Source organism: Sporacetigenium mesophilum DSM 16796, assembly GCF_059569055.1.
In genome coordinates this window covers 1-57671 of sequence record NZ_JCANUR010000017.1, presented here as the reverse complement: position 1 = coordinate 57671, position 57671 = coordinate 1, and the positions used below count along the sequence as shown (strand labels likewise).

Sequence of the window (57671 nt, the reverse complement as noted above, 5' to 3'; positions counted from 1 at the left end):
AATTTTCTGCAAATATAAAAATAAGCTATGAATTTAAATCATAGCTTTTATTTTGAATTTTTAATGTAAAGCTTACTATCAACATATTTATCTAAAATAACTTTTATAACAGCAGCTATAGGAACTGCTATAAAAAAACCTAAAAAACCAAATAAGGCGCCTCCTATTAAGACTGCAGAAATAACCCATAATGGATCAAGACCTACAATATCTCCCATTATTTTAGGCCCGATTACATTCCCATCTAATTGTTGTAATACAAATATAAATATTACAACCCAAAATGCTTTAATTGGATCATATATTAAAGTCATAACAACTGCTGGAACAGCGCCTATAAAAGGTCCAAAATAAGGTATTACATTAGTTACCATTATTATAATAGATAATAACAAAGTATATTTTATATGTAGTAAGGATAGACCAATAAAAGCAAGTATACCTACTATCAAAGCTTCTATTGATATACCAACTAAATAACTTTGAAATATATCATGAGAAAGCTTAAATATACTAACTATATTGTTTGCCTTATTTCTAGTTGTTGTTGCGTATAATAACCTTTTAAACCCTAATCCTATTTTTTCCTTATCATTTAAAGCATATACTGATATAGTTATTCCTATTATTAAATTAAATAAATTTGAAGTTAATGCTACAGCATACAAAAGAATATCAGAAGAAACTTTGCTTAAAACTTGACCTGTCTTGCCTAATATGGAATCTATATTACTTTGTATTAAAGGTGCCGCATTATTTAAAAATTTAGATTTTGTTAATGAAGTATTTATCCATACCTGAGCTTCTCTCATATAACTAGGTAACTCTACTATTATGTTGTTTATACTAGTTAATATTGAAGGTATTATTATTCTAAATCCTATAAATAATAATATTATTACAAAGACATACACTATAGCTATATTTATTATTCTAGGCATGTTAAACTTTTTTTCTATAATCATCATAATAGGATTTATTAAAAGGGATATAAATATACCTATTAAAAACGGGCTAAAAAAAGTTAAAAATCCATCGATGCCAGATATAAAAGTTTTGGGATTATCTATAAATTTAAAAAATAAAACAGAGATAAATGCAATGAATATAGAATACTTAATATTTTCTCTAGAAAACATAACTTCCTCCTACAATTATAATAGATATAGCCTTTTATTATATTTTGGATATATATTTAATTATGGTCAACTTACAAACTATTTAACAAAATAAATATTAATTTGTTTTATAATATTTTCTTCACTTAATATAATATGTATTATATTATATTATTACTTACAGAAATAAATTATTATATAGAAATGAAAGGAAGTTTATTATGAGACTTAATAAATATATAGCTCTATGTGGTATTGCATCAAGAAGAAAAGCTGATGAATTTATAGAAAGTGGTAAAGTTGAGGCCAATGGTCAAATTGTTAAAGAGATGGGTTTTGATGTAGATGAGCATAAACATATAATAAAAGTAAATGGAAAAGTTATAAAACCACAAAAAGAGAAAATATACATAATGCTAAATAAGCCAGAAGGATATGTGACGACAGTCAAAGATCAATTTAATAGACAAAATGTAATTGATTTGATAAATGGAATAAAAGAAAGAATTTATCCTATAGGTAGATTAGATTATGAGACTAGTGGACTTTTACTTTTGACTAATGATGGAGACTTAACTTATAAACTCACTCATCCAAAACATGAAGTTAATAAAACTTACATAGCAAAAGTTGGAGGTATTCCAAATAGCTATAAAATAAAGGATTTTGAAAGTGGCTTAAAAATAGAAGACTATGTAACAGCACCAGCTAAATTCAAAATATTAGAAGTCAACCAAGACAAAAACTATAGTATATGTGAGATAAAAATCCATGAAGGTAAAAATAGACAGGTAAGAAAAATGTGTAAAGCAATAGGACATCCTGTTCTACATTTACAAAGAATAGCTATGGGCAAAGTAAGTTTATCTAACTTAGAAAAAGGAAAGTGGAGATATTTAACTAAAGAAGAATTAGATTACTTAAAATCACTATCATAAGTTTTCGGAGGAGATTAAATTGATAAAAGCTAAATATATAACTAAGGTAACGGATATAAATAAAGTTATACTTGAGAATGTTTTAAAAGAAGGAGATATAGTAGTAGATGCCACTGTTGGAAATGGATATGATACTAAGTATTTAGCTGAGAAGGTTGGAGAAAGTGGTTTTGTATATGGATTTGACGTACAACAAGTAGCTATTGACTCAAGTACAAAACTCCTTGAGAAAAATGACTTATTAAACAGAACGAAACTTATACTTGATGGACATGAAAATATAGATAATTACATAGATAAAGAAATATCTTGTGTATTATTTAATTTGGGGTATTTGCCACGTGCAGACCACTCTGTAATAACAAAACCTAATACCACTATACAAGCCATTGAAAAATCTTTAAAGTTGCTAAAGCCTCATGGAATTATAAGTATAGCTTTATATACAGGACATGAAGGTGGGTTAGAAGAAAAAAATTCAGTATATGAATACATTATGAATTTAGAACAAACTTATTTTAATGTGTTAAGATGTGATTTTATGAATCAAAAAAATAATCCACCACAACTTTTATTAATTGAAAAGAAAAAAGAGTATTAAAAAGGAGATTAATATGAATATACTTATAACTAATGACGATGGAATATTCGCAGAAGGAATAATAGAACTTGCAAAGTCAGTATCAAAAATAGCAAATGTATGTGTTGTAGCTCCTGATTCTCAAAAAAGTGCTGTAGGTCATGCTATAACAATGCATCACCCCCTAAGGGTAGTTAAAACAGATATTGGTGATAATATAGAAGCTTATGCTGTTAGCGGTACCCCTGCGGATTGTATAAAGCTTGGAATAGAAGTTATTGCAAAAGATAGAAACATAGATTTGGTTCTAAGTGGAATAAATAATGGACCTAATCTTGGAACAGATGTAATATATTCTGGAACTGTATCAGGAGCTATTGAAGGACTTGTACAAGAAAAGCCTTCTATAGCTATATCATATAATAAATTTAATGTATCAAAAGAAGTCTATAAAAAAGCTTGTGACTATATATTTACCGTTATAAAAGATATAAAAGACAAATTAAATTTACTAGATGATTGTATACTAAATATAAACATACCAGATACAGATATAAAGGGATACAAAGTGACAAAGCTAGGTAACAGAAAATACGAAAACGCATTTGAGGAAAGAGTGGATCCAATGGGTAGAAAATATTATTGGATGGGTGGAAGGTTAAGAGAGCTTCCTCAAGATCCAGATAGTGATGTAGTTGCTATTGAAGAAGGTTATATATCTATAACGCCTCTATATTTTGATTTAACAAATTACAATAAAATAAAGATATTTGATAACATTATTAAATAAATATAAATTTCAAAAATTAAAATATTATATTAACTTTTAAGACAAACTCTAGGTAATTTAAACATGTATCTAGAGTTGATTTTTGTGTATAACTTAACAAAAATATTATTATTATGAATTAATAAGTAATATTTGTAATATATAATAATGAATAAAATCTTTCAAATGAATTTTTTCAAAATTTTAGTGAATTTCAAATTGCATTTTTTAAAATATTTTGATACTATAGAATTAACAATAAATAGAAATGTTTTGTATCATTTAAGGGGGGTATTGCATTGAATAGCAAACAACTTATAATTGAAAAAAGTTGGTGCAAAGGATGTGGGATATGTATAGAGTATTGTCCCAAAAAAGTACTAGAGTTAAAAGAAGATGTAGTAGATATAATAGATATAAATAAATGCATACAATGTGGCCAATGTGAGTTAAGATGTCCTGATTATGCCATATATCTTAAAGGGCTAAATAAATAGAATAGAGATTCAAGGGGGAAATATCTAAAATGGCTAGGAAAATAAAATTGCTTCAAGGGAACGAAGCTTGCGTACATGGAGCTATATATGCAGGAATGAAGTTTTTTGCTGGTTATCCAATAACTCCATCTACCGAAATAGCTGAAGTATCAGCTGCGATGCTTCCAAGAATAGGCGGTAAGTTTATACAAATGGAAGATGAGATAGCAAGTATGGCTGCAATAATAGGGTCGTCTTTAGCCGGATTGAAATCAATGACTGCAACAAGTGGTCCAGGATTTTCTTTAAAACAAGAAAATTTAGGGTATGCTACCTTGACTGAGGTTCCTTGTGTTTTGGTAAATGTTCAAAGATCAGGACCAAGTACAGGTCTGCCAACTCAACCTTCACAAGGCGATGTTATGCAAGCTAAATGGGGAACTCATGGTGATCATCCAGTAATAGTCCTATCTCCAACTTCTGTTAGAGAGACATTTGATTTAACTGTTAAGTCATTTAATTTTTCTGAAAAATATAGAATGCCAGTAATATTACTTTTAGATGAAGTAATAGGACATATGAGAGAAAAAGTAGAACTTCCAGAGACGGGAGAATTAGAAGTTATAAATAGAAAAAAACCTAATTGTTCACCAATGGATTATAAAGCTTATGAATATACTGAAGACTTAGTTCCAGCAATGGCTAATTTTGGTGAAGGATATAGATATAATGTTACAGGACTTATGCATGATGAAACAGGTTTTCCTACTAACAGTACTAAAGAAACTGAAAAATTAATTACTAGATTAATGAATAAGGTAAGTGAAAATTTAGATGATATACTAATCTACGAAGAATATTTAGTAGATGATTGCGACGTATTATTTGTAACATTTGGATGTATGGCTAGATCTTCAAAAGAAGCTGTAAATATGTTAAGACAAGAAGGTGTAAAAGCTGGAATGTTTGTAGTAAAAACAATTTGGCCATTCCCAGAAGAAAAAGTAAATGAATTAAGTAAAAAAGTTAACTTAATATTTGTTCCTGAAATGAATTTAGGGCAAATGATATTAGAAGTTCAAAGAGTTTCAGATAAAGATTGTTGTATTCATGGAATAAATAAAGCTAATGGGGATATAATCACGCCTGAAGATATAATAGTAAGTGTTAAGGAGGTGCATCAATGCCAAGTTCAATAATAAAAAATAATTTTAGAACGGATAGATTACCTCATATATGGTGTCCTGGATGCGGACATGGCATTTTAATGAGATCTATAGGAGTAGCTATACAAGAACTAGGTTTAGATAAAGATAAGGTTTGTATAGTTTCTGGTATTGGATGTTCCTCAAGGGCAGCTGGTTATTTAGACTTTAATACACTTCATACTACCCACGGAAGAGCTTTAGCTTTTGCTACTGGGCTTAAGCTTGCAAATCCTGACTTACATGTAATAGTTATAAGTGGAGATGGAGACTCTACAGCTATAGGTGGAAATCATTTAATACATGCTTGTAGAAGAAACATAGATATAACTACTATTGTATTTAATAATAATATATACGGAATGACAGGGGGACAATTTTCACCTACTACTCCAACTAATGACTTAGCAACAACTGCTCCATTTGGAAATATAGATAAGCCATTTGATATATGTAACCTTGCTTGTGGCGCAGGTGCTACGTATGTGGCAAGGTCAACTGCATATCATGCTAAAAAAATGATAGACTATGTAAAAACAGGTATATCTCACAAAGGCTTTTCATTAATAGAAGGGGTAAGTATTTGTCCAACTTACTACGGAAGAAAAAATAAAAAAGGGTCTGCAGTATCATTGATGAATTTACTTAAAGATAACTATATTGACATAAAATTAAAAGATAAACTTCCTCAGGAAAAATTAGATGGGAAAATGTTTATGGGGGAATTTAAAAATGAAATAGCTCCAGAATATATTGAGGAATATCAAAAAATAATAGATCGTTTTATAGAAAAATAATATAGTTGCTTTAATAGGGGGATAAACAATGAAAAAGGAAATAAGATTAAGTGGTTCAGGCGGTCAAGGTCTTATACTTGCAGGTATTATTCTTGCTGAAGGTGCCATAATGTCAAAATTAAATGCGGTACAAAGTCAATCTTATGGACCAGAAGCTAGAGGCGGTGCAAGTAAGTCAGAGGTCATATTATGTGATGAAGAAATAAACTTTCCAAAAGTTAGAAAGCCAGATATGTTGTTATCATTAACACAAAAATCTTATAATGAGTATTCTAAAGATTTAAGAGAAGATGGTATACTAATAGTAGATTCTTCAATTAAGTTAAATTCAAATTTAAATATTAAGAATACATATGAAATACCAATAATAAAAACTGCAAGAGAGTCAATTGGTAGGGAAATGGTTTCAAATATTGTTGCTTTGGGAGCAATCGGAGAAGTTTTAGATATAATAAACAAAGAAAATCTAAAAAAAGCTATATTAGGTAGAGTTCCAAAGGGAACAGAAGAATTAAATATTAGAGCATTTGAAGAAGGTGCTTTGTTAATAAAAAATATTTAAAAACTAATGAAAAAAGGAGATATGCATATGACATCACAAGACGGTAAACACCTTATATCTAATATCCAGTCTCAATATCCTAAGTTAAGTAAAGGTCAGAAGTTAATAGCTCAATATATTTTATCAAATTATGATAAAGCTGCTTTTATGACAGCATCTAAACTAGGTGAAACAGTAGGAGTTAGTGAATCTACAGTAGTTAGATTTGCCAATGTTTTAGGATTTAGTGGCTATCCTAAGCTTCAAGCTTCACTTCAAGAACTCATAAAAAACAAATTAACTACGGTGCAAAGAGTTGAAATGGCAAATGAGTATTCTAGTGATAATATTATACTTAACAAGGTGTTAAAAAGTGATATAGAAAATATAAGAGAAACTTTAGAAGAAATGGACGAACAAGTATTTCAAGAATCTGTAAATAAAGTACTTAATGCCAGAAAAATATATATAATAGGAATGAGAAGTTCGTTTGCTATAGCTCAATATCTAGGATTTTATCTTAATGTAATATTAGATAATGTTCATGTTGTTAGAGCTGACATAGGAGATGTTTATGAACAGATGGTAAGAATAAATGAAAATGATGTAGTTATAGCTATGAGTTTTCCTAGATATTCAAAGAAAACTTATCAAATTGTAAGCTATGCTAAATCTAAAGGTGCTAAGATAATATCTATGACAGATAGTTTATTTGCGCCTGTATCTTCACTATCTCACCATACACTATTGATGAAAAGTAATATGGCATCCTTTGTTGACTCGTTAGTTGCACCTTTAAGTGTCGCAAATGCGCTCATAATAGCTGTAGGTATGAGAGAAAAAGAAGAAATTAAATCTTATTTTGATGATTTAGAACACATTTGGAAACAATACGATATATACGAATAAAAAAACCTTTCTAAGTTAACTTAGAAAGGTTTTTTTTAAGTAACAAACCTGATTTTTAAGGTTTTGTATACATGAAAAAGGCAAATTTTTATTTTAATAAGTAACTTATATTAAAATATTACAAAAAATGGTGTATAATGTTTTTTTAGTTGGTATAAAAATATTATACAGATTTATCATATAAGGAGGACATAATGAATACTTTTTACATAGTAAGACACGGAGAAACTCAATGGAATATACAAGGAAAGACACAAGGACATGGAGATTCAAATTTAACCGAAAAAGGAATAGATCAAGCACGAAGACTAGCTAAGCACTTGGATAAATATCCTATAGACTATATATATAGCAGCGATTTAGGAAGAGCAACACAAACGGCTAAAATAATAGGTAGTGAATTCAATAAAGATGTAGTATATACAGAAGAATTAAGAGAGATGAGCTTTGGAAAGTGGGAAGGCTTAACTATCCAAGAAATACAGCAAGGATATGGAGATGTATACAAAACATGGAGAAATGAACCTCATAAAGCCGAAATACCAAATGGAGAAAAATTAGAACTATTAAAAGAAAGACTTTTAAATTGTATAGAAGATATAAATAAAAAACATAAAAATTCTCATATTGTTTTAGTGTCTCATTCTATGTCTGTGAGAATAATGATACTTAGTCTTATTGGATCTGATTTAAGTAATATATATAGAATAAAACAAGATAATACTGCTCTTAACATAGTTGAAATAAGAGATTACGGTCCTGTTGTTGTAAAGATAAATGATACAAGCCATTTAGATGGAATTAATACAGTTTCAAATTCAGCATTAGAATAAATTTATGAAAAAGGTGAGAATATGGGTAAAATAATAGTTGTAGGTGCAGGCCCATCAGGTATGTTATCTGCTATTTCAGCTTCTAAAAAACATGATGTTATTTTAATAGAGAAAAATAATGAGTTAGGTAAAAAATTAAAAATAACTGGTGGCGGTAGATGTAATATAACTAATAAAAGGGATATAGAAGAATTTTTTGAAAAAATCGTTACAAATCCAAAATTTTTATATAGTAGTTTTTACAATTTTACAAATGAAGATTTATTAAGCTACTTTAAAAAGAATAAGCTTAAGTACAAAGTGGAAGAAGATAATAAAGTTTATCCCGAAGAGGACAAATCTACACAAGTTATAGATATATTAAGAAGTGATCTTATAAAAAATAATGTCAATATATTATATCAAAGAAGCGTTAGAGATTTAATAATAGAAGATAATAAAATAAAAGGTGTAAAACTAGATAATGATGATATTTTAAAATGTGATAAAGTAATTATAGCTACAGGAGGAAGAAGTTATCCAAAGACAGGTTCAAGTGGTGAAATATTCAATATACTTGAAAAATACGGGCATAATATTAAAGAGTTATATCCGGCGCTTATACCATTAACAGTAAAAGAAAATTGGGTAAAATCCCTACAAGGTATATCTCTTCAAGATATAACAATTTATTGTAAAATAAAAAACAAAAAAATATCAATTAATGGTGATATACTATTTGCTCACTTTGGTATAACAGGGCCTGCTGTTTTAAATATATCTTCATATATAACTAAACATCTAAAAAAACAAAACATCGAGCTTGTATTGGACTTAATACCTAATATTTCTAAAGAAAAATTGTCTAATATGCTAAAATCAAGTATAAGCAAAAATGTTCAAAATAATTTAAAAGGCATATTAACTCAAAATTTTATAAAACAAGTTTTTTGTAATTTAGGCATAAATGATAAAAAAGCTAGTGAGTTAACTAAGATTGAAGAAAAATCTATAATAGAAAGTCTAAAAGAAATGAAACTAACTTGTATAGGTACAAGAAGTATAGATGAAGCTATTATTACCTCTGGAGGCGTAGATACAAAAGAAATAAACTCATCTAATATGGAGTCTAAGGTAATTAAAGGTCTTTTCTTTTGTGGTGAAGCTATAGATATAGATGCCCAAACTGGAGGATACAACTTGCAAATAGCATTTTCAACTGGATATCTTGCTGGTACAAGTGTTTAGTTTCTGATATAATCTAAATATTGTGATGGTGATTATTATATGAGAGTTTTAGCTGTAAGAGGTGCAACTACTGTTGAAAGTAATGTAAAAGAAGAAATTCTAGAAGAAACTGCAAAACTAATAAGTTCTATATTGAAAAATAACAATATAAATCAAGAAGATATAATAAGTATCATATTTACTATGACTAAGGACTTAGATGCAGCCTACCCTTCTATTGCAGTAAGGGAGATGCTATGTATAACTGATGTTCCGCTTTTAAACTTTGAAGAAAAGTATATAGTTGGAAGTTTACAAAAATGTATAAGAGTTCTTATAAATATAAATACCTCTAAACAAAAAAAAGATATCAAACATATATATCTAAATGAAGCTATTAACCTAAGAAAAGACCTTATACATAACAAGGAGGACTAATTATGGAGAATATAATTATAGCAGTAGATGGACCAGCAGGTGCAGGAAAAAGTACAGTAGCTAAAATAATAGGAGAAAGATTAAATATCGACTATATAGATACTGGTGCTATGTATAGAGCTCTTACTTATAAAGCTTTGACTAGTGATATAGATATTAATAATGAAGAAGCCATTATAGACGTAGCTAAAGATACCGAAATAGATTTTAAAAATAATAATATTTATTTAGATGGTAAAATAGTAAATACAGAAATAAGAACACCAGAAGTTAGCAATAACGTATCAAAAGTTGCTCAAATAAAAGAAGTCAGAGAACTTATGGTAGATATACAAAGAAAAATTGGTCAAAAACATTCAGTTATATTAGATGGAAGAGATATAGGTTCTTATGTATTTCCTAACGCTCACTGTAAGTTTTTCTTAACTGCCAGTGCGGAAGAAAGAGGAAAAAGAAGATATAAAGAGTTAAAAGATAAAGGATATAATATAAACCTTGAAGAAATAATACAAGACATAAAAAATAGAGACAAAATGGATTCTACTAGAGAGTTCGCTCCTCTTATAAAGGTGGACGGTGCCGAGGAAATAGATACAAGTTCTAAAAATATAAGAGATGTTGTAGATGAAATAATAAACAAGATATATGAAAATAAAAAGAAGAAGTAGTAGCCAATTTTTTAGATAGGGTGGGATGATTGTGACTTTTTACAATGGTGTAAGGAATGTTGTTGCATTTTTTGCTAGAATATTGTTTGTTATAGAAGTTAAGGGGCTTGAGAATATACCTAAAGAAGGTTCTGTCATATTAGCTGCAAATCACAAATCAAATTTAGATCCAGTTTTTATCGCCGTTGCTGTAAAAACAAGAGATATATCTGCCATTGCAAAAAAGGAATTATTTAGTTTTAAACCTCTTGGATATTTGTTTAAAAAATTAAATGTTATACCAATAAATAGAGATAATCCAGATATTAGTACTCTAAAGACGGTTATTAAACAGTTAAGAGAAGGTAAAGCAATAGGTATATTTCCTGAAGGAAGACGATATACAGGACCTGATGAATGTGGTAAAGCAAAATCAGGGCTTGCTATGTTTGCTATAAAAGGAAAAGCTCCTGTTGTTCCTATATCAATAATAAGTAACTATAAGTTATTTAACAAAGTAATTGTATATATAGACAAGCCTATATCATTTGAAGATTATTATAAAGAAAAGCTAATTAATGAAGATTATGATAGATTATCTAATGAAGTAATGTCAATTATCAAAAAAAATATTTTTAAAAACAGATTTTAAGGGAGATGAGTGTTTTGAAGGTAAAAATAGCTTCTAATGCGGGGTTTTGCTTTGGGGTTAAAAGAGCAATGACAATGGCCTGGCATGAACTTGAAAAAAATGAAGATACAATATACTCACTAGGTCCTCTTATACATAATAATCAAGCTGTACAAAAGTATGAAAAAAAAGGACTTAAAACTATAAGTTCTATAGAGGACGTTGGTCATAAATCCAATATAATAATACGTTCTCACGGTGTAAGCGAAGAAATATATAATAAAGCTAGAGAAAATGACATAAATATAATGGATGCTACTTGTCCTTTCGTAAAAAAAATACACGAAATAGCAAACAGGTATTATAAAGATGGTTATAAGATAATAATAATAGGAGATTCTAAACATCCAGAGGTTATAGGTATAAATGGATGGTGTAATAATGAAGCTATCATAATAAAAACACTAGAAGATTTAAAAATAGTTAATTTTGATAATAATCAAAACTATTGTGTAGTTGCTCAGACTACAATAAATGTAAACTTATATGATAAGATAGTTGATGAAATGTCAAAACAACTAAAAAATATAGTTCTTCATAATACTATATGTTCAGCTACAAAAGTAAGACAAGAAGCTGCAAAAGAACTATCAAAAGAAGTTGAAGCTATGGTTGTTATAGGTGGAAAGCATAGTTCTAATACTCAGAAGTTAGTTCAAATTTGTGAAGAAAATGCTCCAACATTTGCAATTGAAACAAAAGATGACCTTAGTGTAAATGATTTGAAAAAATATGATTACATAGGTATAACAGCAGGAGCTTCTACTCCTAATTGGATAATAGATGATGTTGTTAATTACCTACAAAATATATAGTTAAAAGGGGTTGTATTAATATGGATATGATGGATATGAATGAGTTATTAAAAATGGAGGAATATTCATTTAGAAACAATATAGGAAAGGGCGACATAGTAAAAGGTACTATAATAGGAAAAAAAAATGATGAATATTATGTAAGCTTTGGTTACAAAATCGATGGAATACTTCCTATTAGTGAAGTAAATGAAGATGTTGAGCTTAATATTGATGATAAAGTAGATTTAATAGTTATAAATAAATCATCTGATGAAGTTATATTATCTCAAGTTAAGGCTGAAGAGATTAATACATGGAATAACTTGAAAATTGGAAATGTTATAGATGTAACTATAGTAGATAAAAATAACAGTGGACTTATAGGTAAATATAAAGGTATCAGAGGATTTATACCTCTTAGCCATATAAATACAAGGTTCACTAGAGAAGTAAACTTTGATGATTATAAAAACAAAAAATTTAAATCTGAAGTATTAGATGTTGATAGCAGAAAAAATAAACTTGTAGTTTCTATTAAAAATATACTTATGAAAGAAGAAACACAAAGAAAAAATGTTGCTATAGAAAGTTTAAATGAAAATGAAGTTTACGGAGGAATAATAAAAGATGTTAAAGAATATGGAATATTTGTAGATATAAACGGAATAGTTGGACTTGTTCATAAATCTGAAGCATCATGGAATAGAAATGAAGACCCTACTAAATCATTTAATAAAGGCGATAAAGTAAAAGTTAAAGTTTTATCTTTTGATAAAGAAAAAGAAAGATTATCATTGAGTATAAAAGCTCTACAAAAGAATCCATGGGAAACATTTATAGAAAATTATGAGGTTGGAGATATTATAGAAGGTAAAATTAGAAGCATAAAAGATTATGGTATATTTGTAACTATAGATAATCTAATGGATGGATTTGTTCATATATCTAATTTATCATATGAATTTGTAAAAAGTGCAAAAGATATTGTTAAAGTTGGAGAAGAAGTTAAAGCTAAAATACTTAGTATAGATTTATCTAGCCATAGAATCGAATTATCAATGCTTGGTGTTAATGAAGAACAATAGGTTAAATAAAAATAAGTCTAGTAATTATACTAACTAGACTTATTTTTATTATCTAAATATTTATAATTTGGATTTTTCAGGCAAAATATTTTTTTGACATATTTAATTATCGTTATTAATATGATATACTATTAGTACCAGGTAATAATACGAGGAGGTAATAATAAGTATGAATATAAAAGATCTTAGAGATTTGATACTTACTATAGATAAAACAAGTATAACTAAGTTAGATCTAGAATTAGATAATCTTAAATTAAGTGTAAGCAAAGAACAAGTTTTTGTTGAATCAAAAGGGGATGTAATTAGTAGAAGTGTAATTACAGAAGATACATCTATACAAGAAGAAGTATCTATAGAAAATAATGCTAATGAAGACTTGTACATAGTTAAAGCGCCTATAATGGGTACGTTTTACTCATCTTCTTCTCCAACTGAACCTCCATTTGTTAAAGTAGGTGATATCATAAGCGAAGGTTCTACTTTATGCATACTAGAAGCTATGAAGCTTATGAATGAGGTACAAAGTGATGTAAAAGGTGAAATAATAGAAGTATTAGTTAAAAATGAAGATTTGGTTGAATACGATCAGCCAATTTTTAAAATAAGATTGTCGTAAATTAATTATAGGAGGCGACTATATGATAAAAAAATTACTTGTCGCTAATAGGGGCGAAATAGCAATTAGAATAATAAGATCTTGTAAAGAAATGGGAATAAAAACCGTTGCTATATACTCTGTGGCTGATAAAGATTCACTACACAGATACCTAGCTGACGAATCTATATGCATAGGTCCTAATAATGTAAGTAAAAGTTATAATAATATAGACAATATAATATATCTAGCTCTAAAAATGAAATGTGATGCTATACACCCAGGATTTGGTTTTCTATCAGAAAACTATGATTTCGCTAAAAGATGTTATGAAAATGGGATAATATTTGTAGGTCCTCATTATGATCAAATAACATTAATGGGAGACAAAGCTAAAGCTAGAGATACAATGATAAAAGCTAATGTCCCTGTAGTACCTGGCTCTCCAGGAATTATAAAGGACCTTGAGGATGCAGTTAATGTGGCAAAAGAAATAGGCTACCCTGTACTTGTTAAGGCATCTAGTGGCGGCGGTGGAAAAGGTATGAGAATAGCTTACGATGAAGAAGAACTATTGTCAAACTTTAACATAGCTAGGTCAGAAGCCTTATCTTCTTTTGGAAACGATGAAATGTATATGGAAAAATATATAGAAAATCCTCGCCATATAGAAGTTCAAGTATTTGGAGACCACTATGGCAATGTTGTACACTTTGGAGATAGAGATTGTTCAATGCAAAGAAGAAACCAAAAAGTTATAGAGGAATGTTTAACTCCTTTTCTAAATAAAGAAGAACAATCTAAATTATATGAAGCTGCAGTAAAAGCTGCTAAGGATATAAACTATATAGGGGCCGGTACAGTAGAATTTATAGTTGATCAAGATAGGAATTTCTACTTTATAGAAATGAATACTAGGATACAGGTTGAACACCCTATAACAGAAATGATAACAAGTATTGATTTAATAAAATTACAGCTTGAAATAGCTAATAATAAAGCTATACCTTTCAAACAAGAAGATATTATATTTAATGGTCATGCAATAGAGTGTAGAATAAATGCTGAAGATCCATCTCAAAATTTTAGACCTTGTCCAGGTAAAATAGAATCTATCTATACACCAGGAGGATTTGGGGTAAGATTTGACACCTTTGTATATCCAGGGTACACTATTCCACCTTTGTATGACTCTATGATAGGCAAATTAATATGTTGGGGTAAAGATAGAGATGAATGTATATCTAGAATGAATAGAGCACTAGATGAACTTATGATTGAAGGTGTCGTTACTAATATAGAGTTCCAAAAGGAACTTATAAACTCTGAAGAATTTAAAAATAACACTCATCATACTAAATTTATAGAAACTATATTCTTAGATAGAGTTAGTCAGTTTAGAGGTGAATAATTATGATAAAAAAATTATTATCTAATAAAGAAAAAAATTACGCTACGGTTCCTATAGAAAAAAGATTTAAAGATAACAGTGTTGATGAAAGATTTTGGATTCACTGTAGTGGATGTAATGCCTATATGTTTAAAAAAGATATAGAGGAAAATCTAGATGTTTGCCCTAAATGTGGCCATCACTATAAGTTTACTGCAAGAAAAAGAATTGATTTAGTTATAGATGAAGGTACATTTGTTGAAATTGGCAAAGAATTTGAATCTAACAATATATTAGATTTTCCTGAATATAGTGAAAAACTAGAATTAGCTAAAGTTAAGAGCAAAGAAAATGATGCTGTCATAACAGGCCATGGAAAGATAAATGGTATAGATGTAGCACTTTGTGTTATGAATCCTGATTTTATGATGGGAAGTATGGGTTTTGTAGTTGGTGAAAAGATAACTAACTCTGTAGAGTACGCTATACAAAATAAGTTACCTGTTATAATCTTTTGCGCTTCAGGTGGAGCAAGAATGCAAGAAGGAATAGTTTCTTTGATGCAAATGGCTAAAACTTCTCAGGTTTTAAGTAAGCTTGCTGATAACAATTTACCGTATATAGCAATTCTAACAGATCCTACTACAGGTGGGGTTACAGCTAGTTTTGCAATGCTTGGAGATATAATAATCGGTGAGCCTAATGCTTTAATAGGCTTTGCAGGTCCTAGAGTTATAGAGCAAACTATAAAGCAGAAACTACCTGAAGGGTTTCAAAGTTCTGAGTTTTTATTAGAGCATGGTTTTGTAGATATAGTAGTTAGTAGACTACAAATGAAAGAAACCCTATACGATGTATTAAAAATGCATAATTTTTAATTTAAGGAGGGCTCAAGGTGAGTAATATAGGATTAGATAAGCCCATTTTAGAACTTCAAACTAAAATACAAGAATTCCAAAAGTTATCTCAAGAAACAGGTTTAGATTTATCTAATGAAATAGACTCTCTAAATAAAAAATTAGATGAGTTAAAGAACAAAGCGTATGTAAACTTAGATCCATGGCAAAAGGTCACTTTAAGTAGAGCCATGGATAGACCTACTACAAAAGATTATATACAAAATATATGTTCAGAATTTATAGAACTGCACGGGGATAGACTTTATAAAGATGATAAAGCTATTATTGGTGGAATCGGCGTTATAGATAATATAAATGTCACTATTATAGGTCATCAAAAGGGAAAAGATATTAAAGATAATATAGAAAGAAACTTTGGTATGCCACATCCAGAAGGATATAGAAAGGCTTTAAGGCTTATGAAACAAGCTGAAAAGTTCAATAGACCTATAATAACATTTATAGATACTCCTGGTGCATTTTGTGGGCTTGAAGCTGAAGAAAGAGGCCAAGGTGAAGCTATAGCTAGAAACTTATTAGAAATGAGTAGTCTTTCTGTGCCTGTAATATCGGTGGTTATAGGAGAAGGTGGAAGTGGTGGAGCACTAGGCCTTGGTGTTTCTAATAAAATAGCAATGCTTGAAAACTCAGTATACTCTGTTATATCTCCGGAAGGTTTATCTAGTATATTATTTAAAGATTCTAGTAAATCTGCACAAGCTGCTAGAGTAATGAAAATGACTAGCCAGGATTTAATGGAATTTGAAGTAATTGATACAATAATAAAAGAACCTCTTTGTGGAGCTCAAACCGATGTTGAATCTACTTCATTAGCTATAAAAGAATATCTAGTGGATGAATTAAATCAATTAATGAAGCTGAGTAAAGATGATATAATAAACCAAAGGTATGAGAAGTTTAGAAACATAGGAAAGTCTGTATATAATATATAAATGCATATTCAATAAGAGGATTTAATAATTTGCTGTAGAATTATATAGTTAAAGAATAGATCTTTAAATTTATTGCTATACTAAATGTAGAAAAGTATATTATAACTAACTAAGAGGGGGATAATTACATGGAAGTATTAAAAGTTTCATCTAAATCTAATCCAAATTCTGTAGCGGGTGCTTTAGCAGGGGTTTTAAGAGAAAAAGGATCAGCTGAAATTCAAGCAATAGGTGCTGGAGCTTTAAATCAAGCTGTTAAGGCAGTGGCAATAGCAAGAGGTTTTGTAGCTCCAAGTGGCATGAATTTAATATGCATACCAGCATTTACTGACGTTGAAATAGATGGTGAAGAAAGAACAGCAATAAAGCTTATAGTAGAACCTAGATAATAAGTAAAAGAATCTCTTTAAGAGGTTCTTTTTTATTTTCAATTTTTGAAATGGAGAAATTATTATATGTAACCAATTAGAGGTATTATATGATAAAGTTTTTGACTAAATATCCAGAACCATATAAGTATCTGTGCTTAGTTGGATTCTATAAACGAAATTTCATTTCCAAATAGTATATTACCGTTCTAATATCTATAGTTACATCAGTAATTACATTGATTATTGATCATTAATCATATTTTATCAATAATACTAATAAGAGCATAGATACTTATAATAATAAAAATTTAATAAAAGTATTTTTATTAAATAATAAGAACAAATGTTTGCACAAGCAAAAAAGGGCACTTGAATGATATTTTTAACCAAAATATAACTAGTTTTTAAATGTATATTTAGGGAATAGTTATATATAATCAAATTTTAATCATGCATAATCAGTCTTTTTTATGTATTTATTGTATTTTTATAAAAAACTCGTTTGTAGCTTTATATTTTTTATTTTACTAAATAATTTTACAAGTTTATATTTTTTTACCTTTCATATTTTATAATGTTTTTTATTGATTAACACTTAATTTATTACTGCAATTTATCTAAATTAACTTAAAACATTATGCATTATTGAAAAACCAACATTTTATTATTATTATTAATGTTTTATATTTTATCTATAGATTTGCTTCTTAGTTTTTTATTTAATTTATTTTATTCTAGATATTTTATCCTTAATTAATCTTTATATATTGACTCACTTGAACTTATTTTACATTTAATATTTCTGCTTATTTAACATTTTGATTTTATACACCATATCCTTAATATCTATTTGATCTTTCTTTAGTTTAATATGCCCTTTTTACATTTATTAAACATACGTTCGATAAAATTTAAGGTATAGTTGTACATAATTAAACAATGTGATATATTTAATTTATACAAAATATGTAAAGTTTTGAGGTGTTTTTATGGGCGATAAAAAAATTATAAAAATTCACAATAAATCAGATAAACCAGACAATATTGTCTTAAAAGAACATCAGGTTATAGAAAGATGTATAAATATAGAACATGAATTGCCAAGTTTTTTGAAAGATTACTCAATATACCTTAAAGGATCTGTAGCTTCGTCTACCCGCCTTGCTTATTTAGAAGATATATTATTCTTCTGCAAGTATTTGGTTGAAAATACAGATATAACATGTGCTAAAGAATGTGTTGATATAAAACAAGACGAATTTAATACTATAAAAGCAAGAGATGTTAACATATTTTTAGGAGATTATTGTTCTAGATATTATAAAAATACAGAAAAAAATACCTTAGTATTTGAAAATAACAATAGAGCTTTGGCTAGAAAAAAATCATCTTTATCTACCCTATTTAAATTTCTATACAGAAACGAACAATTAGAAGTTAATATAACGGATGGATTTAATCCTATAAAGCTTCCTAAGCCTCAACCAGACGCTATAAAACGTTTAGAAATAGATGAGGTTGCTAAAATGCTTGATATAGTTGAGTCAGGTGAAAATCTAACAGAAAAAGAAAAGGTATATTGGAAAAAAACAAAATTAAGAGATAAGGCTATACTTGGGTTATTTGTTACCTATGGTCTAAGGCTTAGTGAATTAAGAGAACTAAACATATCTTCTTTTAACTTCTCTAGAGGGGAATTTAAGATATATAGAAAACGTGGTAAGGAAGTTTTAATGCCTCTTAATAATACATGTGAACTTTTAGTAAGAGAATATGTAAATAATGAAAGAACCGTTAGTGAAAACTTACCAGAGGATGTAAAAGATGCTTTATTTTTATCCTTACAAAATAAAAGAATGACTCCAAAAGCAATAAGAGACTTGGTAAAAAAGTATACTTCTATGGCTATGCAAACATCTAGAGAAAGTGGATATAGTCCTCATAAGTTAAGAGCTACTGCCGCTACCTCTCTTATACAGTATGGATTTTCTATATATGATGTTCAAAACTTATTAGATCACGACAATGTAACAACTACGCAGCTTTATGCGGCTCACAAGAAAAATGTTAAAAGAGATATTGTAAAAAACTTCGAATGGATAGACGAAAATGATAAAAAAGATAAAGATAACTTAGCTAAACTAGAGATTTAATTTAAAAAGAACAAATGTTTGTATTTAAATATATACTATGGTAAAATATAACCATAATATTATATTAATTAGAAATGAGGTGATTTATAATGTATCTAGATTTAAATGATAAACAAATACATATATTAAATTATATTAAAGATCAACTTAATGCAAAAGGATATCCACCATCAGTTAGAGAAATATGCGTTGCTGTTAACTTAAAATCTACGTCAACAGTTCATTCTCACTTAAGTAAACTAGAAAAAAAGGGTTATATAAGAAGAGACCCTACCAAACCTAGAGCTATAGAAATACTAGATGCTGCTAACCTAAATGATTCTACAGGAGTTAATCAAGAAATACTGCAAATTCCATTAGTAGGTCAAATAACAGCAGGTCAGCCTATATTAGCAGTTGAGAATATAGATGAATATATACCCCTTCCAGCAAGTTTAGTATCAGGAAAAGAGAACTTTTTATTAAAGGTAAAAGGCGAAAGTATGATAAATGCTGGTATATTAGATGGGGACTATATAGTAGTAGATAAAACTTCAGTTGCTAGCAATGGAGATATCATTGTTGCTTTAATAGAAAATGAATCTTCTACTGTAAAGAGATTTTTTAAAGAAAAAGATTTTGTAAGGTTACAACCAGAAAATGATTTTATGGAACCTATAATAGTAGATGCAAATAAAGTTAGTATTATAGGTAAAGTAACTGGGGTGTTTAGAGTTATAAAATAGGACTTCTATATAATAATAGAAGTCCTATTTTTTTAATTTCCAACTACTAAATTTGAGCAAGGTCCCTGATTTTCAAGGTAGTTGGCGACATGAGCGTAGCGAATTTTATTTATTAGATTTTATATTTTGTAATGCTTTTAAAGCTCCTAGTTTTGAATGATCAAATGTAAGACCTCCCTGGAAGTATACATTATAAGGAGGTTTAACAGGGGCGTCTGCACTAAGTTCTATTGAAGAACCTTGTATAAAAGCTCCAGCTGCCATTATAACATCACAATCATATCCTGGCATTGCCCAGGGTTCTGGCTTAACAAATGAGTCCACTGGGGCAGCAGATTGGATGCCTTTACAAAAATCTATAACTTCTTTATCACTATTAAGTCTTATGCATTGAATAATATCACTTCTTAAATCGTCATATTTAGGTAAAACACTATATCCAACTTTCTCAAACAATCTTGCACAGAATATAGCTCCCATTAAAGCTTGAGATACTACATATGGAGCTAAGAAAAACCCTTGAAGTACAGTTCTTGATGTTCCAAATGTAAGACCACATTCCTTACCAATACCTGGAGACGTAAGTCTATATGATATAAGTTCTATTAATTCTTCTTTTCCTACAATATATCCTCCAGTTAAAGCAATGCCTCCACCAGGATTCTTTATAAGAGATCCAGCCATTATATCGGCACCTACATCTGTTGGCTCTTTAGCCTCTATAAACTCGCCATAGCAGTTATCAACCATAACAATAACTTCTGGTTTTACTGATTTTACAGTGTTTATTATTTTTTCTATATCGTCTATAGTTAATGACTTTCTCCAACTGTATCCTTTAGACCTTTGTATTAAAACTAACTTAGTTTTATTATTTATTGAACTTTTTATACCTTCATAATCAATTTCTCCATCATCTAAGAAATCTACTTGATTATATGTAACTCCAAATTCCTTTAGAGAACCTTTAGATTCTCTTATTCCTATAACTTCTTCTAAAGTATCATATGGTTTACCTGTAACAGATAATATCTCATCTCCAGGTCTTACTAAGCCTGTAATACATAGTGTTAATGCATGAGTACCATTTACTATTATAGGTCTAACAATAGCATCTTCTGTATTAAATACTTTAGCATAGATTTCTTCAATTTTTTCTCTGCCTATATCATTGTACCCGTATCCTGTTGTCCAATTAAAGTGTATATCACTTAAATTAGCTTCTTGCATTGCTTTTAATACCTTATATTGATTATATTCCCTTACTTGTTTTATTTCTTCAAACATATTACTTATATCTTTCATTACTTCTTCAGATAAAGAAAATAGATCTTCATCTATTTTGTAAAAATCAATTAGCAAATCTTTTGTCTCTTTAAGCATATAAACCACCTGTCTTTATGTAAATATTTCAAAAGCAACATTAGAATTTTAACATAATATAGTACTATGTTGCAATGTTTGCAGAAATATATTGTTATTTCCTTAAAAGAACATTTGTTCTTATATGGGAAATATAGCACTTTGTCAAATAAAAAACAGGATAAATAGAATCATGCGACTATTTATCCTGTTAAATATTATCTTTTATCTACTTTGAGTTTGGTTTTGGTTGTTGTTAGTAAATGCTACATGCTTATCTGGTATTATTGTAGATACAGCATGTTTATATATCATATTTTGCTTTCTGTTTTCACCTTCAACTAATATGATATAGCTATCAAATCCTTTTACAAATCCCTTTACTTGAACCCCATTCATTAAAAAGATTGTTACAGCAACCTTTTCTTTTCTAGCATGATTTAAGAATAAATCTTGTAAATTCAAAACAGTACTTCTCATACGTTAAACCCTCCCGAGAATTTTTATATATATCTATTTAAATAACAAAAGCATACTATCTTATATTCTACATAATTTCTTTTGCATTTTCAATATATGACAATATATCAATTTCTAGTTTTTGTAAATCAGTATATTCATCTAAGTCAAACCACTTAGCTTCTTCATATCTCTTAAACCAAGTTATTTGTCTTTTGGCATATCTCCTTGAATCTCTCTTTACTATTTCTATAGCTTCATCTAAAGAATATTCATCATCTAAATACTTAATTATTTCCTTATATCCTATTCCTTGCATAGATACCATGTCTTTACTGTATCCCATAGATAATAACTTTTTAACTTCATCAATTAATCCATTTTCTATCATTATATCTACACGTCTATTTATTCTATCATATAAATGCTGTCTGTTTCTATTTAAAACTATTATTATTGGTTTGTATTCTGGATTGTATTTTAAATCTAAGCTAAAATCATCCATTTGTTTTCCTTGATAACATACCTCAAGGGCCCTTATAATTCTTTTTGTATTATTAGGATGTATTCTACTTGCAGCCTGTATATCTAGTTCTTTTAGTTTGTTGTGTAAATATATAGTACCAAATTCTTCAGCTTCATTATTAAGCTTTTCTCTTATTTCGTTGTTAGCATCTGATTTTGCAAAATCCATATTGTATATTAGTGAGTTTAAATACAACCCTGTTCCACCAGTAACTAAAGGTAATTTATCTTTTTTATCTATTTCTTTTATATATTTTTTAGACCTTTGTTGAAATTCTGCAACAGAGAATTCAAAATCTGGTTTTACCTCATCTATTAAATAATGCTTAACCCCTTGCATTTCATCGTATGTTATTTTAGCTGTACCAACATCCATATATTTATAAACTTGCATTGAGTCAGCTGAGATAATCTCACAATTTAACCTTTTAGCAATATTTATAGATAATTCAGTTTTTCCTACAGCAGTTGGCCCCGTTAATATTATTAAAGGAATAATACTCAATTTTACAGCCCCTTCCATTTCTACATTACTCTCTTAAACATTTTTTCAATTTCATATTTAGTCAATTCTACTAATATTGGTCTTCCATGAGGGCATGTAAATGAATTTATACATTTTTCAAGTTCTTCTAATAATTTATCTATTTCTATATCATGTATATAATCATGAGCTTTTATGGCTGATTTACATGCCATAGACGCTATTTTTTCTTTTTTAAGTTCATAATTACTTGTAATATTATCCATGTTATCTATTATATCTAATATGAACTTTTCAGATTGAGGCAACCCAAATAGATTAGGCACACTTCTTATCATAATGTGATTATTGCCAAAAATCTCTACTTCAAAACCAAGTTTTAAAAATAAATCTAGATTTTCTTCCATTGATAGCATATCTTTACTAGAAACCTCTAGTACTATAGGGTCTAACAGTAATTGCATGTTTATTTCTTCTTTATTAAACTTGTCCATATATTTTTCATATAGTATTCGTTCATGACCAGCATGTTGATCTAATAAAAATAGCGAATTTCCCTTTTCTAGAACTATATAGGTATTAAATAGAGTTCCTATTACTTTGTAGTTTTTAAAGGAAATTTTGTTATCATGGCTATAACTGTCCTCATTTATATAATCATCAGTAGTTTCTTTAATTTGTAAATTTTCCGAAACATTAGGTTTATCTAACTTAATAAAGTCATCTATTTCAAACTTCTTATTTAAATTTAAATCATTTATTTCTGAATTTATATCTATTATATCTAATTGTTTGTTATTATCTATAATATCGATTTTATTTTCCTCTATAGCTTTTATATCTTCTGTATTGAAATTTAATTTCTCTATTGATATTGGTTGTATAGGTTTTTGATTAAAGCTTATTTCTGGAGTTTGATACTTACCTATTAAAGTAGAATTTAAAAGTTTGTTTTTTATTGTATCTCTCATTGTTATATATACATCATTTTCTTTTTCAAATTTTATTTCAAGCTTAGTTGGATGTATATTTACATCTATTTTAGACGGATCTAAAGTTATATTTAAAAAACATATAGTATGCTTATTTATAGGAATTATTGATTTATAGGCTTCTTGTATAGCATCTAGTATGACTTTGCTTTTTACATACCTTTTGTTTACATATATATGTTGTAAACTTCTATTAGCTCTATATATGTTATTATTTCCTATATATCCATCAACTTGCATTATATTGTTGTCTATATTGATACTTATTAAGTTATTATAAATTTCTTTGCCGTATACACTTCTTATTGTATTTAATAAATTTGCATCACCAGGTGTAGTCAATATTACTTTATTATTATTTATATATTTAAATTGTATATTATAATTACCTATAGCTAGCTTATTTATCATATCGCTTATATTCATATTTTCGGCATTAGATGATTTTAAAAACTTTTGTCTTGCAGGAGTGTTAAAAAATAGATCTTTTACTATTATAGTAGTACCTACAGTAGTACCTACTGGTTCTTTAGATACAAGTTTTCCACCATCTATTATCATCTTAGTACCTATTGGTTCATCTTTAGTTCTAGTTATTATTTCTATTTTAGAAATTGATGATATACTAGCAAGAGCCTCACCTCTAAATCCTAGGGAATATAAATCATATAGATCATCTACTTTAGTTATTTTGCTTGTAGCATGTCTTAAAAATGATTTTTCTACTTCACTTGATGCTATACCTTCACCATTATCAGTTATTCTTATTAGTTTTTTACCGCCATCTTGTATTTCAATAGTTATCTTAGAAGACTTTGCATCAATTGCATTTTCTACAAGTTCCTTAACTACAGAAGATGGTCTTTCAACTACCTCTCCTGCAGCTATTTTATTTATAGTTAAATCGTCTAATATATTGATTTTTTTTATCACTTTAAATCAGCCCCATATATCTATACATTTTATTTTTTTGCCTTTATTTGAAGATTGAATAAAGCATTCATAGCTTCCATTGGAGTCATATTTATTATATCTAAATTTGTGAGTTCTTGTATTAAATTATTTTTATCGAAGCTTTCAAAAGATAATTGCACATACGGTTCTATAGAAATAGCAGTTTCTTTTATTACATCTTCATATTCATTATCTTCAGTTTTACGACCTTCTAATTGAACCGTTGTGTTTATATGATTTTTCTCTAAATCTTTAAGTATGTTAGTAGCTCTTTTTATTACATCATTTGGAAGATTTGCAAGCTTGGCAACATGTATACCGTAGCTTTTATCAGCTCCTCCAGATACTATTTTTCTTAAAAATACTATATTTTCTCCCTGTTCTTTAACGGCTATAGAGTAATTTTTTACGCCTTTAAAGTCAGCTTCTAAATCTGTTAATTCATGGTAATGAGTTGCAAATAAAGTCTTACAACCTATATTATTATGAATATATTCAACTATAGACCAAGCTAAGCTAATACCATCATAAGTGCTAGTGCCACGTCCTATTTCATCAAGTATTACTAAACTATTATTTGTAGCATTTTTTAGTATTTGAGAAACCTCAGTCATCTCAACCATGAATGTACTTTGACCTTGTGATAAATCATCGCTTGCACCAACTCTAGTGAAGATTCTATCCATTATAGGTATATTAGCGTATTCGGCTGGTACGAATGACCCTATGTGAGCCATTAAACTTATAACTGCACATTGACGCATATATGTTGATTTACCTGCCATGTTAGGTCCAGTAATTATATCTATCATATTGTCATTATTATTTAAGAAAGTATCATTAGGCACAAAATTTTCTTCTCCTATTATACTCTCAACAACTGGATGACGACCATTTTTTATATCTATAAATCCGTTATTATTTATTGAGGGTTTACAATAGTTATTAACATAAGCTATTGTTGCTAAAGACTGAAATACATCTATATTTGCTATAAGTTTAGCAACATTTTGTATTCTATCTATGTTTAGATATATATTATTTCTAATAGTAACAAATAAATCGTACTCTAATTGCTTTATCTTATCCTCTGCATTAAGTATCTTATCTTCTATCTCTTTAAGCTCTTGGGTAATAAATCTCTCAGCATTGCTTAGTGTTTGTTTTCTTATATACTCATTTGATAAATCTATTTGTTTTAAATTAGTTTTTGTAATCTCAATGTAATATCCAAAAACTTTATTAAATCCTATTTTAAGAGACTTTATGCCAATTTTTTCTCTTTCTCTATTTTCTAGATTTTTTATCATGTGAGCCCCATTTTGAGATATTTGTCTAAGTTCATATAATTCATCATTAAACTCAGACTTTATTATCCCACCTTCTTTTATAGTAAGGGCTGGTTCTTCTAATATAGAACTATCTATTAAATCATATATATCTTGTAAATCATCTAATTTTTCGATATATTTTTTTAGCTTTGTAGCATTTGAATTTAATATTATGCTTTTCAAACTAGGAAGCTTTTCTATAGAGTTTTTAAGATTTATCATCTCTTTTGGACTAACTTTTTCAAATGCAATTTTACCGCATATTCTCTCTATATCATATACATTTTTTAAAGTATCATTTATGTCTTCTCTTAATATAAAATCATCTTTTATTTCTTCTATAACATTTAATCTTTCCTCAATTTTCACTTTATTTATAAGTGGTTGCTCTATATATTTTCTAATTAATCTTCCACCCATAGCTGTACTAGTTTTGTCTAATACAGAAAGTAGAGAACCTTTTTTTTGATTATTTCTCATAGTACTAGTTAGTTCTAAGTTAGAACGAGTAAACATATCAAGTATCATGTATTCCTCAGAATTATACACGTTTATACTATTTATATTACTAGTTACTTGTTTTTGAGTATTAAATACATAGTTTAAAAGAATAACTAAGCTTTTTAATGTAAACTTATCTTTATTAATATTAGTAGAAGTTATATATTCACTAGAAAAATACTCGTTTAATATTTGTTCATTTAAAAAATCTTCATTAAAAATTTTATTAATATATATATTGTTAAGCAAAGCTATTGTTTCTAAATTATCTAGGTAATCATTTTCATTTGAAATTATTTCACTTGGATTAATTTTAGCTATTTCTTCTATAATTTTATCTTCTTTCAATGATGTAGAGTATAACTCTCCAGTGCTTATATCAACATAAGAAATTCCTACATTACCATCTTCTAAATATAATGCCATTAGATAGTTATTTTTTTTATTTTCAAGTAGATTTCCCTCCATTATTGTACCTGGAGTTACTACCCTTGTAACATCTCTTTTTACTATTCCTTTGGCTACTGATGGATCTTCAACTTGTTCACAAATGGCAACCTTGTATCCATTTTCAACCAATCTTGATATATAATTGTTTGCAGAATGATGTGGTATACCACACATTGGTGCTCTTTCATCAAGACCACATTCCCTGCCTGTAAGTGCTATCTCAAGGGTTTTAGAAGCTGCTATTGCATCTTCAAAAAACATCTCATAAAAATCTCCAAGTCTAAAGAAGACAATACAATCTTTATATCTGTTTTTTACTTCAAAATATTGATTCATCATCGGAGTAAGCTTTTTAAGGTCTATATTTTTTATATTCATTATATTAATTACCCCCTTAATTCAAAAGCACTCTATATAGAGTGCTTTAAACAAATTATTCTTCTATAACTATACCGTTTAATGAGAACGTCTTAGGATCAATTATTTTAATATTAACAAGCTCACCTATTAATTCTTCATTTCCTTCAAAATTAACTAGTTTATTTTGTCTAGTTCTACCTGTTAACTTATTCTCATCATTTTTACTTTTTCCTTCAACTAAAACCTCAACTATTTTATCTCTATAGCTTTCATTTATTTCAGCTGATATCTGATTTATTTCTTTAAGCAATCTATTAAACCTTTCGTGCTTTGTATCATCTGGTATCTGGTCTTCCATAGTAGCTGCTGGAGTACCTTTTCTTATAGAATATATAAATGTAAATGCAGAGTCATATCTAACTTTTCTAACTACATCTAGTGTATCTTCAAAATCTTCTTCAGTTTCTCCAGGGAATCCAACCATAATATCTGTTGTAAGTGCTACATCAGGTATTTCTTTCTTTACTTTCTCATATAGATTTAAATAATCTTCCTTAGAATAATGTCTATTCATTTTTTTAAGTAGGTTTGTACTTCCACATTGGATTGGTAAATGTAGCGACTCACATACTTTATCACAATCTCTCATTGCATATATAACATCATTAGATAAATCCTTTGGATGTGGAGTCATGAATCTTATTCTTTCTAAACCTTCTATTTCATTTACGTCTCTAAGTAATTGAGCAAAAGTATAATCTTCTTCTAATGTCTTACCATATGAGTTAACATTTTGACCAAGAAGTGTTATTTCCTTAGTTCCATTTGCAACTAAATCTTTTATTTCATTTATTATGTCTTGTGAGTTTCTACTTCTTTCTCGCCCTCTTGTATAAGGAACTATACAGTAAGTACAGAAGTTATTACATCCATACATTATATTTACAAATGCTTTTAAATCGTATTTCCTATTACTTGCAAGACCTTCAACAACTTCTCCATCAACATCCCATATATCAACTAACATATTATCAGACTCCATTGATTCTGTTAACAATTGAGGGAATTTATAAAGATTGTGAGTACCAAATACTAATCCTACATGTTTATATTTAGTTTTTATTTCTTCAACAACATGAGGTTGTTGCATCATACAACCACATACAGCTATTACTAAATCAGGATTTTTAGCTTTTAGTGATTTTAGATGACCTAAGTTTCCATATACCTTAAGTTCTGCATTTTCTCTAACCGCACAAGTGTTATATATTATAAGATCACATTCTTCAGGCATGAAACCTCTTTCATATCCCATAGTCTCAAGCATAGCACATAATTTTTCTGAATCATGCTCATTCATTTGACAACCAAATGTTTGTATTATATATTTTGGATTTCTTTCATGTATAGCATAATATCTATTGTTTCTTTCACCTATAGCTTCTATAAATCTTTCTTGTTCCTGTATTTTATCTATTGAAACATGTACTTGTTTTCTTTTACCCATTGTAATGCCTCCTTACAAATATCATTTTCTGTCGATACTATTGAGTTTCAAAGCTTATTATATCAAAGATATTTGTAAAATTAAAGATGTTATTGGTAAAGAACTGTTGATATTTTATTCTTATGGGAATAAAAACTTATTAACTAGTAAGAATAATATATATATAAAATAATATTATAAGGGGAGTTAAGATGATAGTAGTATTAGTGAGAACAATTATATTATATATAGCAGTTTTAATAGCATTAAGAGTAATGGGAAAAGGTGAGCTTTCTGAAATGAATCCCTTTGAATTAGTAATAACTCTTATGATAGCAGAAGTTGCAGCATTTCCAATGGAAGATAATAAAGTTCCAATTACATATGGAATAGCAGCAATAACAGGTCTTATGTTTATACAAATGATAGTATCATATATAAGTGTAAAAAGTACTAAAGGTAGAGAAATAATATCTGGGAAACCTACTATTTTAATACGAAAAGGTATATTAGATGAAAAATCAATGAGAAAAGAAAGATTAGGTATAGATGAATTACTAGAACAATTAAGATTACAAGGCTATTTTAATTTAAGAGAAGTTCAATATGCAATATTAGAAACAGATGGAGATTTAAGTGTAGTCCCAGCTCCAGGTTTAAGTTCAGACGACGAAGATCAATCTAAGGACTTCAAGCATCTTCCGATAATGCTAATTTTAGATGGCACGATTTTAAAGGAAAATTTGGCAATGATAAATAAAGATCAACAGTGGTTACTTAATAAACTTAAGAAAAAAGGTATAAGTGATTTTAAAAGTACCTTCATATGTATATTAGATGAAGACGATAACATATACGCACAAATAAAGCAAAAAAAGGAGTAGTATTTATGAAGGCTTTTATTGGAGTTATGATATGGACGTTTGTGTTAGTTATGTCAGGGGTTTATATTAATAAAGAAGCTAATGAATTTGTAAATTACTATACTGATAAAATTAAGTTAGTTGATGAGTATGTAGAAAATGAAAAATGGGATCAAGCAACTATCGAATTAGAAGAAACCTATGAAAATTGGGTTAAAGAAAAAGGCAAATGGTATGTAGTTTTAAATCACGGAGAATTAGATACTGTAACACTATATCTTCATATACTAAGAGATGGAATAGAAATGAAAGATCCAGCTTTATGTGTAGAACAAGTCGAACTTATACAACATTCATTTCATCATATAATAGAAAAAGAATCTTATGGTATACACAATATATTTTAATAAAAATTCGCTACGCTCATGTCGCCAACGACCTTGAAAATCAGGTCCGTTGCTCAAGGTTATCAGTTGGATATTATAACTTATCCACAGATCGGATAAATTATAATATCCTTGTAATTTAAAAAGAAATCTCGCACTATACTAGATTTCTTTTTATTATTTTATTTATGATTAACTTTATATAAATACAATCCTTTTGCAGGTGCTGTATCTGAAGCCTTAGTTCTATCTTTAGCTTCTAACATTTCTTTTATATTTTCTGGATTTATTCTTTTTAGCCCTACGTCTATTAATGCTCCTGCTATTATTCTAACCATATTATGTAAAAATCCATTTCCATGTACATATATTTCTATCAATTCATTTTGTTTTTGGATATCAATAGAGTATATTTCACGTACATTAGACTTTTTCTTAGACTTAGAAGATGCAAAGCTAGTAAAATCATGTTCTCCTATAAGATATACACATGCCTTTTTCATAAGATCTATATCTAAGTTTTTTTCTATATGATTTGTGTATTTTCTTAAAAATGGATTATGATATTTAGAATTCCATATTTTATACAAGTATGTTTTAGATGTACAGTTATATCTTGAGTGAAATCTATCATCAACTTCTTCTACATCTCTTACTACTATATCTTCAGGAAGATATTTATAAAGATAATCTTTTATATCTTCAATACTCATATCACTATTCATCTTGTAGTTTGCCACTTGACCAATTCCATGAACTCCTACATCTGTTCTTCCTGAACCTATTATCTCTATATTTTCATTACTCATTTTACTAATGACAGACTCTATTTTCCCTTGAATCGTCATATCTGTATCACCAAGTCTTTGCCACCCTTTATATCTTGAACCATCATATTGAATAATTAGTTTTATATTTCTCATTTTATACCCTTTCTTGTTACATAGATTCTAACAATTTATTTACAATTTTAACCGTAACTGTGGTTCCTATACCTTTTACACTTTCTATATTAATTTCTCCTCCATGGGACTTAACTATTTCATTACTTATAGCAAGGCCTAAGCCACTCCCTGATTTATTATAATTCTCTTGGAAAAACTTAGAAAATACCTTTTCAAGATTTTCTTTACTTATGCCTTCTCCATTATCTATAACTTTTATATAAGTATAATTTTCATCTTGGTAGGCCTTTATAACTATATAATCATTTTCTTTAGTAAATTTTAATGAGTTTTGAAGAAGATTTATTAGAACCTGTTTTAATCTATTTTTATCACCTTGTATATTTTTAAGCTCCCCCTCTATATCTAATGATAAGTTAATATTTTTTTCATTAGCTTTTATTCTAAATTGATTTATTGTATCTCTAAGTAACGCATATAGATTTACTATATCTAATTGAAGTTTAAGTCTATTAGATGATAGCTTAGAAAAATCTAGAAGTTCTTCTACTAATTTTATGAGTCTGTCTGTTTCATCTTGAATTATGCCTAAACCTAAATCTAACTCATCTTGTGTGGCTCCATAGCTTAGAGTTTCACTCCATCCTTTAATAGATGTTAGAGGTGTTCTTAGTTCATGAGAAACAGATGATATAAACTCATCTTTTAATTTTTCACTTTTGTCTATTTCTTCTGCCATATATTCAAAAGTTTGTCCTAGTTCTCCTATTTCATCATCTGATATTTTTCTATTTTTTAATTTTATATTGTAATTTCCATGAGCTAGTTCATTTGCAAAAACTTTTAATTCCCTCAATGGAACCACTAGTGTATTTGCAAACTTTAAACTAAGTGATAAGGCTATACCTAATATAATAATACCTGCTAGAATAAGACTGGCTATTATCTTTATTATTGTTATATCTATATTATCTAAGGATACTGTGTATCTAACTAGTCCTTCTATTTTGTTGTTTACTTTTAAAGGAACAGACACACTCATAACATGTTCTTTTGTCTCTTTCGTAGTATATACATATGGATATATTTTATCCTTTAAAGCTTGTTTAATGTCTTCATATTCTATTTTTTCACCTGAACTAAAACCATATTGATCTATTATCATATTATAGTTATTATCTATTACTTGAACTGCAAATTCAAAGTTTTTATTAGAAATTTCTTTTGAATATATATGATTTAGTTTAGTTTCTAAATTGTCACTAGACATGTATTTACTATAAAAATCATATGTGTAAGAGGCTTTATTTAATAATGATTGTTCCACTGAATTATAATAGTAGAATTTAATATAGAAAATAAATAAAGCTTCAAATAAAACTACTGTTATTATTATTATTTTTAAATAATTTAGTATTATCTTCTTTCTTAATCCTTCAAAATGCAGACCTTCAAAATGTAACAATGTTACTCTTCCTTTCTCCAACAATAACCATATCCCCATACTGTTTGTACGTATTTAGGTTTTGACGGGTCATCTTCTATTTTATTTCTAATTCTTCTTATATTTACATCTACTATTTTAAAATCATATAAATAATTTTTACCCCAAACCTCGTCTAGTATTTGATCTCTACTAAGTGATTTTTTTGTGTTAATCATTAGATATTTTACAATAGAAAACTCTGTCGGTGTTAAGTCTATTTCATGACCATTTTTATACAATTTTCTTTTGTTTGTATCAAGTTTAAATGGCTCACTTTCTATAACACTGTTATCTTTTTTAACATCATCTTTTTTTAACCTTCTGAGAAGTGCACTTACTCTCATAAGCAATTCTTTTATACTAAACGGTTTAACTATATAATCGTCTGCTCCAGAAATAAAACCTTCTATTTTATCTTCTTCTTGAGATTTTGCAGTCATCATTATTATTCCGACAGAATCAAAATTATCTCTTATATATTTACATACTTCTATACCACTGATGTCTGGCAACATCACATCAAGAAGGGCTATTGAGATATCTTTTTCTTCGTTCATTTTATCTATGGCTTCTTGCCCAGTAGAGGCTTCTATAACCTCATAACCTTCTCTTTTTAAATTTATACTTACAAAGCTTCTTATTCCTATTTCATCTTCTAATATCAGTATTTTATCTTTCATACAATCACCCTTACATTAATTAATATATTAATTTAAAATTATTTTTTATTATTTTTTGTGTTATTTCTATATTTCTAGATATATTTGACTTATTAATAACCCCCATAAATACCTTTGTATCAGTTTCTGCTATATAAAAACTTGAATCTCCCATAGTAGGAACTTTTTGGCTATCATCTAATGTATTTTTATCTATATAACCTATGGTAAATATATTTTTTTGTGTTGATACATGTGGATCTAAATAATAAAATTTAAAATAAACATTGTTTCCTTTATATTCTTCTTCAACTCTTAATTTATTTACAAGAGATGAAGGAATTCTAAACTCTAAATTATAGTTGTAATTATAATATATTTGCGATGTAAACCTTAAATCCTCGATTTCTTCATTATTTTTATTATTCTTATTATTCCATTCATACCATGTTACTGTAGAAGAGCTTTTAATTCTATAATTATTTTTTTCAGTAACAACAGGTATATCTAATATGCCATTATTATTTATATCTTGATTTGATATATAATAAGATTTATACGTAGCTGCATAATAATCATTAAAAGCTTTTTCTAATGTATCTTCTTCTTTATAAAGAATCTGTGTATAATAACTATCTTGTGTTAAGGGTATATCTATCATAATCCCTTTCTTTTCTGAAGAAATATTCCCTAATGTTATATACGAGTCTGATATGTCGTAATTTGATTTTAATTTCATATGATCTACTAAGTTTAGTTTAGTATCAAAATTACATAAACTTGCATACATATCATAAGTTATCCCATTATAATTAAATAAAACTATATCTACAATATTGTCATTATCTAAATTTCCTATTTTTATTTTCATGGGATAATTCTTAACCTCTTCAGGTAACCAATTTTGGTTCAAAGTATAAATTTTCTCTATTTTATCTTCATTAAAACTATAAATACTCATTTTTGTATGTATTGTTTCAGCAATACTCCATATGAGTATTATTTCTTTTATTCCATCATTGTTTAAATCATAAAAATTAGCATATTCTAAACGAGTTCCTTTTTCAGAAGTAGTATCTACTAACTTGTACGATTGATTTTCTTCATTTAAAATCATAAATCCAATTTCATTATTTTCGGTATATATATCTTCTTTCTTTTCAAAAGCAATTACCTCTTTTATACCATCATTGTTTAAATCCACTTTGTTTATAGTGCCTACTTCAGATGAGTTTGAGGGAAGTATTAAAGAAGCTCTTGGTGGTAACAACTGGTTAATGTTTTTGTATAATGTCTCTTGCTCCTTATTGTTAATAGGCTTGTTTATTAATTGCTCAGGAGTTCTTGAACTAGTACATCCAGAAGATATTATTGAAATTATTGTAGCTAAAAAACATATAATAATGCGTTTCATTTAAAACCTCCTAAGTTATAAAAAACATATTACATATAGCTCTAGTGTTTATGGTTTTAATATCATATAAAGGAATTATATCTTATTTTGTGAATATGTATTATTTACCAAAGATTTCATCATATCTATTATCTCATAGGCATGTGTTTCATTCAATGCTTACATACTTTTTATAGTGATATAAATTTCACTTCCTTACATTTTATATTTTATTTATAATTATAATATTAAATATAAGGAAGTATATACCTTTTTAGTTATTGTTTATGTTTTTGCTAACCTGTAAAAATTTATTGATTGATTCAATCTCTGTTCTTTCTATTTCCTCTGTCATATTCCCTCTGCCTAGTCTATCTGCTAAGGATATTAGTCCAATTTCATCAATATTAATTTCAGATACCATTTGTGTTAATTCTGAAAATGGTAGGTTTTTGCTAACAAATAACGGTTGCATGTGCCATCTAGTAATTTTAGATACCTTTAAGATAAAATCTTCATCATCAGTTAACATATTCAAGAACTTTACAACTAACTTTTCTCCTTCCACATCATGATTGTACGATGTTATTCTACCTTTTCTTAATCTAGTTGTAGTTAATTTACCTATGTCATGTAAAAGGGCTCCCCACATAAATACTTGTTTGTTCTCACTTTTGTTCTTTAGCTTAGCTGCATTGTCTACAACTAACATTACATGATTCCATACACTTCCTTCTGGATGATATTTTTTAGATTGATCTATTTTTTCTAAATCAACTAGCCAATCAAAAGGTTCTTTATTTAGTTGACCTTCTTTTTTTAATTTATCTAAATATATAGATGGTTTTTCATCGTTTAATAGATGGTTATTTATCTCATTAAATAATTGTTCATTAGTCATAAATTTCATCTCCTATTAAAATAAATAATAGAGCTTAGAATAACTAAGCTCTATTATTTATTTTAACGTTTTTTATGTTATTTTATTTATAATTTTTTCATTAATTTAACTAATGGATTTCTAAATCTCATTTTCATTTTTCTTTTTTTCTTTCTTGCTTTAGGTGTTTTTTCAGTTATCTCTTCAGTTATATCTTGGTCTAAATTTAAATCATCAAATGAATTTTCTGTTGTTCTATCTTCTTGTGTTATATCCTTGTCGTATTTCTCTATATTAGTGTCTACATCAACATTTATATTGTTTTTTTTAGTTCTCTTCTTCATTCTAAATTTCATTTTTGCCATTAATCTATACCCCCATATAATTTTATTCATTCCTATATATAATATTTATTTTTTAAATTTTTGTTACCTTTATTTAAAATATATTTAAGTAATTTGCCCTACTAGGACGAAAATTACTAATAAAAAAAGCCTGTATTTGAATTATACAGACTCTGTTTATTAGTAATTATTATTTTTTCGGTGGTTTTGGACCCATGTATTGATAATAGTAGGCTTTTAACATTCCATTATATAACTTTCTATTTCTATCTGATTTTTTTCCAAATTCATACTCAAATTTTTCATGAGAAGTTATAATGTAGTAAGACCATGTGTCCAACTTTTTAAATACTTTTCCCATTTCTTTATATAAAGCTTTAACACTTTCTTTGTCTTCTAATCTTTCACCATAAGGAGGATTTGTTATTAAAAATCCATACTCTTCATCTATTTTCAAATCTTTAACATCTTGTACTTCAAAGTCTATATATTTACTAACATTTGCAAGTTTTGCATTTTCTTTTGCTATTTCTATAGATTCTGAATCGATGTCATAACCCTTTATCTTGAAATTTTCATTTTTTATAGAATCACGAGCTTCTTTTCTAACATTAGGCCATATTTTTTTATCTATAGTTCTCCATTTTTCTGATATAAACTCTCTATTTAAACCTGGTGCCATATTCAATCCTATCATAGCAGCTTCTATTAATATAGTTCCTGATCCGCATAATGGATCTATTAGGGGTCTTCCTGGTCTCCATGGAGTTAAGTATACTAGAGATGCTGCCAATGTCTCTCTTATAGGTGCTTGGTTTGATTTTTCTCTATATCCTCTTTTATGAAGAGCTTCTCCAGTTGTGTCTATACATAAAGTAACTTTATCTTTATTAAGAAAAACATATATTGGATATTTTTCTTTATTTTCCAGAAACCAATTTTCATCATATTTTTTCTTCATACTTTCTACTACTGCTTTTTTTACTATAGCTTGTATATCTGGTGTACTAAAAAGCTTTGATTTTATTGATGTAGCTTTATGTACAGGAAATTCACCATCATATGGTATATACTTACTCCAATCTATACGTTTAGTGCTTTCAAATAAATCATCAAATGTAGTAGCTTCAAATTCTGCTACTTTTAATAATATTCTTTCAGCACATCTAAGCCACATATTTGATTTGCTTATCCCATACTCATCTGTTGTAAATGTTACTCTTCCGTCTTCTACCTTTTCGATTTCATATCCTAAGTTTGTTATTTCTCTTGAAAGCATTTTTTCTACTCCAAAAAAACATGGAGCTACAAGTGTATACTTATTCATATAATTCCTCCTAGTTGTTTGAATCTAATACTTCATTCATGCTTCCTGTTCTATAACCCAACATATCTAAAGTAACATATTTAAATCCAAATTTTTGTAATTCATCATGAGTTTGTTTCATAAAGTCTTCATTAAAAAACTTTGAAATTTCATCTGGTGCTACTTCTATTCTAGCAATGTCCAAATGACATCTTACTCTAAACTGTTTAAATCCTAATTCAAGTAGATAATCTTCACTTTTTTCTATCATTCTTAGTTTTTCATCTGTTATTTTTTCTCCATAAGGTATTCTAGATGCTAAACAAGCAAATGAAGGTTTATCGAAAGTTTCTAATCCTAAATCTTTTGATAACATTCTTATATCTTCTTTGGTCATTCCTGCTTCTTTTAAAGGACTTACAATACTTAACTCCTCTAAAGCCTTCATACCTGGTCTATAGTCCCCTAAGTCGTCCATATTTGTACCATCAGCAACATATATTATATTGTTTGATGCTGCTATATTTTTTATATTAGTAAATACTGCCGTTTTACAGTAATAACATCTCAAGGGATCATTATCTATAAACTCTTTAACTTCAAATTTTTCAACTGGGACTAATACATGCTTTGCTCCAATTTGCTTTGCATATTCTTTGGCTTCTTCTATCTCTCTACTACTGTGCATAATCCCTTTAATTGTTATAGCTATAGCATTGTCTCCTAAAGTATCATGAGCCACTTTTAGTAAAAATGTACTATCTACACCTCCAGAAAATGCTATGGCTATGCTTCCTAACTTTTTTAAATTAGATTTTAATAAATCTAGCTTTTGATCTCTATCCAATTAAGACAACCTCCTATATATTTCTATTAATGTTAATTATATACTAATTTGTAGAATAAAATCAAATATAAAAGGTTGATAGATTTTATATTATATATTTAATGTTTTTATTTGTAAAAGCTTTATCCAATTCTTCTTTAAAAAACTCTTTTATTTCATTCATATCTTCCTTTTGATATACATATTTCCCATACCCAAATTGACCATATTTGAATTTTCTTTCTTCGTCTTCCATAGGCAAAGTTGTACTTGGAAATATTTCAATTATCCTATTTTTCGCTTTAGTAGTATATCTATGTGATATTACTTCAAAATCTATAGGATATTTAGTATCTTTAGGTAAAATTTCAGTTAATTTACTTATTAAATCTCTATATTCTTCTTTCCAATTTTCATATATAAATACTGGAGCTATTAAAAATCCAATTGGATATCCTTTTTGAGATAATTTAGCTGCAGCTTCAATCCTTTTTTTTGCTGATGCCGTAAAATGTTCATACTCATTTATTACTTTTTCTGTATTTAGGCTAAATCTTATTTCTGTATGCCCATTGTGTTTTGCTTCTAACAGTGTATCAATGTCATTGTATTTTGTTACAAATCTAAATCTCCCATACTCTTGTGATCCAAAATACTCGATAGTTTTTCTTAGTGAGTTTGTATAAAGTTCAATTGGTACAGGATCTGAAGTTGCAGCTCCTTCGAATACTGTTATATCTGGTTGTCTTTCATCTATATGTTTTTGTGCCTGTTTTAGTATTTCATCAGTATTTACATGTACCCTTACAAAGGGTTTGTCTCCCAATTGAGTATTTAAATAGCAATATTCACATTGTCCCATACATCCGCTAACTAAGGGCAATTGATAATGGGCAGATGGCTTACAAGTTTGAAATTTTAGACTTTTCTTGATTCCTACAACCAAAGTCTTTTTTCCTTCTCTATATTTATTATGTAAATTTTCACCTGGAATATATGTATTAATTTTATTTGAAGATAGTTTTATAATTTCTACATCTGATTTATTTTTAAACTGATTATATATCTCTTGTCCTAATTCATAGTCTAAGGAACCTTTTTCAAAAATAACTCTTATAGGTACAAACATATTTTTTCTCCTTTCAAATAATATATAATTATTGTTTGTTTTAAAGGTATATATTATTATAATTATTTAAATTTAAAAATTAATAATAAGTGTTATAATATAAAGTGAAAACGACATTTTAGGAGTGATAGAAATGATTATTGATATGGAGATACTAGGTAACTTATTAAGACTTAATAAACATATTAAATTAGAGTTCATTGAAAATACAAATATTTTAGAGATAAAATATAATAATAATGTTTTATCTACCATAGATCTTAAAAATAACATAATAGAAGATAATGCACAGTTTATATATGATACTATTACTAATTTAACTGATATAAATTTATATATACCTAAAATATACTATAAAAAAAAGGATTGCTAATTAATCAGCAATCCTTTCTTGTTGTTCTTGGAAAATAACACTTTTTATAGTATATCTCTCTTTATATAATACTAATATGGCAAATAACACAAAAACCAACAATCCTTTTATGATACTACTTATACTTATACTCCACCATACCCCGTTTAGTCCAAGTAGTTCTGGCTTTGCTAAAACTATAGCACTTGGTATTCTAAGTGCATTAAATACTATACTTATCACTGATGGGATTGTTGTTTTTCCCAGGCCGTTAAATGCTCCAGCTGTTGCTATTTCTATACACATAAATAATTGTGAATAACCTAGTATTTTTAGGTAATCTACACCCATTTCAATAGCTTGTTTTTCTTGTATAAAGAATGAGAATACTGCATCACCAAAAAACACAAGAAGTATAGTTGCAAACACTCCTACAAAAATAGATATTATCATAGTAGTTATATAACCTTTAAATATTCTATTCCATTTTTTAGCACCATAGTTTTGTGCAACAAATGCTCCTAGTGCTGTCGATATACCTCCTGCAGTCATCCAAGATATAGATTCTATTTGGGATCCTATTTTTTGTACTGCTATTGCAGTTGGTCCCCAATCAGATATAATTCTAGCTAAAATCATAGAACATATGGTAAATAATCCATTATGAAGTGCTATAGGAAACCCTAGTTTAAATATAGTTTTTATATAAAAAACTTTAGGTTTATTAAATAAGTTTATTTTAAAGTAAATTTCTTCTTTTTTCTTCATCTTATATATAAAACACAATGTAACAATTAACTGAGATAATACAGTCGCTATAGCAGCTCCAGAAACTCCCATAGGCTTAAATGGACCTATTCCAAATATAAATATAGGGTCTAGTATTATATTTGCAATTAATCCTATAGCATTCATTATAAATGGAGTTTTACTGTCTCCAGATCCATTAAATATACCGGTTAAGACAGGAGTTATAAAGTTAAAAGATATTCCAAGAGATACTATAACTAGATAACTTTTAGCCATTTTTATAACTTCTATATCTCCTAAATTAAAAAATCCTATTAGATTTTCTCTAAAAATAATTAAAAATGTTCCGTATAATAAAGACAATATTATATTTATCTGAACACTATGTATAGCAAATTCTCGCGCCCCTGCATAGTCTTTTTTCCCTATATGCTGGCCTACCATTACCTCTGACCCAATTTTTGATATAAGTATAAATGCAAATGCAAACCATACGAAAAAACCTGCTGTCCCAACTGCAGCTACAGCTTTACTTCCTGTTTTTCCTATCCATATCATATCTGTCATATTGTAGGCCATTTGTATAAATGATGTCCCCATAATAGGCAGCGAAAGATTTATAAGTGATTTAATTATACTGCCCTCAGTTAAATTATTGTTTGTTTTCATTATAAACTCCTACAATTATTCTAAATTCTATGTAAATATTATATTATAGAGAAAGGATTTATATCAATATCAGATTTTATTACATTAACATCGGATAATCTTTGAGATAAATAATTGTGTACTATATCTATAAAAATATTTTCTGTTTCAAAATGGCCTGCATCTATTATAGATATACCTAGGTCTATGGCATCTTGTGCTTCATGATATTTTACATCTCCAGTTATTAAAACATCACATCCACGCAAATAAGCTTTTTTTACAAAATCTCCACCAGACCCTGTAATAATAGCAACTTTCTTTACAATTTTGTCTGATTTTCCTACTATTCTTAAATATTTTGAATTAAGTCCAATTTTTATTTTATTAGCTAATTCTTCTAATGTCATACCGTTTTCTAAGTTCCCATATCTGCCTAAGCCATATGATTTGCCTTTGTTTTCTAACTTATATATATCGTATGCTACTTCCTCATATGGATGAGCTTTTATAATATTATTTATTATTTTGTTTAAATTTTTTTGTTCACATATAGATTCTATTTTAACTTCTTCTACTTTTTCTAATATATCAGAATCTCCTATAAACGGATTACTTCCTTCTAAAGGCCTAAATGTTCCTGTTCCTTTTGTATTAAATGTACAATCACTATAATTACCTATATTTCCTGCATCTGCATTAGTCATAGACTTTCTTACTGCATCTTCATGACTTGTAGGCACATATACTGCTATTTTATATAAAGATTCACTTTTAGTATTTTCTAATGTTTTTATGTTTTCTAGTTTTAGCATATCAGCGAAAACATCATTTAACCCACCAAATGCTATATCAAAGTTGGTGTGCATACAGTAAATATTTATATTATTTTGTATTAGTTTATATATACATTTTCCTTTTATATCATTTTCATTTATAGATGATAGTTTCTTAAATATAAACGGATGATGAGTTATTATTAAATTTACTTTGTTTTTTATTGCTTCATCTATTATAGATTCATTAGCTTCTAAACATACCATTATATTTTTTATATCTGAATTTATGTTTCCAACTAATAATCCAATGTTATCCCAGTCATAAGCTAAATTTTTTGGATATTGTTCTTCAAGTATACTTATTATTTGCTTAAGATACAATATTTTTCAACTCCTTTAGTTTATGTATTTTATTTATGCATTGATTTTTTCTATTTTCTACTGCTTCTCCAGTTTTATCTTCTATTTTAGTTATTACATCTTCATAGGATTTTATTTTTTTATCAATAAACTCACAAACTAATGGATCTTTTTTAGCTATTAGTTTTTTGCCTACTTCATAAAATATTTCATTTTTTAGCTTTTCTATTTTCCCATTATATTTGACTACAATAATCTCATATAATCTAAAATCTTCTTTTACTAAAACTTCATCCACTATTTCATATCCATTTTCATAAATATATTTTCTAAGTTCATCAGAAGCTTGCATAGGCTGAAGTATCAGTTTTTTTAGAGATTTAGCAACATTTTTAGACGTTTCCAATATTTCACTTATTAAAACTCCGCCCATTCCTGCTATTATAGCTTCATCAACTTCTCCTTCTTTAATAACTGTTAATCCTGATCCTAATCTTAAATCTACTTTATCTTCTAATTTATTTAATTTAACTTCTTTTTTAGCATTATCTAGAGGCCCTTTATTTATATCTGCTGCTATAGCATATTGTACAATATTATTATTTAATAAATAAACAGGTATATACCCATGGTCTGTGCCTATGTCTGCTACTTTATTATTTTTATCTACTAAATTAGCAATTGCTAATAATCTATCACTTAATTTCAATGTATACACATCCTTTCTAGTATTTATATTAATAAAATTCAAATAATAAGTTCATGGAGGTGTTATTTATGTCTGAAAAAAATAAAGATACTTTAAAAAATATTCCTAAGTATGGCTGGGGCGAAGATACTGTAACTTGGCAACTTGAAACTGAGGCCTTATCTGAACTACAAGATAAGCAAAAACAACCTCAAAAGAGCAAAGAAGAACTTCAAAAGGAAATAAATTATGGAAAAAGAAAGAATTATTGGAACTAAGTAACATAGATTAAAAAAATTCGCCTTTATACACAAGGCGAATTTTTTTTAATCTAAATAGTCTCTTAATTTCTTAGATCTACTTGGATGTCTTAACTTTCTTAAAGCTTTAGCTTCTATCTGTCTTATTCTTTCTCTAGTAACATCAAATTCTTTTCCTACTTCTTCTAATGTTCTAGCTCTACCGTCTTCAAGTCCAAATCTTAGTTTTAACACCTTTTGCTCTCTCTCATTTAGTGAAGATAAAACTTCTTCTATTTGCTCTTTCAGTAATGAATATGCAGCTGCCTCTGCTGGTGCTGGGGCATCTTCATCAGGAATAAAATCACCTAAATGACTATCTTCCTCTTCTCCTATAGGCGTTTCAAGAGACACTGGTTCTTGAGCTATTTTCATTATTTCTCTTACCTTTTCTTCAGGCAGTTCCATTTCCGCAGCTATTTCATCTGGCTTAGGCTCTCTTCCTAATTCTTGAAGAAGTTGTCTCGATACTCTTATTAGTTTATTTATAGTTTCAACCATATGAACTGGTATTCTTATTGTTCTAGCTTGATCTGCTATAGCACGAGTTATAGCTTGTCTTATCCACCAAGTAGCATAAGTACTAAATTTATATCCTTTTGTATGATCGAATTTTTCAACTGCTTTTATAAGTCCTAAATTTCCTTCTTGTATTAAATCTAAAAATAACATACCTCTTCCAACATACCTTTTAGCTATACTTACAACTAATCTTAAGTTTGCTTCAACCAGTCTTTTTTTGGCTGCTTCATCGCCGTCATGCATTCTTTTTGCTAATTCAACTTCTTCATGCGGCTTTAGCAAAGGTATTTTACCAATTTCTTTAAGGTACATTCTTACTGGATCATCTATACTTATTCCCTTAGGAAGAGACATATCTATATTTTGTAGATCCATTAATTCAACATCTTCTTCATCTTCTTTACTTTCTTCATCTATATCGCCGACTTCTAAGTCATCATTTCCAAAATCAAAATCCGCTTTATTATTTTTTTGTTCTATAACTTCTATGCCTAAATGACCTAGTGTTTCGTATAGATTTTCTACTTGATCTTTATCTAAGTCAGTTTCAGCAAAAGCTTCCATTATTTCACCAAGAGTTAGTGAACCTGCCTTTTTGCCTTTTTCTATTAAGCTCTTAGCTGTTACTTTTTTATTCTTTTTAACATTTTGATTATCCAATACAATGACCTCCTTTCTAGATTATATTTAGTGTAAAGATTTTCTAAGTTGTATTATTTCTAAAGCAATTTTCATAACTTTTTCATCTACCTCTTTCGCATCTATATTTTCGCTCTTTGACAAGCGTTCTATATTTTTTTGTTCTATTAACAACTCATCTATTTTATATTGAATACTATTGTTTTTAATAGTTTTTATGAGTTCTTCTATACTTTTGTTTTGTTCATAATTAATATTATCTATTGTAGTTTTATTTATATCATCTATATAATTTTCAGATATGTTCAAACTTTTTAATTTGTCAATACTTATTTTATCCAAATCTTCATTTTTAATCATATAATTTATAATTTCTTTGCTATCTTTTAAAATGAAATCTTCTTTATCTAATTTTAACAACGCTTTACTTCTTATTTCTTTATTTTCTATTAATACTTTTATAAGTTTTTTTTCTATTATTTCTTTGCCTTTTTCTATTATTTTCGGTTTTTCTATTTTCTTATCTACAGATTTATTATGCCAAGAACCCTTGTTTTTAATAGGTTCTATATAGTTTTTGCCATATATTTCTTTCTTTAATGAATCTGTACTTATGCCAGTTTCATTACTTAATAAATTTACATAATAATCTATTTCAACTGGACTTTTTATGCTTTTAAATAGTTTTACTATTTCTTTTGTAAATTTTATCTTGTCTTCTCCACTATTTAGATTATAATTTTTTCTTATTATATTTGTTTTAAATTGTATATAATTTATAGAGTTATTTATAGCTTTATTAAATTCTTCAAGTCCATAATTTCTTATAAATTCATCAGGATCTTTGCTTTCTTCTAAATTTAATACTTTTACATTTATGTCTAGTTTAGTTAAAGTATCAATTGCTCTTAAACTTGCATTTATTCCCGCGTTATCAGAATCATAAGATATTATAACTGTATCTATATACTTTTTAATTAATTTCCCTTGGTCTTCTGTAAGAGCAGTACCTAGTGTCGCAACAACATTTTTAACACCATATTGAGCTAAACTTATTAAGTCCATATATCCTTCTACCAATATTAGCGTTTTATTATTTATATTTTTTTTAGCAAAATTAAGTCCATAAAGATTATTTCTTTTATTGAATATAGGCGTGTCTGGCGAATTTAAATATTTTGGCAGTGAATCATCTAATACTCTACCTCCAAAACCTATTACACTGCCTTTATAATCGAATATAGGAAAAATAACCCTATTTATAAACCTATCACGGTATCCATTGCCATCTTTTTTTCTCATTACTAGTCCACTATCTAATAAATCTTCTATCTCATAACCTTTCTTAGTAAGATAATTAAATAAACCTTGCCAATCATTAGGTGCATAACCTAATCCAAAGTTTTTCATAGTCTTATCATCTAAACCTCTGTTTGTTAGATATTGATAACCTTTATTTTGTGTTTGGAGTAAAATAGCTAAATAATATCTAGCTGTTTCTACATGGATATCTATTAAAAGCTTATTCTTTTGAATATTTTTTTTCGTTTCCTCATCCACGTTGTTATTTATCTCTATTCCACATTTTTCAGCTAGCATTTTCACCGAATCCATAAAGTCACTATTTTCCATTTTCATAACAAATTTTATTACATCTCCACCTTCGCCACATCCAAAACAGTTATATATTTGTTTTTGAGGGCTTATATAAAAGGATGGCGTCTTTTCTGAATGAAATGGACATAAAGCCTTATAGTTTGTTCCTGATGATTTAACGGATATGTAGTTTGAGATAATGTCTACTATGTCAGTTCTTGATTTAATCTCGTCAATGACATCTTGCATATTCGTACTCATTTTATCACCTTCTTAGATATAGGTGTACTTGCAATATTACCATTTTACAATATATTTACAATTTGTCAAATACACATTTTACTATATTTCGACTTTTTTTGTAAAACTCCTTCTATAATTATAAAATTCTTTTTAATAATATAAGATATTATCTGCACCATAAGCAAAAAAATACAGAGAGGCTTAAATAAGCCTCTCTTTCATATAATTTATTGAATTCATAAGTTCTTCAAATTCTTCAAAATACAACGATTGCTCTCCATCACATAAAGCTTCTGGTGGATTAGGGTGAACTTCAACCATTATACCATCTGCTCCTGATGCAAAAGCAGCTAAGGACATCGGTTTTACTAAATATCTTATTCCTGTAGCATGACTTGGATCAACAATTACTGGATACCCAGTTTCTTTTTTAATTATAGGGACTGCAGCCAAATCTAGTGTATTTCTAGTATAATCATCATAGGTTCTTATTCCTCTTTCGCACATAATTATATTATTATTACCACCCATTGATATATACTTAGCCGAATTTATCCATTCTTTTATAGTAGCGGATATTCCTCTTTTTAACATAACAGGTTTATTCTGTTTTCCAACCTCTATAAGAAGAGGGAAATTTTGCATATTCCTAGACCCTATTTGTATAATATCCGCAACTTCATAAACTTTTTCAAGCTCTCTAACATCCATTAGTTCTGTTATAATTGGAATATCTACTTCCTTTTTAACTTGACTTAATATTTCTAAGCCTTCTTCTTTCATTCCTTGAAATGAATATGGCGATGTTCTAGGTTTGAATGCACCGCCTCTTAACATATTGGCACCTTTAGACTTTACATACTGCGCTGTTTGTAACAGTTGTTCGTAGCTTTCTATAGCACAAGGCCCAGCTATTATAAGTTTATCTTCAGGTAATATTAATTTATCATTTATTTTTATATTTATTTTATTTTTAGATAGGTTTTTAGTCATTACCTATAAACTCCTTTACTTCATCCATCTCTTCTAGAGTAATATTTTGTAAATGTTCCTTTATAGTATTGTTGTTTATTACTAAATTTTCATTTAAATCCATTAAAGGAATCATAACAAATGCTCTCTTGTGAATCCTAGGATGTGGTATAGTTAAGATTTCATCATTTGAAATTATATCATTATAAAATAAAATGTCAATATCTATAGTTCTTGGGCCCCATCTTAAAACTCTTTCTCTTTTTAATTTAAGTTCTATATTTTGGCAGTTCTTTAATAGTTCCATTGGAGATAGATTTGTGTTAACTTCTAAACATAGATTTAGAAAATCAGCTTGGTCTGTATATCCCCAAGCTTTAGTTTCATAGATCTTTGATTTCTTAGTTATAGTAGTATCCGGAATCTTTTCTATTAATTTACAAGCTTCGTTTAAAAAATTCAACCTGTTTTCTATATTAGTTCCCAATCCCAGATAGGCTTTAGTCATTTCTATTTCTCCTTATTTCAACTCCAAAATAGTCATATATACCATTAACTGGAGCCTCAGGTTTTTTTATTCTTACCATTATCTCCTTAATCAATTCAAATTTATCAAATACACTAAGAGCTATATTTTCTGCTAAAGCTTCTATTAGATTAAATCTTTTATTTTGTGTTATGTTTTTAACTATTTCATAAACCTCTGCATAACTCACTGAATCATACATATTATCACTCAATCCAGCTTTTTTAGTATCTATGTATAATTCAATATCTATAAAGAATTTTTGACCTAATACACTTTCTTCTTTTAAAACTCCATGATATCCATAAAATCCTAAGTTATTCAATAATATTTTATCCATGCCATACCTACCTTCTATATATAGCATCTGCTACTTTTGCTGCCATTAGATTTTCTTTTACATCATGTACCCTAACTATGTCGATTCCATCGATTATTCCAGCCACAGTTGTAGCTATAGTGCCTTCAACTCTTTCTTTTGGAGTGACATTAAGTATTTTGCCAATTGTAGATTTTCTGGATGTTCCAAGAAGTATAGGGTAACCTAGGTCTTTAAGTTCGCCTAGTCTTCTAAGCACCTCTATGTTTTGTTCATAGTTTTTGCCAAATCCGATACCTGGATCTAATATTATTTTATCATCTTTTATTCCAGCTTCTTTTGCTATTTTTATACTTTCTAGTAAAAAGTCTTTTATGCTATCCATTATGTCCTTATCATAATTTGTTCCGTCTTGGTTATGCATTATACATACATAGGCATTATACTCTGCAACTACATTTGCCATATTTTTATCGTATTGAAGTCCCCAAATATCATTTATTAAATGAACACCGTTATCTAAAACTGATTTAGCAACCTCTGATTTATACGTATCTACAGATACAGGTACATTTATTTCTTTAGTTAATCTTTTTATAACTGGTAAAAGCCTTTCGATCTCTTCTTCATCACTAATTTTAGTATATCCTGGCCTTGTAGACTCTGCTCCTAAGTCTATTATATCTGCACCTTTATTAACCATATCTTTAGCATGGTCAATTGCTATATCAATATTTGTAAAATCTCCTCCATCAGAAAAACTATCTGGAGTAACATTTAATATTCCCATTATATACGTTCTTTTTCCAAATTCAAACATCAAAAGTTCCCCCTACTATCTCATGTTTATTAAGCTCATTGCTTCAGCTCTTGCAGCTATATCTTTTTGGAATATACCTCTTACTGCTGATGTTATTGTTTTAGATCCTGGCTTTTTAACACCTCTCATAGTCATACACATATGTTCAGCTTCAACAACGACTATAACTCCATATGGTTCTAATTCTTCCATTATTATTTCTGCCACATCTTTAGTTATACGCTCTTGTAGTTGAGGTCTTTTTGCTATAGTTTCAACTACCCTAGCAAGTTTTGAAAGCCCTGTTAACTTTCCGCCTTTTGGTAAGTATCCTATATGCGCTTTACCAAAGAATGGCACTAAATGATGCTCACAGCATGAGTAAAAAGGTATATCCTTAACTAATACTAATTCTTCATGTTTTTCATCTTGGAAATGTACATGCAGATGTTTTCTAGCATCCTCATGAATACCTGAGAATATCTCTTCATACATTCTAGCCACTCTATCTGGAGTATCTAGAAGTCCTTCTCTATCTGGATCTTCTCCTATAGCTTCTAAAATATCTCTAACCGCTCTTTTTATTTTCTCTCTATTCATATCTTCCATAATTATACCTCCTTAATAATTCATTTTTATATAATCTACTATTTTTATATTTTTAAATACATAATTATATATTTTTTCTAATTGGATACTACTATGTTCTTGGTAGTATTTATTTACTAACTCATATAATTCTTTATTGTCTTTTTTTAAAACACTAAATAATTTTTTATCTTTTGGTACCCATTTTTTATTTAGCATAAAATAACTTTTTATAAGATCTCTTACACATAAATTAGATAATAATTCATATTCCATTCTATCATAACTATTGTTATCTACTAACCTTTTTAAAGTACTTTGAATTTCATATGAAAGCTTAGATTTTTCGCTTTTTGTAAGTTCATTTGGTCCTTGGCTATATTTTTGTAAACTCTTTTGTATATATAATTTTCCTAAATCATTTTCATCATACACAAGATTTGCATTTTTCATAGCTTGTATAAAGAAATATTCATTATTTCTTACAAATTCATCTGCTAAAGAAATAGGAAAATAGTTTATATCAAATTCTATTTCTTTAATTAATTTTATCTCTCTTGTTTGACCAAATCCTTCTTCAGTAATAACGAACAAATCTATATCATTTATATCCTTAGCAACTTCAAAATCTATATCTTTGGCTGATCCAACTATTAATACAGACTTTACATTTTTACTTTCTATTATGCTTTTTAATTCGTTTTCATATATTTCCTTAATATTTGTATACTCTGCATCTACCATATATAAGGCCCCCTAACACAAAGATGATTATATGTTATTTATTATTTTTTCAAAGGTGTTATTTGTATCTTCATATATAACATTATCAATACTTTTAACCTTCATAAGTTCCATCAGACTATTAGTTATAAAACAAAAATCGAATTTGTCTAAATCACTTATTTTTATATCATCTTCTATACATATTATATCTAGAGTTTTACAAATATCTATAACGCAAGTTCTCATTATCCCATTTAATATTGGTGATTCTTTTTTTGGAGTATATATTCTATTTTCTTTTATAAAAAATATATTACTCATAGAGCACTCAAGTATATATTCATTTAAATCTATAAATAATCCTTCATCAAATCCATTTTGTGTAGCATAATTTTTCGAATATATATTTTCAAAGTAGTTTGTAGTTTTATGCCTGTATATCTCACTCAAGCCTCTTTTTATTGGAGATATAGTTATTTTAAATCCTTTTTCATAATGCTCTTTCTTGTAAGGTATATCTCGTGTTGAAAAGTTATAACCTTCGTCACAAACTGTAATTCTAAGAGCGCCATTTAAAATGTTTTTATCTTCAATATATAAGTTTATCAATTCATATATTTCATTTTTATCTATAGTGAAATTAACATTCAGTTTATCTATAGAATTATATAGTCTATCTAGGTGTTTATCTATACGTATAGGTTTTTTATTTTTAATTTTTATAGTTTCAAATAAGCCTATTCCAAACCTAGAAAGCGTACTATTAAAAGACACGTTATTCTTCATAATAACCTCTTAGCGCTTTCATCATAGATCTTGACTTGTCTATTGTTTCTTGATACTCATCTTCTGGATTTGAGTCCCAAGTTATACCTCCTCCTACTTGGAAGTGTATATTTTGATCTTGTTTTATAATAGTTCTTATAGCTATATTTAAATCCAGATCTCCATTAAAGCCTATATAACCAATCGATCCTGTGTATACATTTCTTTGTGTTGGTTCAAGCTCATCTATTATCTCCATTGATCTTATCTTTGGAGCTCCAGTTATAGAGCCACCTGGAAAAGTACCTTCTATTATATCTATACAGTCTTTACCTTCCTCTAACTCCCCTATAACCGTTGCTACTAAATGATGAACATTGGCGTAGGGTTCTATAACAAATAATTCAGGAACTTTAACAGTTCCAATTTTAGATACTTTACCTAAATCATTTCTTTCTAGGTCTACTATCATTAATAGTTCAGATTTATCTTTTTCACTATTTTTAAGTTCTTCTTGAAGTAATAAATCTTCTTCTACTGTTTTACCTCTAGGTCTTGTCCCTTTTATAGGCCTTGTCTCTATAGTGTTTTTAAAGAATTTTATGAATCTCTCTGGAGAATTCGATAATATATGAGTTCCATTGAAGTTTAAAAATGCTCCAAATGGCGCTGGACTTATTCTTCTTAAATCTCTATATAATTCATAACTAGATAGAGATGTCTTACCGCTAAATCTCTGTGTTAAATTTGCTTGATATATATCTCCATTTCTTATGTATTCTCTAACTTTTTCTACTGCTTGTAAATAGTTTTCTTTTTTGAAGTTAGAAACTAATTTAGTTGGCTCTATATTTTTTTCTTCATAGCAAATGGGATCAATTCCATTTGCTTCAGCTTCAATTATCCTTTTATTTATTTTATCTACTAGGATTTTTTCTTCTTGTTCATCTATATTAGGGGTAGCTATGTAAGTTTTATTTTCTAGATGATCTATTACTACTACCCAATTATATAATCCAAAGTATAAATCTGGCACATTAGTATCATCTACAGCGCTACGAGGTAGTTTCTCCATATAATTACCTAAATCATAAGATAAATACCCTACTGCACCTCCAATAAATGGCAGATGCGAATTATTTATTACATTATATTTACTTAATTCCTCTTTTAGAGAATTAAGTGGATTTTCATTGCTATTTTTATATTTTAAGATTTTAAATGGGTTTGAACTTATAAAAGAGTATCTTCCTAAATTATCTTGTCCCATTGCACTATCTAGCATAAAACTATGATCATCATTTCTAAATATAGTAAATAATTCAAAAGAATTTAGTTTTGTATTTAAATTTACTATCATGTTATTCCCCCCTTTGAGACCTTGCTTCATTAATAAAATTTCTTAATATATCATGGCCTTGTTCTGAAAGTATAGCTTCAGGATGAAATTGGACTCCTTCTATAAGATATTTTTTATGTCTTAAGCCCATTATTTCCCCTTCATTTGTATAAGCTGTTATTTCAAGTTCTTCTGGTAAAGACTCTTTATCCACAATTAACGAATGATACCTTGTTACATTTAAAGGATTATTTAAGTTCTTGAATACACCACTGTTATTATGTTTAATAGAATGTACTTTTCCATGGACTGGTGTTATTGCTTTAACAACATTTCCTCCGAATACATGTCCTATTGTTTGATGCCCTAGACATATACCTAGTATAGGTGTTTTACCTTTAAAGTAATTTACAACATCAGTACAAATGCCAGCTTCATTAGGTGAACAGGGTCCTGGAGATAAAACTATTATCTCTGGAGCTAATTTTGATATTTCTTCTACTGTTATTTCATTATTTCTCTTAACCACTATTTCCTCTCCTAGTTCTCCTAAAAACTGAACTAAGTTGTAAACAAAAGAGTCATAATTATCTATCATTAATATCACTCTTCATACCCCCTTTGATTTGTTATCATTTTAACAAAAAACACACCCCTAATCAGAAGGGTGTGTTTTATTTTAAATAAATTACAACCTTCTCACAGCGGATGCAATACCATACCGCGAAGATACTATCTCCTTCGTTTAGAAGCTACTTCCCATCTTCTAACACTTAACGCATGATATTTACTCTGTAAGAATCCATATAAGAATCTACAAATCCTATTTATTTCCCCTTAAAATAAATTTAAAATATTCACAAATTTATCTTTTATAATTCATTATATATGTGTTCGGAAAAGATTGTCAATATTAGTTATCTTATCTACAATTATTTTGTAAGATTTTTGGTTACTAAATAGTGTATATTAACTATAAATAAAACAAACTATAATATTAAAATTTAAAAGATTTTTGATTTTTAATCTATCTAAATTGGAGGAGTGAATATGGATAGATATGTTATAATTAGAGCTGATAATAAGTCTATTTCTCAACCCATGAATAAAAAAGAAGCAATTAAACACGTTAAAGAGTACGATAAACAAGGAATTTCTAGCTATATAATTTCTGAAGACGAGGGTTTGAGAATAAAAAATCCAGAAAAATTTAATATTCCAAAATGGGAGTAAAAAATTCCCTATACTCATGTGGTCAACGACCAGATGGGACCTTGTTCAAGTTTAGTAGTTGGAAATTAAAGAAGGAGCATATGCTCCTTTTTTAAATGTTTCTTTTTAGTGTATAGATATCATTAATTCTTTTATTTTTTTGATATATTTTTCATCATTAGAAAGCCTTATTAGACTTGTTAAATAATATTTATCTGTACTTTTAGGAACTTTATTTTTTGATACTAGGTCTATTGCTGTTTTAGCTGAATTAAAATTTCTTAAATGTGTGTGCCCATCTTGAAACTCTTTTTTTCTATTATAAGCTATATATCCCCCTTTTATATGAAAGATTATGAATTCTTTTTTTTCATATATCTTATTAAACATATATTAGAACCACATCCCTTATAAGAGATTAATTTATTGCTTGGATTATATTTACTTCTTTATATATAGTATTTAATTTCTTATAAAATGTTTTTAATATTTCAAATAATTTCATTAAAGTTGCAAATAAAAAAATCTAGGATTATAAATCCTAGATTAGTTCTTACTATCTTTTAATTGTGTATTATCAAATTCATTAGCCTTTTTATCTTTTGAATAATTTATTAGTTCAGATACTGTTACAAATTCATATCCTCGCTTTTTCATTTCGGGAATAAATATTCTCAAAGCTTGAATAGTTGGATTAGGATGTATAGTTCCATAGTCATGTAAAACTAAAATATCTCCATTTGTAACTTTATTTAGTATGACATTTGCTATTTTATTAGGTGATGTTGTTGACCAGTCTTTTGCGTCTAAAGTAGACCATAATACTATTTTATAATTATGTTTTTTTGATAGCTCTACAATATTTTTATTATAGCTTCCATAAGGTGGTCTGAATAAAGTAGGCTTTTTACCTGTTTTATCATAAATAATATTTTGAGCTTTTAATAGTTCTTGTTCTAATTGACTTTTACTTATTGATTTTATATCAGGGTGGCTGAAGGTATGATTTCCTATTTCATGACCTTCTTTAGTAGCTCTTATAACAGCCTCTGGATACCATTCTACATGTTTTCCTGCTACGAAAAATGTAGCTTTTACATCATAGTCTTTAAGGACATCTAATATTTGATTTGTTTCTTTTGGATGTGGTCCATCGTCAAATGTAATAGCTATAACTTTTTCATTTCTCGGACCGTTTTTAATTATTAAATTATCATTTTCTTCAGAATATATATTTATCCTTTGTATAGCAAACAATGATATGGCTATTAATATTATTGGCATAAACAATAGCATTTTTTTTCTTCTGTTCATAATTATGTCTCCTTTTACTATAAATTTATCTTAAGTCAGTGTAAAAATTTTGAGTATAATATATCTTATAATTCCCTCCAAATTCTACTCCTACACCTAATTTTTCATAGTTATTTAGGATATTTTTTCTATGTCCTTCAGAATTCATCCATGCTTCATGTGCAAATATAGCACTAGTTTGACCTGCAGCTATATTTTCTCCAGCTAATTTATAATTTATATTTTCTGTTTTCATTCTATCAAAAGGATCTTGACCTCTCAAATTAATATGATCAAAAAAATTATTTTGTTTCATATCCAAACTATGCTTCCTAGAACTAGCTTGAGCTTTATTATCATATTTTACTCTTGATAAATTATATTTATCTCTTACGCTATTTGTTAAATCTATAACTTCTCTTTCAAAACTTTCTCTTAAATCCTCACTATATTCTGGATATATATCTTTTGATTTATCTTCTGTATTTTTATCTATTATTTGATAAGAAATTATCTTATAGCTATTATAAATATCATAAAAGACAGTTACATACATATCTCTAAATTCTAAAACATCATATTCACCTTTTGAACTTATTATAAATTTAGTATATCCTTTTTTCTTATATTCTAAAGGTTCATATTTACTTAATACATATGTTCTATCTTTACTAAAATTTATAGTTTTTATTAAATTTGATTGTAATGAATTAGTATATAATCCTACAACTTTGCCATTATCAATTCCAACCATGGCAAATTTATTTTTATATTGATTGTACACATACCAATTAAATCCATATTCACTTAAATCTATTCTAGATGGATTTCCTATTAATGATATAACTTCATTTTCTGAAGTTCCTAACTTTATATTACAAAAATTATCTATTTTTGAACTTGTCGTGCTTGACTGTACAATAGTTTCTATATTATTTGAGTTAGAATCCACATCAAATTTATTTTCATTTGATTTTATTGTATATTTATCCTGTAATATACCTTCCTTTATTAAATCAATATTTTCTCCTAATAATATAGCTTTATTTATACTTGTATTATAAATATCTTTTAAATCCATATCTGTATAAACATTCATTATGTAAATTACTATTAGAAAAAATACTAACTTTTTCATAGAAATCACTTCCTGTCCAATTATTCATTTATTACATAATTATATACAGACAAGTTATTATATATACCTTATAAAATATATAAGAGATAAGGAATGTAACTTTATTTGCTATTTACCTTTGAGTTTACAAACCAACCCATAATTATTATTCCAAGGGTAGATTCTACGCCTATTAATATTCTAGCTGTATTAGTTAAAGGAACAATATCACCATATCCTAATGTAGTAATAGTGACCATACTTAAATATAACATTCTAGGGAAATATAATTTAAATCTAGCAATAGAATTTCCTATATTCCTACTAGGTAATCCATCTGTACTATCTATAAATTCATTTATATTTTTTTCTAATTTATGTGATAATTTTAGCCCTATTTGTTCTTTTTTTACATTTCCATTTTCTAAATAAAACAACTGAGAAAAATTTATATTTCGTAACTCTGGAATATAAGTAGTATTATCTTTAAAACTAATTTTTCCTAACCTGTATACGTAACCTTCTTTATCAATCTTATCCTCTCTATTTACTTTAAAATAAAATGTAGTCGTGTATTTTGTTTCAAAATCTGACATGTTTCTAACAAGTACTGATATATCAAAAATCAATTCATCAACGTTTAAATTTACTTTTTTTATTTCTAAATCATCTATACAAAATATCCAGTTCTTATTTTCATCTAAGTATATAACACTTGATTTGTGATATTCTCTAAAGTTATCAGTTATAGAATAATTTACCTCATTTTCTATTGTCATAAGTTCTGAATTTAATATATTTTCATATTTTGAAGTAGAATGATAGAATTGATTTACTATACTAGTGTAAATAATTGCGAAAAGTAATACAGTAAACAAATATAACAATATAAATTTAATAGATATCTTCTTATTATTCGTAAGCTTATATCTCATAAGATATCCCCCTAAGCTACTTATTTATTTTCAAAAACACTAGAAAGATTCGCTATGCTTATGTCGCCAACGATCTTGAAGAACAGATCCGTTGCTCAAGCATATTAGTCTGATATTACAACTTATCCTTAAACCGGATAAATTATAATATCCTTGTAATTAAAAAAATGACTATATTTATACTTATGATAAATATAGTCATTTTAATTTATATAAAATATATTTATTAAATTTTTATATTTTAGTATTTATCCATCTTGTCCATTACAACTTGTAATTTACTAGCTTGAGCACCACATTCTTCCGCGAAATTTTTAAACATTGATGCCACGTTTTTGTCTTCTATTTGTTTTGAATATGTTTCAAAGTCACGTACGTTTTCCTGTGCATCTAATAATTTCTTCATAACTATATCACGAGTATTCATTTGCATAGTTTTTTACCTCCTATATTTTTGTTATTATTTTTTACATCTAAGGTAATTATTATACATTTCTTAAAACAAAATATAAGCTACTTTAAACATAAAAAATTTAAAAACATCATATTTTTAATGATATTAAAATCAGGCCTGTAAGTTAAGTTTATAAATTTTTATATGTCTAAACATCAAAAAAACACTTCTAAATTAATAGAAGTGCTTTTTTACGTTTAGCAATTTCAAAACTAAACAGCATATTAATGGTCAAGTCCTCGACCTATTAGTATTCATAAGCTAAATCCATTACTGAACTTACACCTTGAACCTATCAACCAGGTAGTCTTTCTGGGGTCTTACCCTTACGGTGGGAAATCTTATCTCAAAGTCGGCTTCGCGCTTAGATGTTTTCAGCGCTTATCCATTCCGTACGTAGCTACCCAGCTATGCCACTGGCGTGACAACTGGTGCACCAGAGGTACGTCCATCCCGGTCCTCTCGTACTAAGGACAGGTCTTTTCAAATTTCCTACGCCTGCGACGGATAGGGACCGAACTGTCTCACGACGTTCTGAACCCAGCTCGCG

62 protein-coding genes, 1 rRNA gene and 1 riboswitch are annotated in these 57671 nt (G+C 27.9%); of the genes, 27 read left to right on the top strand and 36 right to left on the bottom strand.

The window, feature by feature from the left end; translation table 11 throughout:
• Nucleotides 1-47 precede the first annotated feature (47 nt).
• Nucleotides 48-1139, bottom strand: a complete 1092-nt coding sequence (locus BS62_RS12570) for an AI-2E family transporter (RefSeq protein WP_496491628.1) — start codon at nt 1137-1139, stop codon at nt 48-50.
• 200 nt (nt 1140-1339) lie between these two features.
• On the opposite strand from BS62_RS12570, the gene BS62_RS12565 reads away from it, so the two are divergent.
• The 22 genes from BS62_RS12565 (at nt 1340) to lexA (ending at nt 20119) form a co-directional block, all read left to right on the top strand.
• The gene (locus tag BS62_RS12565; protein ID WP_496491627.1) at nt 1340-2056 is read left to right on the top strand and encodes a pseudouridine synthase; all 717 of its coding nucleotides are present in this window, start codon (nt 1340-1342) and stop codon (nt 2054-2056) included.
• A gap of 19 nt (nt 2057-2075) precedes the next feature.
• Entirely contained in the window at nt 2076-2657 is a 582-nt protein-coding gene (mnmM, locus tag BS62_RS12560; protein ID WP_496491626.1) for a tRNA 5-(aminomethyl)-2-thiouridylate-methyltransferase MnmM, read from the top strand.
• Nucleotides 2658-2670: 13 nt separating this feature from the next.
• Entirely contained in the window at nt 2671-3426 is a 756-nt protein-coding gene (gene surE, locus BS62_RS12555; RefSeq protein WP_496491625.1) for a 5'/3'-nucleotidase SurE, read from the top strand.
• 278 nt (nt 3427-3704) lie between these two features.
• Complete coding sequence (locus tag BS62_RS12550) at nt 3705-3902, top strand: 4Fe-4S binding protein (protein WP_496491624.1); 198 nt, start codon at nt 3705-3707, stop codon at nt 3900-3902.
• 29 nt (nt 3903-3931) lie between these two features.
• Nucleotides 3932-5080 (top strand): 2-oxoacid:acceptor oxidoreductase subunit alpha, encoded by a 1149-nt coding sequence (locus BS62_RS12545; protein ID WP_496491623.1) that lies wholly within the window; start codon nt 3932-3934, stop codon nt 5078-5080.
• Nucleotides 5065-5883, top strand: coding sequence for a 2-oxoacid:ferredoxin oxidoreductase subunit beta (locus BS62_RS12540; RefSeq protein ID WP_496491622.1), 819 nt, complete (start codon nt 5065-5067; stop codon nt 5881-5883). The genes BS62_RS12545 and BS62_RS12540 overlap by 16 nt, the downstream gene beginning before the upstream one ends.
• Before the next feature lie 28 nt (nt 5884-5911).
• Nucleotides 5912-6445, top strand: coding sequence for a 2-oxoacid:acceptor oxidoreductase family protein (locus BS62_RS12535; protein WP_496491621.1), 534 nt, complete (start codon nt 5912-5914; stop codon nt 6443-6445).
• A gap of 27 nt (nt 6446-6472) precedes the next feature.
• Complete coding sequence (locus BS62_RS12530) at nt 6473-7333, top strand: MurR/RpiR family transcriptional regulator (protein WP_496491620.1); 861 nt, start codon at nt 6473-6475, stop codon at nt 7331-7333.
• Nucleotides 7334-7524: 191 nt separating this feature from the next.
• On the top strand, nt 7525-8166 hold the full coding sequence (locus tag BS62_RS12525; RefSeq protein ID WP_496491632.1) for a histidine phosphatase family protein: 642 nt from the start codon (nt 7525-7527) through the stop codon (nt 8164-8166).
• Nucleotides 8167-8187: 21 nt separating this feature from the next.
• Nucleotides 8188-9393, top strand: coding sequence for a BaiN/RdsA family NAD(P)/FAD-dependent oxidoreductase (locus tag BS62_RS12520; protein ID WP_496491619.1), 1206 nt, complete (start codon nt 8188-8190; stop codon nt 9391-9393).
• A 39-nt stretch (nt 9394-9432) separates the two neighbouring features.
• The gene (gene aroH / locus BS62_RS12515; protein WP_496491618.1) at nt 9433-9810 is read left to right on the top strand and encodes a chorismate mutase; all 378 of its coding nucleotides are present in this window, start codon (nt 9433-9435) and stop codon (nt 9808-9810) included.
• 2 nt (nt 9811-9812) lie between these two features.
• Complete coding sequence (gene cmk, locus BS62_RS12510; RefSeq protein ID WP_496491617.1) at nt 9813-10478, top strand: (d)CMP kinase; 666 nt, start codon at nt 9813-9815, stop codon at nt 10476-10478.
• A 31-nt stretch (nt 10479-10509) separates the two neighbouring features.
• The gene (locus tag BS62_RS12505) at nt 10510-11109 is read left to right on the top strand and encodes a lysophospholipid acyltransferase family protein (protein ID WP_496491616.1); all 600 of its coding nucleotides are present in this window, start codon (nt 10510-10512) and stop codon (nt 11107-11109) included.
• 14 nt (nt 11110-11123) lie between these two features.
• Nucleotides 11124-11963, top strand: a complete 840-nt coding sequence (locus BS62_RS12500; RefSeq protein WP_496491615.1) for a 4-hydroxy-3-methylbut-2-enyl diphosphate reductase — start codon at nt 11124-11126, stop codon at nt 11961-11963.
• A gap of 20 nt (nt 11964-11983) precedes the next feature.
• Entirely contained in the window at nt 11984-13030 is a 1047-nt protein-coding gene (locus tag BS62_RS12495; protein WP_496491614.1) for a 30S ribosomal protein S1, read from the top strand.
• 169 nt (nt 13031-13199) lie between these two features.
• Entirely contained in the window at nt 13200-13649 is a 450-nt protein-coding gene (accB, locus tag BS62_RS12490; RefSeq protein ID WP_496491613.1) for an acetyl-CoA carboxylase biotin carboxyl carrier protein, read from the top strand.
• 22 nt (nt 13650-13671) lie between these two features.
• Complete coding sequence (gene accC, locus BS62_RS12485; protein WP_496491612.1) at nt 13672-15039, top strand: acetyl-CoA carboxylase biotin carboxylase subunit; 1368 nt, start codon at nt 13672-13674, stop codon at nt 15037-15039.
• A gap of 2 nt (nt 15040-15041) precedes the next feature.
• Nucleotides 15042-15896: an acetyl-CoA carboxylase, carboxyltransferase subunit beta gene (gene accD / locus BS62_RS12480; protein ID WP_496491611.1), complete on the top strand. Its 855-nt coding sequence runs from the start codon at nt 15042-15044 to the stop codon at nt 15894-15896.
• A 17-nt stretch (nt 15897-15913) separates the two neighbouring features.
• Nucleotides 15914-16870 (top strand): acetyl-CoA carboxylase carboxyltransferase subunit alpha, encoded by a 957-nt coding sequence (locus BS62_RS12475; protein ID WP_496491610.1) that lies wholly within the window; start codon nt 15914-15916, stop codon nt 16868-16870.
• Nucleotides 16871-16998: 128 nt separating this feature from the next.
• A complete protein-coding gene (locus BS62_RS12470) occupies nt 16999-17259 on the top strand; it encodes a stage V sporulation protein S (protein ID WP_490140854.1) in 261 nt (86 codons plus the stop codon).
• A 971-nt stretch (nt 17260-18230) separates the two neighbouring features.
• On the top strand, nt 18231-19394 hold the full coding sequence (locus BS62_RS12465) for a tyrosine-type recombinase/integrase (protein WP_496491609.1): 1164 nt from the start codon (nt 18231-18233) through the stop codon (nt 19392-19394).
• Nucleotides 19395-19483: 89 nt separating this feature from the next.
• Nucleotides 19484-20119, top strand: a complete 636-nt coding sequence (lexA, locus tag BS62_RS12460; RefSeq protein WP_496491608.1) for a transcriptional repressor LexA — start codon at nt 19484-19486, stop codon at nt 20117-20119.
• A gap of 105 nt (nt 20120-20224) precedes the next feature.
• Here lexA and BS62_RS12455 read toward each other — a convergent pair whose 3' ends face one another.
• From BS62_RS12455 to miaB, 6 genes are all read right to left on the bottom strand, one after another.
• Entirely contained in the window at nt 20225-21502 is a 1278-nt protein-coding gene (locus BS62_RS12455) for a methionine gamma-lyase family protein (protein ID WP_496491607.1), read from the bottom strand.
• A gap of 204 nt (nt 21503-21706) precedes the next feature.
• Nucleotides 21707-21961, bottom strand: coding sequence for an RNA chaperone Hfq (hfq, locus tag BS62_RS12450; RefSeq protein WP_496491606.1), 255 nt, complete (start codon nt 21959-21961; stop codon nt 21707-21709).
• 67 nt (nt 21962-22028) lie between these two features.
• Nucleotides 22029-22988, bottom strand: coding sequence for a tRNA (adenosine(37)-N6)-dimethylallyltransferase MiaA (gene miaA, locus BS62_RS12445; protein ID WP_496491605.1), 960 nt, complete (start codon nt 22986-22988; stop codon nt 22029-22031).
• Nucleotides 22989-22990: 2 nt separating this feature from the next.
• A complete protein-coding gene (gene mutL / locus BS62_RS12440; protein ID WP_496491604.1) occupies nt 22991-24874 on the bottom strand; it encodes a DNA mismatch repair endonuclease MutL in 1884 nt (627 codons plus the stop codon).
• Between the two features lie 29 nt (nt 24875-24903).
• Complete coding sequence (mutS, locus tag BS62_RS12435) at nt 24904-27555, bottom strand: DNA mismatch repair protein MutS (RefSeq protein ID WP_496491603.1); 2652 nt, start codon at nt 27553-27555, stop codon at nt 24904-24906.
• Nucleotides 27556-27610: 55 nt separating this feature from the next.
• Nucleotides 27611-29044, bottom strand: coding sequence for a tRNA (N6-isopentenyl adenosine(37)-C2)-methylthiotransferase MiaB (gene miaB, locus BS62_RS12430; protein WP_496491602.1), 1434 nt, complete (start codon nt 29042-29044; stop codon nt 27611-27613).
• Between the two features lie 191 nt (nt 29045-29235).
• On the opposite strand from miaB, the gene BS62_RS12425 reads away from it, so the two are divergent.
• Entirely contained in the window at nt 29236-29907 is a 672-nt protein-coding gene (locus BS62_RS12425) for a DUF421 domain-containing protein (RefSeq protein WP_496491601.1), read from the top strand.
• A gap of 5 nt (nt 29908-29912) precedes the next feature.
• Nucleotides 29913-30293 carry a DUF4363 family protein gene (locus tag BS62_RS12420; protein WP_496491600.1) on the top strand — a complete coding sequence of 127 codons (381 nt, stop codon included), beginning with the start codon at nt 29913-29915 and terminating at the stop codon, nt 30291-30293.
• Nucleotides 30294-30454: 161 nt separating this feature from the next.
• Here BS62_RS12420 and truA read toward each other — a convergent pair whose 3' ends face one another.
• From truA to splB, 9 genes are all read right to left on the bottom strand, one after another.
• Nucleotides 30455-31195, bottom strand: coding sequence for a tRNA pseudouridine(38-40) synthase TruA (truA, locus tag BS62_RS12415; protein WP_496491599.1), 741 nt, complete (start codon nt 31193-31195; stop codon nt 30455-30457).
• 16 nt (nt 31196-31211) lie between these two features.
• On the bottom strand, nt 31212-32666 hold the full coding sequence (locus BS62_RS12410) for a sensor histidine kinase (RefSeq protein WP_496491598.1): 1455 nt from the start codon (nt 32664-32666) through the stop codon (nt 31212-31214).
• Entirely contained in the window at nt 32645-33343 is a 699-nt protein-coding gene (gene walR / locus BS62_RS12405) for a cell wall metabolism DNA-binding response regulator WalR (protein ID WP_496491597.1), read from the bottom strand. Before walR ends, BS62_RS12410 begins: the two co-directional genes overlap by 22 nt.
• Nucleotides 33344-33362: 19 nt before the next feature.
• Nucleotides 33363-34736 carry a hypothetical protein gene (locus BS62_RS12400; RefSeq protein WP_496491596.1) on the bottom strand — a complete coding sequence of 458 codons (1374 nt, stop codon included), beginning with the start codon at nt 34734-34736 and terminating at the stop codon, nt 33363-33365.
• A 253-nt stretch (nt 34737-34989) separates the two neighbouring features.
• Nucleotides 34990-35616, bottom strand: coding sequence for an HD domain-containing protein (locus BS62_RS12395; protein ID WP_496491595.1), 627 nt, complete (start codon nt 35614-35616; stop codon nt 34990-34992).
• Between the two features lie 86 nt (nt 35617-35702).
• Nucleotides 35703-35960, bottom strand: a complete 258-nt coding sequence (locus tag BS62_RS12390; protein ID WP_496491594.1) for a hypothetical protein — start codon at nt 35958-35960, stop codon at nt 35703-35705.
• Nucleotides 35961-36129: 169 nt separating this feature from the next.
• Nucleotides 36130-37266 carry a THUMP domain-containing class I SAM-dependent RNA methyltransferase gene (locus BS62_RS12385; protein ID WP_496491593.1) on the bottom strand — a complete coding sequence of 379 codons (1137 nt, stop codon included), beginning with the start codon at nt 37264-37266 and terminating at the stop codon, nt 36130-36132.
• A 10-nt stretch (nt 37267-37276) separates the two neighbouring features.
• Complete coding sequence (gene larE / locus BS62_RS12380) at nt 37277-38092, bottom strand: ATP-dependent sacrificial sulfur transferase LarE (protein ID WP_496491592.1); 816 nt, start codon at nt 38090-38092, stop codon at nt 37277-37279.
• 85 nt (nt 38093-38177) lie between these two features.
• Nucleotides 38178-39200, bottom strand: a complete 1023-nt coding sequence (gene splB, locus BS62_RS12375; protein WP_496491591.1) for a spore photoproduct lyase — start codon at nt 39198-39200, stop codon at nt 38178-38180.
• Between the two features lie 133 nt (nt 39201-39333).
• On the opposite strand from splB, the gene BS62_RS12370 reads away from it, so the two are divergent.
• Complete coding sequence (locus tag BS62_RS12370; RefSeq protein WP_496491590.1) at nt 39334-39573, top strand: hypothetical protein; 240 nt, start codon at nt 39334-39336, stop codon at nt 39571-39573.
• Here BS62_RS12370 and BS62_RS12365 read toward each other — a convergent pair whose 3' ends face one another.
• Genes BS62_RS12365 through BS62_RS12355 form a run of 3 tightly spaced genes read right to left on the bottom strand, consistent with a single transcriptional unit; the run spans nt 39574 to nt 42798 of the window.
• A complete protein-coding gene (locus BS62_RS12365; protein WP_496491589.1) occupies nt 39574-40971 on the bottom strand; it encodes an MATE family efflux transporter in 1398 nt (465 codons plus the stop codon). It lies immediately after the preceding gene.
• 38 nt (nt 40972-41009) lie between these two features.
• Nucleotides 41010-42110, bottom strand: coding sequence for a Nif3-like dinuclear metal center hexameric protein (locus BS62_RS12360; RefSeq protein ID WP_496491588.1), 1101 nt, complete (start codon nt 42108-42110; stop codon nt 41010-41012).
• Nucleotides 42100-42798, bottom strand: coding sequence for a tRNA (adenine(22)-N(1))-methyltransferase (locus BS62_RS12355; RefSeq protein ID WP_496491587.1), 699 nt, complete (start codon nt 42796-42798; stop codon nt 42100-42102). The genes BS62_RS12360 and BS62_RS12355 overlap by 11 nt, the downstream gene beginning before the upstream one ends.
• Before the next feature lie 68 nt (nt 42799-42866).
• On the opposite strand from BS62_RS12355, the gene BS62_RS12350 reads away from it, so the two are divergent.
• On the top strand, nt 42867-43055 hold the full coding sequence (locus tag BS62_RS12350; protein WP_496491586.1) for a hypothetical protein: 189 nt from the start codon (nt 42867-42869) through the stop codon (nt 43053-43055).
• Nucleotides 43056-43103: 48 nt separating this feature from the next.
• Here the strand turns inward: BS62_RS12350 and rpoD are convergent, their stop codons facing one another.
• From rpoD to BS62_RS12295, 11 genes are all read right to left on the bottom strand, one after another.
• Nucleotides 43104-44258, bottom strand: coding sequence for an RNA polymerase sigma factor RpoD (gene rpoD, locus BS62_RS12345; RefSeq protein WP_496491585.1), 1155 nt, complete (start codon nt 44256-44258; stop codon nt 43104-43106).
• A gap of 27 nt (nt 44259-44285) precedes the next feature.
• Nucleotides 44286-46094 (bottom strand): DNA primase, encoded by a 1809-nt coding sequence (gene dnaG, locus BS62_RS12340; RefSeq protein WP_496491584.1) that lies wholly within the window; start codon nt 46092-46094, stop codon nt 44286-44288.
• 183 nt (nt 46095-46277) lie between these two features.
• The gene (gene aroF, locus BS62_RS12335; protein WP_496491583.1) at nt 46278-47069 is read right to left on the bottom strand and encodes a 3-deoxy-7-phosphoheptulonate synthase; all 792 of its coding nucleotides are present in this window, start codon (nt 47067-47069) and stop codon (nt 46278-46280) included.
• Complete coding sequence (gene folK / locus BS62_RS12330; protein ID WP_496491582.1) at nt 47062-47556, bottom strand: 2-amino-4-hydroxy-6-hydroxymethyldihydropteridine diphosphokinase; 495 nt, start codon at nt 47554-47556, stop codon at nt 47062-47064. The genes aroF and folK overlap by 8 nt, the downstream gene beginning before the upstream one ends.
• The gene (folB, locus tag BS62_RS12325) at nt 47549-47914 is read right to left on the bottom strand and encodes a dihydroneopterin aldolase (protein WP_496491581.1); all 366 of its coding nucleotides are present in this window, start codon (nt 47912-47914) and stop codon (nt 47549-47551) included. The genes folK and folB overlap by 8 nt, the downstream gene beginning before the upstream one ends.
• Nucleotides 47915-47921: 7 nt before the next feature.
• On the bottom strand, nt 47922-48713 hold the full coding sequence (folP, locus tag BS62_RS12320) for a dihydropteroate synthase (protein ID WP_496491580.1): 792 nt from the start codon (nt 48711-48713) through the stop codon (nt 47922-47924).
• Nucleotides 48714-48728: 15 nt separating this feature from the next.
• Nucleotides 48729-49301: a GTP cyclohydrolase I FolE gene (gene folE / locus BS62_RS12315; protein ID WP_496491579.1), complete on the bottom strand. Its 573-nt coding sequence runs from the start codon at nt 49299-49301 to the stop codon at nt 48729-48731.
• A 12-nt stretch (nt 49302-49313) separates the two neighbouring features.
• On the bottom strand, nt 49314-50024 hold the full coding sequence (locus BS62_RS12310) for a hypothetical protein (protein WP_496491578.1): 711 nt from the start codon (nt 50022-50024) through the stop codon (nt 49314-49316).
• 27 nt (nt 50025-50051) lie between these two features.
• Nucleotides 50052-50792 (bottom strand): aminotransferase class IV, encoded by a 741-nt coding sequence (locus tag BS62_RS12305; protein WP_496491577.1) that lies wholly within the window; start codon nt 50790-50792, stop codon nt 50052-50054.
• Nucleotides 50782-52131, bottom strand: a complete 1350-nt coding sequence (pabB, locus tag BS62_RS12300; protein WP_496491576.1) for an aminodeoxychorismate synthase component I — start codon at nt 52129-52131, stop codon at nt 50782-50784. Before pabB ends, BS62_RS12305 begins: the two co-directional genes overlap by 11 nt.
• A gap of 1 nt (nt 52132) precedes the next feature.
• A complete protein-coding gene (locus BS62_RS12295; protein WP_496491575.1) occupies nt 52133-52717 on the bottom strand; it encodes an anthranilate synthase component II in 585 nt (194 codons plus the stop codon).
• 93 nt (nt 52718-52810) lie between these two features.
• A riboswitch (THF riboswitch) is annotated at nt 52811-52907 on the bottom strand.
• A 253-nt stretch (nt 52908-53160) separates the two neighbouring features.
• On the opposite strand from BS62_RS12295, the gene BS62_RS12290 reads away from it, so the two are divergent.
• Nucleotides 53161-53343, top strand: coding sequence for a hypothetical protein (locus BS62_RS12290; protein ID WP_496491574.1), 183 nt, complete (start codon nt 53161-53163; stop codon nt 53341-53343).
• A gap of 105 nt (nt 53344-53448) precedes the next feature.
• On the opposite strand, the gene BS62_RS12285 is transcribed toward BS62_RS12290, so the two are convergent.
• The 6 genes from BS62_RS12285 to BS62_RS12260 all read right to left on the bottom strand — a co-directional run.
• Nucleotides 53449-53712 carry a hypothetical protein gene (locus tag BS62_RS12285; RefSeq protein ID WP_496491573.1) on the bottom strand — a complete coding sequence of 88 codons (264 nt, stop codon included), beginning with the start codon at nt 53710-53712 and terminating at the stop codon, nt 53449-53451.
• Between the two features lie 156 nt (nt 53713-53868).
• Nucleotides 53869-54636 carry a polysaccharide deacetylase family protein gene (locus BS62_RS12280; RefSeq protein ID WP_496491572.1) on the bottom strand — a complete coding sequence of 256 codons (768 nt, stop codon included), beginning with the start codon at nt 54634-54636 and terminating at the stop codon, nt 53869-53871.
• Nucleotides 54637-54661: 25 nt separating this feature from the next.
• Nucleotides 54662-55753 (bottom strand): CAP domain-containing protein, encoded by a 1092-nt coding sequence (locus BS62_RS12275; protein WP_496491571.1) that lies wholly within the window; start codon nt 55751-55753, stop codon nt 54662-54664.
• A gap of 101 nt (nt 55754-55854) precedes the next feature.
• A complete protein-coding gene (locus BS62_RS12270; protein ID WP_496491570.1) occupies nt 55855-56667 on the bottom strand; it encodes a potassium channel family protein in 813 nt (270 codons plus the stop codon).
• Between the two features lie 241 nt (nt 56668-56908).
• Nucleotides 56909-57100 (bottom strand): hypothetical protein, encoded by a 192-nt coding sequence (locus BS62_RS12265; protein ID WP_496491569.1) that lies wholly within the window; start codon nt 57098-57100, stop codon nt 56909-56911.
• A 248-nt stretch (nt 57101-57348) separates the two neighbouring features.
• A 23S ribosomal RNA gene (locus BS62_RS12260) occupies nt 57349-57671 on the bottom strand; the annotation flags it as partial.

Bases quoted from the DNA above. Each gene is read 5' to 3' on its own strand.
- BS62_RS12570 (WP_496491628.1), bottom strand. From the start codon at position 1,139: ATGTTTTCTAGAGAAAATATTAAGTATTCTATATTCATTGCATTTATC.
- BS62_RS12565 (WP_496491627.1), top strand. From the start codon at position 1,340: ATGAGACTTAATAAATATATAGCTCTATGTGGTATTGCATCAAGAAGA.
- surE (WP_496491625.1), top strand. From the start codon at position 2,671: ATGAATATACTTATAACTAATGACGATGGAATATTCGCAGAAGGAATA.
- BS62_RS12545 (WP_496491623.1), top strand. From the start codon at position 3,932: ATGGCTAGGAAAATAAAATTGCTTCAAGGGAACGAAGCTTGCGTACAT.
- BS62_RS12540 (WP_496491622.1), top strand. From the start codon at position 5,065: ATGCCAAGTTCAATAATAAAAAATAATTTTAGAACGGATAGATTACCT.
- BS62_RS12535 (WP_496491621.1), top strand. From the start codon at position 5,912: ATGAAAAAGGAAATAAGATTAAGTGGTTCAGGCGGTCAAGGTCTTATA.
- BS62_RS12530 (WP_496491620.1), top strand. From the start codon at position 6,473: ATGACATCACAAGACGGTAAACACCTTATATCTAATATCCAGTCTCAA.
- BS62_RS12520 (WP_496491619.1), top strand. From the start codon at position 8,188: ATGGGTAAAATAATAGTTGTAGGTGCAGGCCCATCAGGTATGTTATCT.
- aroH (WP_496491618.1), top strand. From the start codon at position 9,433: ATGAGAGTTTTAGCTGTAAGAGGTGCAACTACTGTTGAAAGTAATGTA.
- cmk (WP_496491617.1), top strand. From the start codon at position 9,813: ATGGAGAATATAATTATAGCAGTAGATGGACCAGCAGGTGCAGGAAAA.
- BS62_RS12495 (WP_496491614.1), top strand. From the start codon at position 11,984: ATGGATATGATGGATATGAATGAGTTATTAAAAATGGAGGAATATTCA.
- accB (WP_496491613.1), top strand. From the start codon at position 13,200: ATGAATATAAAAGATCTTAGAGATTTGATACTTACTATAGATAAAACA.
- accC (WP_496491612.1), top strand. From the start codon at position 13,672: ATGATAAAAAAATTACTTGTCGCTAATAGGGGCGAAATAGCAATTAGA.
- accD (WP_496491611.1), top strand. From the start codon at position 15,042: ATGATAAAAAAATTATTATCTAATAAAGAAAAAAATTACGCTACGGTT.
- BS62_RS12470 (WP_490140854.1), top strand. From the start codon at position 16,999: ATGGAAGTATTAAAAGTTTCATCTAAATCTAATCCAAATTCTGTAGCG.
- BS62_RS12465 (WP_496491609.1), top strand. From the start codon at position 18,231: ATGGGCGATAAAAAAATTATAAAAATTCACAATAAATCAGATAAACCA.
- lexA (WP_496491608.1), top strand. From the start codon at position 19,484: ATGTATCTAGATTTAAATGATAAACAAATACATATATTAAATTATATT.
- BS62_RS12455 (WP_496491607.1), bottom strand. From the start codon at position 21,502: ATGCTTAAAGAGACAAAAGATTTGCTAATTGATTTTTACAAAATAGAT.
- hfq (WP_496491606.1), bottom strand. From the start codon at position 21,961: ATGAGAAGTACTGTTTTGAATTTACAAGATTTATTCTTAAATCATGCT.
- miaA (WP_496491605.1), bottom strand. From the start codon at position 22,988: ATGGAAGGGGCTGTAAAATTGAGTATTATTCCTTTAATAATATTAACG.
- mutS (WP_496491603.1), bottom strand. From the start codon at position 27,555: ATGAATATAAAAAATATAGACCTTAAAAAGCTTACTCCGATGATGAAT.
- miaB (WP_496491602.1), bottom strand. From the start codon at position 29,044: ATGGGTAAAAGAAAACAAGTACATGTTTCAATAGATAAAATACAGGAA.
- BS62_RS12425 (WP_496491601.1), top strand. From the start codon at position 29,236: ATGATAGTAGTATTAGTGAGAACAATTATATTATATATAGCAGTTTTA.
- BS62_RS12420 (WP_496491600.1), top strand. From the start codon at position 29,913: ATGAAGGCTTTTATTGGAGTTATGATATGGACGTTTGTGTTAGTTATG.
- truA (WP_496491599.1), bottom strand. From the start codon at position 31,195: ATGAGAAATATAAAACTAATTATTCAATATGATGGTTCAAGATATAAA.
- walR (WP_496491597.1), bottom strand. From the start codon at position 33,343: ATGAAAGATAAAATACTGATATTAGAAGATGAAATAGGAATAAGAAGC.
- BS62_RS12400 (WP_496491596.1), bottom strand. From the start codon at position 34,736: ATGAAACGCATTATTATATGTTTTTTAGCTACAATAATTTCAATAATA.
- BS62_RS12395 (WP_496491595.1), bottom strand. From the start codon at position 35,616: ATGACTAATGAACAATTATTTAATGAGATAAATAACCATCTATTAAAC.
- BS62_RS12390 (WP_496491594.1), bottom strand. From the start codon at position 35,960: ATGGCAAAAATGAAATTTAGAATGAAGAAGAGAACTAAAAAAAACAAT.
- BS62_RS12385 (WP_496491593.1), bottom strand. From the start codon at position 37,266: ATGAATAAGTATACACTTGTAGCTCCATGTTTTTTTGGAGTAGAAAAA.
- splB (WP_496491591.1), bottom strand. From the start codon at position 39,200: ATGTTTGTACCTATAAGAGTTATTTTTGAAAAAGGTTCCTTAGACTAT.
- BS62_RS12370 (WP_496491590.1), top strand. From the start codon at position 39,334: ATGATTATTGATATGGAGATACTAGGTAACTTATTAAGACTTAATAAA.
- BS62_RS12365 (WP_496491589.1), bottom strand. From the start codon at position 40,971: ATGAAAACAAACAATAATTTAACTGAGGGCAGTATAATTAAATCACTT.
- BS62_RS12350 (WP_496491586.1), top strand. From the start codon at position 42,867: ATGTCTGAAAAAAATAAAGATACTTTAAAAAATATTCCTAAGTATGGC.
- dnaG (WP_496491584.1), bottom strand. From the start codon at position 46,094: ATGAGTACGAATATGCAAGATGTCATTGACGAGATTAAATCAAGAACT.
- aroF (WP_496491583.1), bottom strand. From the start codon at position 47,069: ATGACTAAAAACCTATCTAAAAATAAAATAAATATAAAAATAAATGAT.
- folK (WP_496491582.1), bottom strand. From the start codon at position 47,556: ATGACTAAAGCCTATCTGGGATTGGGAACTAATATAGAAAACAGGTTG.
- folB (WP_496491581.1), bottom strand. From the start codon at position 47,914: ATGGATAAAATATTATTGAATAACTTAGGATTTTATGGATATCATGGA.
- folP (WP_496491580.1), bottom strand. From the start codon at position 48,713: ATGTTTGAATTTGGAAAAAGAACGTATATAATGGGAATATTAAATGTT.
- folE (WP_496491579.1), bottom strand. From the start codon at position 49,301: ATGGAAGATATGAATAGAGAGAAAATAAAAAGAGCGGTTAGAGATATT.
- BS62_RS12310 (WP_496491578.1), bottom strand. From the start codon at position 50,024: ATGGTAGATGCAGAGTATACAAATATTAAGGAAATATATGAAAACGAA.
- BS62_RS12305 (WP_496491577.1), bottom strand. From the start codon at position 50,792: ATGAAGAATAACGTGTCTTTTAATAGTACGCTTTCTAGGTTTGGAATA.
- pabB (WP_496491576.1), bottom strand. From the start codon at position 52,131: ATGATAGTAAATTTAAATACAAAACTAAATTCTTTTGAATTATTTACT.
- BS62_RS12290 (WP_496491574.1), top strand. From the start codon at position 53,161: ATGGATAGATATGTTATAATTAGAGCTGATAATAAGTCTATTTCTCAA.
- BS62_RS12285 (WP_496491573.1), bottom strand. From the start codon at position 53,712: ATGTTTAATAAGATATATGAAAAAAAAGAATTCATAATCTTTCATATA.
- BS62_RS12280 (WP_496491572.1), bottom strand. From the start codon at position 54,636: ATGAACAGAAGAAAAAAAATGCTATTGTTTATGCCAATAATATTAATA.
- BS62_RS12275 (WP_496491571.1), bottom strand. From the start codon at position 55,753: ATGAAAAAGTTAGTATTTTTTCTAATAGTAATTTACATAATGAATGTT.
- BS62_RS12270 (WP_496491570.1), bottom strand. From the start codon at position 56,667: ATGAGATATAAGCTTACGAATAATAAGAAGATATCTATTAAATTTATA.
- BS62_RS12265 (WP_496491569.1), bottom strand. From the start codon at position 57,100: ATGCAAATGAATACTCGTGATATAGTTATGAAGAAATTATTAGATGCA.